The organism is Thermodesulfovibrio sp. Kuro-1 (assembly GCF_006538445.1).
Classification (GTDB): Bacteria; Nitrospirota; Thermodesulfovibrionia; order Thermodesulfovibrionales; family Thermodesulfovibrionaceae; genus Thermodesulfovibrio; species Thermodesulfovibrio yellowstonii.
In genome coordinates, this window is record NZ_BJKS01000006.1 from 57,672 (window position 1) to 112,109 (window position 54,438).

The 54,438-nt window shown below is 34.4% G+C and carries 55 protein-coding genes (1 of these 55 cut by a window edge); 45 read left to right on the forward strand and 10 right to left on the reverse strand.

Going from position 1 to position 54,438, the window contains the following annotated elements; all coding sequences use genetic code 11:
* The 6 genes from dsrK to FLY87_RS08750 all read right to left on the reverse strand — a co-directional run.
* On the reverse strand, nt 1–1,555 hold the 5' portion of the coding sequence (gene dsrK / locus FLY87_RS08725; protein ID WP_012546048.1) for a sulfate reduction electron transfer complex DsrMKJOP subunit DsrK. 59 nt of this gene lie to the left of the window's left edge; the window shows 1,555 of its 1,614 coding nt (coding positions 1–1,555); it begins with the start codon at nt 1,553–1,555; its stop codon lies off the left edge, out of view.
* 4 nt (nt 1,556–1,559) lie between these two features.
* On the reverse strand, nt 1,560–2,549 hold the full coding sequence (gene dsrM, locus FLY87_RS08730) for a sulfate reduction electron transfer complex DsrMKJOP subunit DsrM (protein ID WP_141266960.1): 990 nt from the start codon (nt 2,547–2,549) through the stop codon (nt 1,560–1,562).
* 25 nt (nt 2,550–2,574) lie between these two features.
* Nucleotides 2,575–3,093: an RsbRD N-terminal domain-containing protein gene (locus FLY87_RS08735; RefSeq protein ID WP_141266962.1), complete on the reverse strand. Its 519-nt coding sequence runs from the start codon at nt 3,091–3,093 to the stop codon at nt 2,575–2,577.
* An 81-nt stretch (nt 3,094–3,174) separates the two neighbouring features.
* On the reverse strand, nt 3,175–3,510 hold the full coding sequence (locus FLY87_RS08740) for a TusE/DsrC/DsvC family sulfur relay protein (protein WP_012546467.1): 336 nt from the start codon (nt 3,508–3,510) through the stop codon (nt 3,175–3,177).
* A gap of 140 nt (nt 3,511–3,650) precedes the next feature.
* A complete protein-coding gene (locus FLY87_RS08745) occupies nt 3,651–4,625 on the reverse strand; it encodes a DVU0298 family protein (RefSeq protein ID WP_012546340.1) in 975 nt (324 codons plus the stop codon).
* Entirely contained in the window at nt 4,618–5,991 is a 1,374-nt protein-coding gene (locus FLY87_RS08750) for a cobyrinate a,c-diamide synthase (RefSeq protein WP_012545628.1), read from the reverse strand. Before FLY87_RS08750 ends, FLY87_RS08745 begins: the two co-directional genes overlap by 8 nt.
* Before the next feature lie 38 nt (nt 5,992–6,029).
* Here FLY87_RS08750 and FLY87_RS08755 point away from each other — a divergent pair, with 38 nt between their 5' ends.
* From FLY87_RS08755 to FLY87_RS08785, 7 genes are all read left to right on the forward strand, one after another.
* On the forward strand, nt 6,030–6,887 hold the full coding sequence (locus FLY87_RS08755) for a glycine--tRNA ligase subunit alpha (RefSeq protein WP_012546794.1): 858 nt from the start codon (nt 6,030–6,032) through the stop codon (nt 6,885–6,887).
* Entirely contained in the window at nt 6,880–8,919 is a 2,040-nt protein-coding gene (gene glyS, locus FLY87_RS08760) for a glycine--tRNA ligase subunit beta (RefSeq protein ID WP_141266964.1), read from the forward strand. Before FLY87_RS08755 ends, glyS begins: the two co-directional genes overlap by 8 nt.
* 105 nt (nt 8,920–9,024) lie before the next feature.
* A complete protein-coding gene (gene pal, locus FLY87_RS08765) occupies nt 9,025–9,573 on the forward strand; it encodes a peptidoglycan-associated lipoprotein Pal (protein WP_141266966.1) in 549 nt (182 codons plus the stop codon).
* Nucleotides 9,570–10,433 (forward strand): tol-pal system protein YbgF, encoded by an 864-nt coding sequence (gene ybgF / locus FLY87_RS08770; protein ID WP_012545231.1) that lies wholly within the window; start codon nt 9,570–9,572, stop codon nt 10,431–10,433. Before pal ends, ybgF begins: the two co-directional genes overlap by 4 nt.
* Complete coding sequence (moaA, locus tag FLY87_RS08775; protein ID WP_141266968.1) at nt 10,430–11,398, forward strand: GTP 3',8-cyclase MoaA; 969 nt, start codon at nt 10,430–10,432, stop codon at nt 11,396–11,398. Before ybgF ends, moaA begins: the two co-directional genes overlap by 4 nt.
* Nucleotides 11,399–11,403: 5 nt before the next feature.
* Entirely contained in the window at nt 11,404–12,156 is a 753-nt protein-coding gene (locus FLY87_RS08780; protein WP_012546558.1) for a glycosyltransferase family 2 protein, read from the forward strand.
* Nucleotides 12,147–13,916 (forward strand): ABC transporter ATP-binding protein, encoded by a 1,770-nt coding sequence (locus FLY87_RS08785; protein ID WP_141266970.1) that lies wholly within the window; start codon nt 12,147–12,149, stop codon nt 13,914–13,916. The genes FLY87_RS08780 and FLY87_RS08785 overlap by 10 nt, the downstream gene beginning before the upstream one ends.
* Here FLY87_RS08785 and FLY87_RS08790 read toward each other — a convergent pair.
* Nucleotides 13,894–14,763 (reverse strand): lysophospholipid acyltransferase family protein, encoded by an 870-nt coding sequence (locus tag FLY87_RS08790; protein ID WP_012545432.1) that lies wholly within the window; start codon nt 14,761–14,763, stop codon nt 13,894–13,896. The genes FLY87_RS08785 and FLY87_RS08790 overlap by 23 nt on opposite strands.
* Before the next feature lie 219 nt (nt 14,764–14,982).
* Between FLY87_RS08790 and FLY87_RS08795 the strand changes: the two genes are divergently transcribed.
* A complete protein-coding gene (locus tag FLY87_RS08795; protein WP_181406023.1) occupies nt 14,983–16,467 on the forward strand; it encodes a tetratricopeptide repeat protein in 1,485 nt (494 codons plus the stop codon).
* A gap of 11 nt (nt 16,468–16,478) precedes the next feature.
* Complete coding sequence (locus tag FLY87_RS08800; protein WP_141266974.1) at nt 16,479–20,153, forward strand: FecR family protein; 3,675 nt, start codon at nt 16,479–16,481, stop codon at nt 20,151–20,153.
* Between the two features lie 44 nt (nt 20,154–20,197).
* On the opposite strand, the gene mazG is transcribed toward FLY87_RS08800, so the two are convergent.
* Genes mazG through FLY87_RS08815 form a run of 3 tightly spaced genes read right to left on the reverse strand, consistent with a single transcriptional unit; the run spans nt 20,198 to nt 22,350 of the window.
* Nucleotides 20,198–20,974: a nucleoside triphosphate pyrophosphohydrolase gene (gene mazG, locus FLY87_RS08805; protein WP_164924877.1), complete on the reverse strand. Its 777-nt coding sequence runs from the start codon at nt 20,972–20,974 to the stop codon at nt 20,198–20,200.
* Complete coding sequence (locus tag FLY87_RS08810) at nt 20,961–21,704, reverse strand: carbon monoxide dehydrogenase accessory protein CooC (RefSeq protein WP_012546853.1); 744 nt, start codon at nt 21,702–21,704, stop codon at nt 20,961–20,963. Before FLY87_RS08810 ends, mazG begins: the two co-directional genes overlap by 14 nt.
* 1 nt (nt 21,705) lies before the next feature.
* Nucleotides 21,706–22,350 carry an HAD family hydrolase gene (locus FLY87_RS08815; RefSeq protein WP_141266976.1) on the reverse strand — a complete coding sequence of 215 codons (645 nt, stop codon included), beginning with the start codon at nt 22,348–22,350 and terminating at the stop codon, nt 21,706–21,708.
* Between the two features lie 61 nt (nt 22,351–22,411).
* Here FLY87_RS08815 and FLY87_RS08820 point away from each other — a divergent pair, with 61 nt between their 5' ends.
* The 36 genes from FLY87_RS08820 to flgL form a co-directional block, all read left to right on the forward strand.
* On the forward strand, nt 22,412–23,491 hold the full coding sequence (locus FLY87_RS08820; RefSeq protein WP_012546105.1) for a type IV pilus twitching motility protein PilT: 1,080 nt from the start codon (nt 22,412–22,414) through the stop codon (nt 23,489–23,491).
* A complete protein-coding gene (locus FLY87_RS08825; protein ID WP_012545245.1) occupies nt 23,488–24,651 on the forward strand; it encodes a type IV pilus twitching motility protein PilT in 1,164 nt (387 codons plus the stop codon). The genes FLY87_RS08820 and FLY87_RS08825 overlap by 4 nt, the downstream gene beginning before the upstream one ends.
* A gap of 11 nt (nt 24,652–24,662) precedes the next feature.
* Nucleotides 24,663–25,058 carry a response regulator transcription factor gene (locus tag FLY87_RS08830; RefSeq protein WP_012546370.1) on the forward strand — a complete coding sequence of 132 codons (396 nt, stop codon included), beginning with the start codon at nt 24,663–24,665 and terminating at the stop codon, nt 25,056–25,058.
* Between the two features lie 45 nt (nt 25,059–25,103).
* A complete protein-coding gene (locus FLY87_RS08835; protein ID WP_012545495.1) occupies nt 25,104–25,655 on the forward strand; it encodes a Slp family lipoprotein in 552 nt (183 codons plus the stop codon).
* Between the two features lie 6 nt (nt 25,656–25,661).
* Nucleotides 25,662–27,296, forward strand: a complete 1,635-nt coding sequence (gene mutL / locus FLY87_RS08840; protein ID WP_141266978.1) for a DNA mismatch repair endonuclease MutL — start codon at nt 25,662–25,664, stop codon at nt 27,294–27,296.
* A 307-nt stretch (nt 27,297–27,603) separates the two neighbouring features.
* Nucleotides 27,604–28,116, forward strand: coding sequence for a flagellar basal body-associated protein FliL (gene fliL / locus FLY87_RS08845; RefSeq protein WP_012546721.1), 513 nt, complete (start codon nt 27,604–27,606; stop codon nt 28,114–28,116).
* 2 nt (nt 28,117–28,118) lie between these two features.
* Nucleotides 28,119–29,087, forward strand: a complete 969-nt coding sequence (fliM, locus tag FLY87_RS08850) for a flagellar motor switch protein FliM (protein WP_012545847.1) — start codon at nt 28,119–28,121, stop codon at nt 29,085–29,087.
* A 1-nt stretch (nt 29,088) separates the two neighbouring features.
* Nucleotides 29,089–29,508, forward strand: a complete 420-nt coding sequence (gene fliN / locus FLY87_RS08855) for a flagellar motor switch protein FliN (protein WP_012546327.1) — start codon at nt 29,089–29,091, stop codon at nt 29,506–29,508.
* Nucleotides 29,509–29,586: 78 nt separating this feature from the next.
* Nucleotides 29,587–30,525 (forward strand): flagellar type III secretion system pore protein FliP, encoded by a 939-nt coding sequence (gene fliP, locus FLY87_RS10365; RefSeq protein ID WP_373920419.1) that lies wholly within the window; start codon nt 29,587–29,589, stop codon nt 30,523–30,525.
* Nucleotides 30,522–30,791 (forward strand): flagellar biosynthesis protein FliQ, encoded by a 270-nt coding sequence (fliQ, locus tag FLY87_RS08865; RefSeq protein ID WP_012546140.1) that lies wholly within the window; start codon nt 30,522–30,524, stop codon nt 30,789–30,791. The genes fliP and fliQ overlap by 4 nt, the downstream gene beginning before the upstream one ends.
* Nucleotides 30,788–31,519 (forward strand): flagellar biosynthetic protein FliR, encoded by a 732-nt coding sequence (locus FLY87_RS08870; RefSeq protein ID WP_012545011.1) that lies wholly within the window; start codon nt 30,788–30,790, stop codon nt 31,517–31,519. Before fliQ ends, FLY87_RS08870 begins: the two co-directional genes overlap by 4 nt.
* Nucleotides 31,520–31,522: 3 nt before the next feature.
* Nucleotides 31,523–32,584 carry a flagellar biosynthesis protein FlhB gene (flhB, locus tag FLY87_RS08875; protein WP_012545442.1) on the forward strand — a complete coding sequence of 354 codons (1,062 nt, stop codon included), beginning with the start codon at nt 31,523–31,525 and terminating at the stop codon, nt 32,582–32,584.
* Between the two features lie 5 nt (nt 32,585–32,589).
* The gene (gene flhA, locus FLY87_RS08880) at nt 32,590–34,632 is read left to right on the forward strand and encodes a flagellar biosynthesis protein FlhA (protein WP_206768427.1); all 2,043 of its coding nucleotides are present in this window, start codon (nt 32,590–32,592) and stop codon (nt 34,630–34,632) included.
* Between the two features lie 10 nt (nt 34,633–34,642).
* A complete protein-coding gene (locus tag FLY87_RS08885) occupies nt 34,643–35,686 on the forward strand; it encodes a hypothetical protein (RefSeq protein WP_141266980.1) in 1,044 nt (347 codons plus the stop codon).
* Nucleotides 35,676–36,494 carry a MinD/ParA family protein gene (locus FLY87_RS08890; RefSeq protein ID WP_012545992.1) on the forward strand — a complete coding sequence of 273 codons (819 nt, stop codon included), beginning with the start codon at nt 35,676–35,678 and terminating at the stop codon, nt 36,492–36,494. Before FLY87_RS08885 ends, FLY87_RS08890 begins: the two co-directional genes overlap by 11 nt.
* Nucleotides 36,495–36,498: 4 nt before the next feature.
* A complete protein-coding gene (locus FLY87_RS08895; RefSeq protein WP_012546657.1) occupies nt 36,499–37,209 on the forward strand; it encodes a sigma-70 family RNA polymerase sigma factor in 711 nt (236 codons plus the stop codon).
* Nucleotides 37,210–37,256: 47 nt separating this feature from the next.
* Nucleotides 37,257–39,140, forward strand: a complete 1,884-nt coding sequence (locus FLY87_RS08900) for a HEAT repeat domain-containing protein (RefSeq protein ID WP_141266982.1) — start codon at nt 37,257–37,259, stop codon at nt 39,138–39,140.
* Nucleotides 39,137–39,988: a protein-glutamate O-methyltransferase CheR gene (locus tag FLY87_RS08905; protein ID WP_012545471.1), complete on the forward strand. Its 852-nt coding sequence runs from the start codon at nt 39,137–39,139 to the stop codon at nt 39,986–39,988. Before FLY87_RS08900 ends, FLY87_RS08905 begins: the two co-directional genes overlap by 4 nt.
* A 13-nt stretch (nt 39,989–40,001) precedes the next feature.
* Nucleotides 40,002–40,376 (forward strand): response regulator, encoded by a 375-nt coding sequence (locus FLY87_RS08910; RefSeq protein ID WP_012545197.1) that lies wholly within the window; start codon nt 40,002–40,004, stop codon nt 40,374–40,376.
* Nucleotides 40,377–40,385: 9 nt separating this feature from the next.
* Nucleotides 40,386–40,790, forward strand: a complete 405-nt coding sequence (locus FLY87_RS08915; RefSeq protein WP_012546608.1) for a chemotaxis response regulator CheY — start codon at nt 40,386–40,388, stop codon at nt 40,788–40,790.
* Nucleotides 40,790–41,803: a chemotaxis protein CheA gene (locus FLY87_RS10180; protein ID WP_181406024.1), complete on the forward strand. Its 1,014-nt coding sequence runs from the start codon at nt 40,790–40,792 to the stop codon at nt 41,801–41,803. Before FLY87_RS08915 ends, FLY87_RS10180 begins: the two co-directional genes overlap by 1 nt.
* Nucleotides 41,800–42,507, forward strand: coding sequence for a chemotaxis protein CheA (locus FLY87_RS10185; RefSeq protein WP_181406025.1), 708 nt, complete (start codon nt 41,800–41,802; stop codon nt 42,505–42,507). Before FLY87_RS10180 ends, FLY87_RS10185 begins: the two co-directional genes overlap by 4 nt.
* Nucleotides 42,508–42,525: 18 nt before the next feature.
* Nucleotides 42,526–43,710 (forward strand): protein phosphatase CheZ, encoded by a 1,185-nt coding sequence (locus FLY87_RS08925; protein WP_012546090.1) that lies wholly within the window; start codon nt 42,526–42,528, stop codon nt 43,708–43,710.
* A 9-nt stretch (nt 43,711–43,719) separates the two neighbouring features.
* Nucleotides 43,720–44,775, forward strand: a complete 1,056-nt coding sequence (locus tag FLY87_RS08930; RefSeq protein ID WP_012545234.1) for a chemotaxis response regulator protein-glutamate methylesterase — start codon at nt 43,720–43,722, stop codon at nt 44,773–44,775.
* A 9-nt stretch (nt 44,776–44,784) separates the two neighbouring features.
* A complete protein-coding gene (locus FLY87_RS08935) occupies nt 44,785–45,624 on the forward strand; it encodes an HDOD domain-containing protein (RefSeq protein WP_141266984.1) in 840 nt (279 codons plus the stop codon).
* Nucleotides 45,625–45,810: a hypothetical protein gene (locus FLY87_RS08940; protein ID WP_012545869.1), complete on the forward strand. Its 186-nt coding sequence runs from the start codon at nt 45,625–45,627 to the stop codon at nt 45,808–45,810.
* Nucleotides 45,811–45,933: 123 nt separating this feature from the next.
* Nucleotides 45,934–46,653: a flagellar basal-body rod protein FlgF gene (flgF, locus tag FLY87_RS08945; protein ID WP_141266986.1), complete on the forward strand. Its 720-nt coding sequence runs from the start codon at nt 45,934–45,936 to the stop codon at nt 46,651–46,653.
* A gap of 12 nt (nt 46,654–46,665) precedes the next feature.
* Nucleotides 46,666–47,454, forward strand: a complete 789-nt coding sequence (gene flgG, locus FLY87_RS08950) for a flagellar basal-body rod protein FlgG (protein ID WP_012546478.1) — start codon at nt 46,666–46,668, stop codon at nt 47,452–47,454.
* A 22-nt stretch (nt 47,455–47,476) separates the two neighbouring features.
* Nucleotides 47,477–48,172: a flagellar basal body P-ring formation chaperone FlgA gene (flgA, locus tag FLY87_RS08955; protein ID WP_012545619.1), complete on the forward strand. Its 696-nt coding sequence runs from the start codon at nt 47,477–47,479 to the stop codon at nt 48,170–48,172.
* A complete protein-coding gene (locus FLY87_RS08960) occupies nt 48,169–48,885 on the forward strand; it encodes a flagellar basal body L-ring protein FlgH (protein WP_012545249.1) in 717 nt (238 codons plus the stop codon). The genes flgA and FLY87_RS08960 overlap by 4 nt, the downstream gene beginning before the upstream one ends.
* A gap of 12 nt (nt 48,886–48,897) precedes the next feature.
* Nucleotides 48,898–50,109, forward strand: coding sequence for a flagellar basal body P-ring protein FlgI (locus tag FLY87_RS08965; RefSeq protein WP_141266988.1), 1,212 nt, complete (start codon nt 48,898–48,900; stop codon nt 50,107–50,109).
* Nucleotides 50,110–50,116: 7 nt separating this feature from the next.
* Complete coding sequence (locus FLY87_RS08970) at nt 50,117–50,845, forward strand: M23 family metallopeptidase (protein WP_141266989.1); 729 nt, start codon at nt 50,117–50,119, stop codon at nt 50,843–50,845.
* A gap of 26 nt (nt 50,846–50,871) precedes the next feature.
* Nucleotides 50,872–51,171 (forward strand): flagellar biosynthesis anti-sigma factor FlgM, encoded by a 300-nt coding sequence (flgM, locus tag FLY87_RS08975; protein WP_012546457.1) that lies wholly within the window; start codon nt 50,872–50,874, stop codon nt 51,169–51,171.
* On the forward strand, nt 51,155–51,595 hold the full coding sequence (locus FLY87_RS08980) for a flagellar protein FlgN (protein WP_012545745.1): 441 nt from the start codon (nt 51,155–51,157) through the stop codon (nt 51,593–51,595). Before flgM ends, FLY87_RS08980 begins: the two co-directional genes overlap by 17 nt.
* Nucleotides 51,596–53,260, forward strand: a complete 1,665-nt coding sequence (gene flgK / locus FLY87_RS08985; RefSeq protein WP_012545686.1) for a flagellar hook-associated protein FlgK — start codon at nt 51,596–51,598, stop codon at nt 53,258–53,260.
* Nucleotides 53,261–53,301: 41 nt separating this feature from the next.
* On the forward strand, nt 53,302–54,438 hold a 1,137-nt coding region (gene flgL, locus FLY87_RS08990), incomplete at its 3' end, for a flagellar hook-associated protein FlgL (RefSeq protein WP_181406026.1).

A 54,438-nucleotide genomic window follows, 5' to 3' on the forward strand; every position in this document is an offset into this window, starting at 1 on the left:
CTCCCTTCATTATCATTGCATTGGCTACAAGTTCTGTAACTCCTGATACTCTAACTCCTGGTACCCAGTAATCCATAAGTGGTGGTAGCGTTGCTCTGTCAATTGCACATATATTTGCAAGCATGTTTACGCCGAATTTTTCATGAACATATCTTACTGCATTGGCTCTGGGGAAGCCTCCTCTCATTCTTAGTTCCATAATCTCACCGGCGTTTAATCCAGAACCACCCCCGCAGCAGAATGTTTGTTCTCTTATTGTTTCATCAGGCATTTCATAAAAGTGATTGCATACATTTTTAATAATATATCTTGGTTCTTCAAAAATTCCCATACCACGAGAGGGGTTACAGGAATCATGGAAGGTTACTATAAGGTTGTCATTTCTTGATTTGTCAAATTTTAAAACACCGTGTTTTATTAAATCTGCTGTAAATTCGCTTATGTGGACAATTTTATTTGATTTTGCATTTTCAAACTTTGTCCCTGTAATTGGAGACACGGGTTCTTCAAGAAAATCTACAGGACCATACCATGTATTATGATACTGATGCCATACTCTCCACATGTGTCCGCATTCTCCACCAAGTATCCATTTAACCTTCAGTCTTTTTGCCTCTTCATAGATCTTAGAATGGAGTCTTTTTGCCATCTCCATTGATGTAAAGAAACCGAAGTTTCCACCTTCTGAGGCAAAGGTGCTCCATGTGTAGTCAAGCCCGAGTTCATGGAAAAGCATCATGTAGCCCATGGCATTGTATATTCCTGGGTCTGCAAAAAGGTCTCCTGAAGGGGTTATAAAGAGAATTTCAGCACCTTTTTTATTTATTGGGGGCTCAATTTTGATACCAGTAATCTCTTCAATATCATTACACATAAATTCAAGAGTAGATTTCATTGTATGAGGCTCTATTCCAAGATGGTTACCTGTTCTGTAACAGTTGGCAACCGGTCCTGATATCCAGTCAGTATTTAACCCAAGAAGATTAAGCAACTCTCTTGCTATTATTGTTATCTCTGCTGTATCAATTCCGTAAGGACAGAAAAGAGAGCAACGCCTGCACTCTGTACACTGGTAGAAGTAATACCAGAGTTCCTTTAAAACATCAATATCAAGGTCTCTTGCTCCGCCATTTCTTCCAAATAACTTTCCGCCAGAGGTGAAATATTTTCTGTACACGGACCTTAAAAGTTCTGCTCTAAGAACAGGCATATTTTTTGGATCTCCGGTTCCTATGAAGAAGTGACATTTATCAGCACAGGCACCGCAACGAACACAGATATCCATGAATACATGGAAGGTTCTAAATCTCTCAAGCCTCTGTTTAATTCCCTCAATGACAATTTTCTTCCAGTCCTCTGGAAGTTTCCAGTCTTCATCAGTAACATGAAAATCTCTTGCATTGGGGAAGTTTACATACTCTAAATTTTTACCCTTTGCACCATAACAGTAAAAGCCAGGCTTAAATTCAACTGGCAAAGTATCCATCCACCATTTGGATGGCATCTTCTTTAAATTAACATTTGAAATTAATTCTTCTGGTCTTGGAAGTCCCATGGTCTCACTCCTTTTCTACTGGTATTCCAGCTTTTTTCATTTTTTCTCTAAATTCATCTTCATATTCTTCATAATGACGATGTTTAACCGGATAATCCCATGGATTCACATGTCTTTCCATTCGGTTATTATTTGCAAGATTTCTTGTCGGACTTAAGAACACTCCACCCATGTGCATAAGTTTACTAAATGGGAAATATGCAAAAAGGACGCTTACAAGGAAAAGATGAATGTAAAAGAGGCTTCCTATTCCTTCAGGAACTGATGGTTTGAGATATGCAAGTCCTAAGGTGAGTTCTTTTATTGCTGTAATATCAACTCTTGCAAAATATCTCATCAGCACCCCTGTAGCTATTATTCCAATAATTAGGAATAAAGGGAAATAATCTGATGGAAGAGAAATGTATTTAACTTGAGGATTGAAAATTCTTCTTCCAAGAAGATATAGAAGAGCAGCACCGATAATTATATCAGTCATATAGACCATTGGAAGACCTATCTGCCAGAAGGAATCTACAGAGTCAACAACAGATATACACCAGGGAGTCTGAGCTATGAAAAATCTCAGGTGCCTGACAAGTATAATAAGAAATGAATAGTGAAAGGCTAAAGCTCCAATCCATAGCCATTTGTTTGAACCAACATAGAGTTTTCCATTCATTATCTCAGCTTTAGTGTTTCTAAAAAGAGATCTGAAAAAGGCAATTTCAAAAAACATTCTTAAAGCCGCACCCCAGCCTGTAGCTGGATTATCAATTTTGCTATACTTAATCCATGGAAGAGAAAACTGCTGTCCCCCTGTTGTTGGTATCCTGAATGGAACAGGAGATTTACCCCACTTGACCATCCTGCGAATAAAGCCTATCAAGAAAACAATCAGGGCTACATAAGGGAAAACAACAGCGAATAGGCTTTTTAAGCCTAAAAGTTCTGTACCTATGTAGGCAAAAAGGATTAAACCTAAAACAATTATAAAAGCTAATCCTATACCCATCTCACCCTACCTCACTTTTTAATTTTTATTTGGTTTGTACTGTTTTGTCTGGAATCTCTGAAACAATGTTCCATTTTTTTAAAATCCACCATGTTCTGTCTATAAGTTCCTTTGATTTCAGGTCGTAGATTTTTTCTCTGTACTTCATGAATATGTCAAAAGCTATAAGTGAGAGAGAATCTATTCTTGAGAGAAAATCCAATATTTGAAAAGGTTCTATCTCCTTTTCAAGTTCATCCTGAAAGGCTTTTTTGATAAGAAATATAAATCCTACTGCCTGAGATGGAGTAAAATCTTGAACTGCTCTTATTTTAATTATTTCCTCTAAGGGAGAAAGAAAGCTTTCAATAGGTTCTTCATTGATTATTTTTTCTACTATCTGTTCAATTGATTGATAAAGATTGTATCCAATAGGATTAGTAAACTGTCTTGAACTGTCTTTTAAAAAACCCTGACTTTCCTCAGGATAAGTAGCTATGGTTAATTCAAAGGATTTGTTAACTATTGCCTTCCTTTTTTTTGAAAGGAGGTCTTTAATAGGCATCTCCTTCTCCTGTAATTAGTTTTGTTATCCCCCCTTTCGGTAGAAAAAAAGGGGCAGTTTCCTGCCCCTTTATAAAAGAAATTATACGCATCCTGTTGGTTTTGGAAGACCAGCGTATCTACAGGCTTGCTTTGCTGGTCCGTCTGGGAATAATCCATAGAGATATTTTGTATTACCCTTGTCAGGTCCAAACATCTTTGCCATTTCTTTAACAAGAATTTTAATCATTGGTGCAATTTGATATTTTTGATAATAGTCTCTTAAGAAGTTAATAACTTCCCAATGTTGTTCAGTTAATGTAAGCCCATCTTGCTGTGCCATATACTCTGCAAGCTCTGGTGTCCAATCATCAAGATTCTGAATGTAACCATCCTCATCAAGCTCAATTTGCTTTCCCTTAAATTCAATGTAAGGCATTTTCCAACCTCCTTTTAGTTTTTTTTGCAAATATTTTAACTTCTTTAGAAAAAGAACTTCAAGTTATATTTGCATTTTAAAAAGTAAAACAACTTTAAAGTATAATGAGTTTTAAAGTCAAATAAATTTAGTTTATAATTTTATAAAAATTTTTCAGCCTTAGAGGTTTTAAGTTTTATTATGTTGCCTCTGGTATAAACTGATAAAATTATATTTTTAATATCCTCAGGAATAGGAATATGACTTTTAATTTTGCTAATCAGAATTGCTGCAAGAGCCTTGATTTCATCATTTTCATGAATTAGAAGATTTTCTAATTCTTCTTTATTAATTTTTATATAATCACTGAGATTGATTTTATTGGAAAGTTTGATCATGCTTCTTAGAACGCTTTCAAGAAAGCTTCCTTCCTCTCTTTGTGACCACAGTATTGGTATTATATCACTGAAAAGTGAAGGCTCTGCATATATTATTTCGCCTATTAGCTCAGCAGCTCTCCATCCAATTCCACCTGATTCATCGGTCATTGACCATAGAAGCTTTCTAATAGTATTTCTGAGAGGTTCTATATCTTGAGCAGAAACATGTGCTTTTGCTACATGCCCCATTGCTTCTATTGCTTTCCATGAAAGGGGATTGTCTTTATCATAAGAAAGAGAAATTAGCCATCCAAATATATTTTTATTTTGTAAAGATGCTTTTTCAATTGTTTCAAAATCTAAGTTTTCAAGAAGGGATATAAAGTCCTTTTTATTGATATTAATTTTTTCATGAACAGCGGACTTTAATCCTCCAGTCAATGCTTTAATAAAAAAAAGTCTTCCATTAAAACGTGAAGTTTTCATATAAACATACTGATGAGTTCTCAAGTCATAGTCTCTTTCTCTTAATTCAAAATTTACTCCCAATTCAACATTATCAATTCCTTCAGGAGAGGCAAGAAGCATGGCATCAACCAGAGCATCTCCTTGATTATGACCTGTTGGTTCGCATACATAAATTGCACCACAGGCGCATTTCCCATATATTACGTCTCCTATTTCTGTAAAAGTTTCCTGAGGAGGATTTATTGCTCTTCCACAAAAAAGACAGGTGGGCAATTCTCTTTTAGGCATTTTTTGACTCCTTATAGATTTTAGCTCTTTTTAAGATACCTTTTACCCAATCATCACAGCCAAGAGCATGAATATGAACATAAGTGCCAAGTGTATTTTTATAACAGGCACCGTCCATTTTTTCTATGATTCCCTCGCCCCTCATCATAATAAAGCTCATGTGAGGCAAAGTATTATAGTCTATCACCTTTGAATAGTGAAACTCATGCCCTTTTAGCTCCACTCCTTCTTCATAAAAAGGATTATTACTATTTACCTTAGCTATGACATATCCATGTGCCTGAGGTTTTTTAAACATCTTTAGTCTAAATGGAAAGACCCCCACCATGGGGAATTCTCCTTCATCTGTAATTAGGCTTTTACATAAATACATTAATCCACCGCATTCAGCATATATGGGAAGTCCTTTTTCTGCTTTTTCTTTTATGTCTTTCATTAATGGAAGATTATTACAAAGAAATTTAACATTAGTCTCAGGAAAACCGCCTCCTATATATAAGGTATCAACTTCTGGAAGAGCTTTATCCTCAAGAGAATTAATGAAAACGAGCTTCATCCCATATTTTTTTAATTCTTCAAGATTTTCTTCATAGTAAAACTGAAATACTCTGTCTCTTATAACGCCGATTTTAATTCCAGCATCATTTATATTAAATTTATTACTTTTCTGAATATCAGATATATCCTGAGCATTTTTTGCTATCTGCCAGATTTTTTCTTTATCTAAATATTCAGAGACCCTGTTTATGAAATCTTCTGCTTCTTTTTGCATTTCATGTTCTTGATAGGGTAAAAGCCCCATATGTCTTTCAGGCATTTTTAAATCCTTAAATCTTGGTATTGATCCGACTACTTCAACAGAGCAGTATTTCTTTATTGATTCTTTTATTATTTTTTCATGTCTTGGATTGGCAACTTGATTTAATACGACACCTTTTATCTGAACCTCTTTATCAAATGTGATAAACCCATTAATCAATGCAGCTACTGAACGGGTTATTTTTGTGCAGTCAACTACTAAAATTACTGGACATTTTAAAAGCTTAGCAAGTTCAGCAGAACTTACAGAGCCTTCTGTATCAAGCCCATCAAAGAGTCCTCTGTTTCCTTCTATTACAGAGACATCTCCTTTTGCTCTTTCTGTGAATGATTCAAGAATTTTGTTAGGAGGTATCATGAATGTGTCAAGATTATAACAGGGATTTCCTGAAAAAAGACTTAACCAACCACTGTCAATATAGTCAGGTCCTTTTTTAAAAGTAAAAACCTTCAGCCCCTTTTTTCTGAGAATTGAAATAACTGCGAGTGTAACAGTTGTTTTTCCTGCTCCACCACGAACACCTGCTATAAGAACTCGGGGATACATTTGACAGAAGCCTCTATGCTAAAGTATCATGAAAATCTATGTATTTTCAAGAAATAATTTTCACACTTAATAAATACTGGGCTCAGAAAGGATGCGTGATACTGCAACCCTATGATATAGAAGTTGGTGCAGGGACATTTCACACTGCTACTTTTTTCAGAGTTTTAGGCCCAGAGAGCTGGAATACAGGTTATGTTCAACCATGCAGACGTCCAACAGATGGAAGATATGGAGAAAATCCGAACAGACTCGGGCAATATTATCAATATCAGGTTATTCTGAAGCCTTCTCCAGAGAACTCACAGGAAGTATATATTGAAAGCCTTAAAGCACTTGGAATAGACCCTTTAAAACATGACATAAGATTTGTTGAAGATGACTGGGAAAGCCCTACTCTTGGCGCTTGGGGGCTTGGCTGGGAAGTATGGCTTGATGGAATGGAGATAACTCAGTTTACTTATTTTCAGCAGGTTGGAGGTATTGATTTAAAACCTGTATCTGTTGAGATTACATACGGTCTTGAAAGAATTGCCATGTATCTTCAGGAAGTGGAAAATGTTTTTGATATAAAGTGGAATGAAAAATTTACTTATGGAGATATTCACAAACAGCCTGAAATAGAGTTTTCATACTTTAATTTTGATCACTCAGACCCAGTAATAATCAAAAAACATTTTGATGAATATGAAAGAGAATCAAATCGTCTAAGGGAGTTAGGACTGGTTTTCCCAGCTTATGAGTTTTGTCTTAAGTGTTCTCATCTTTTCAATCTCCTTGATGCTCGTGGGGTTTTGTCTGTGGCAGAGAGAACCAATTATATAGCTCGTGTAAGAACTCTTGCAAAAGCCTGTGCTGAATCTTATTTAATTAAAAGGTATGGAGTAATAAATGGGTAAAATTCTTTTTGAAATTGGAGCAGAAGAGATTCCTGCGAGATTTATTCCTTTAGCAATCAGTCAAATAGAGGAAAACTTTAAAAAAATTACTTCTGAATATAGAATTGAGTTGGAATCTATAAAAGTTTACGCAACTCCGAGAAGACTTACCCTTCTGGCAGAACTATCTTCAGAGCAGGCATCAGAGGAAAAATTAGTCTGGGGACCTCCTGTGCATGTTGCCTTTGATGAAAAAGGCTTGCCAAAGGAGTCTGCTTATGCTTTTGCAAAGGCTCAAGGTATTGAGGTTGACCAGCTTCAGATTAAACCTAAAGGAAAAGGAAACTATGTATGTGCAGTTTTATCTAAAAAAGGCAAAAAAACAGAAGAAGTTCTTCCCGAAATTCTAAGAAATCTTTTTTATTCTCTAAATTTTCCTAAAATGATGCGATGGGGAGAAGGAACATTAAGATTTATAAGACCTGTAAGATGGTTTTTAGCTTTATATGATGATAGGTTTATTTCTTTTGAGATAGAAGGTATAAAAACAGAAAACAAAACACAAGGACACAGATTTCTTTCCGAAAATCCATTGAATATTGATAGAGTTGACAATTATGAATTTATTCTTGAAAAAGCTTTTGTTATAGTTGACCCAGAAAAAAGAAAAAAAATTATACTCACTCAGGCTGAAGAGCTTGCTAAAAAAGTAAACGGAAAAATTTTATGGAATAATGAACTTATTGAAGAAGTAACTTATCTTGTTGAATTTCCAAATTCTGTTTTATGCAGTTTTTCCATGCAATATCTGAAACTTCCAGAAGAGTTACTTATTACAGTTATGAAGGACCATCAGAGATATTTTGCTATCATAGATAATGAAGGGAAACTTAAAAATTACTTTGTTGTTGTAAGCAATACAAAAGCAGAAAATGAGGAAAACATTAAAAAAGGAGCTGAGAGAGTTATAAAAGCCAGATTTGAGGATGCAAGATTTTACTATGAGGAAGACCTCAAAAAAGGCTTAGTAAATCTTCTTGAGGCAACTAAAGGGATAATTTATCATAAAAAGCTTGGAAGTCTTTATGATAAAAGTTTAAGGATTATAAGAATTGCTGAAAGACTTAGTGATAGATTAATTCCTGAAAAAACAGAGTTGGTAAAGATTGCTGCAAATTATTGTAAAGCTGATCTTGCAAGCGGTGTAGTTGGAGAGTTTCCTGAATTACAAGGCATAATGGGTGGATATTATGCTAAAAATGCAGGCATGCCAGATGAAGTTTTTTTGGCAATAAGAGAACATTATCTTCCAAAAGGATTTACTGATGAAATTCCATCTAATGATATAGGATGCATCATAAGCCTTGCTGATAAACTTGATCATATAGCAACTTTTTTTTATCTTGGTGAAATTCCATCAGGAACAGAAGACCCTTTTGGCTTAAGAAGGGCAGCAAATGGAATTATATCTATACTTTTAAAGAAAAAATATTCCTTGAGTTTATTAGAAACTGTAAGTATGATACAAGAATTTGTTGATGAAAAATTAAAGGAGCAGATTTCAATTTTTATTATTCAGAGATTTGAAAGCTATCTTGAGTCAACAGGATATGATGTTAATTTAATAAAAACAATAAGTGATTTCATTTTAATCAGACCAGTTTATGAGATTAAAAAAAGACTTGAAGCAGTATCGTTGTTCCGCAGTAAGGAAGATTTTGAAGAATTTTTCCTTGCTGTAAAAAGGGTTTCAAATATTATTAAAAATTATGAAAAGTTTGAATTGAACCCTGAGCTTTTTTCCTCTGAAGAAGAAAAAAAACTTTTTAATGAAATAGAAAAATACAAAGAAAATCTTTATGAATATTTAAATTCTCAGCAATTTTTTGAAGCATTAAACTATTTACACAAACTTACACCTACGATAAATAACTTTTTTGATAATGTGCTTGTTATGGATAAAGATGAAAAAATTAAAAGAAACAGGCTTGCATTATTACAGCATTTATCAGAATTATTAAAATCTGTTGCGGATATTTCAAGGCTATATTAAAATTTTATTTTAATTTTATGTCAGCAAATAATATTAATTGTTGTATTATATAAATATGATACAAATCAAAGAGCCTGCCAATAAAATGCTCTCTGGAGGCATAAAATGAAAATTAAAATTATTTTATTAGCTATCTTTTGTCTTTTTTTGATTATTGCCTGTGCTGAAAGGAAAATTTATATGCCTGATGGAAAGGAAACTACAGGAATAGTAAAAAAAGAAGAAGGGACTGAAATAGAAAAAACAAAGCCATCAGAAGAAGAACCTTCTTTTACTACTTCTCAAATGGCGGAACTTATTAAAAAACTTCAGGAAGAGATAGGTGATATACATTTTGATTATGATAAATACGATGTTAGACAAGATGATTTGCCTACACTGAAAAAAGTTGCTTCCTATCTACAGAAATATCCTAAACTCAGGGTTATTATAGAAGGACATTGTGATGAAAGGGGAACAAATGAGTATAATTTTGCACTTGGGCAAAAAAGAGCTGATTCTGCAAAGCAGTATCTAATAACTCTCGGAATCATATCCTCAAGGATTGATATAATAAGCTATGGCGAAGAAAAACCTTTATGCACAGAACAAAATGAATCATGCTGGCAGAAAAATAGAAGGGCACACTTTGTTTTTATAGAGGAGGGGAAATGAAAAAGATTAAAAGCAAGATATTTTTTACTGCAATAGTGTCTGCTGTTTTTTTGTCTGGTTGTGTTACCACAGGTGAGTATGAACAAATAAGGGCAGATATTACCAAACTACATATTGAAAATAGTCAACTAAAGCAAGAAGTTTCTGAACTTAAAACGAGAATGGATAAGATGTCTTCTGACTTATCTACAGCCACAGCATTAAAGGAGGGACAGCTCACGCTTATTGCTCAGACACAGGATTATGTAAAGGAATTACAGATACTGAAAGGAAGATTTGAAGAAAGCTCTTACAGCAATGACAAAAAATTTAAAGAGCTAAGTGATAAAATCGCAGAATTACAGGCTAAACTAACACAGCCACAACAGCCTATTCCACAGAAAGAACCAGAACAAAAGAAAATATCGCCAGGACAATTAAAAAATCCCAAAGAAATATATGATTCCGCTCATGTAGACATAAAAGAAAAAAGATATGCCTCGGCAAGAGATAAATTTCAGGAGATTACAAAGAATTATCCTGATTTTGAGCTTCTTCCCAACTCATATTTTTGGATTGGAGAAACTTACTATAGTGAAAAAAAATATGAAGATGCGATTCTTGCTTATGAAGAATTTCTCAAGAAATATCCAAAGCACGATAAAGCACCAGGTGCACTTCTTAAAGAAGGAATGGCATTTTTAGAGTTGAAAGATAAAAAAACAGCAAAAGTTGTATTTGAAAGAGTTATTGAGAGATATCCTAAATCAAAGGAAGCAGAAATTGCTCAGCAAAAAATAGCAGAAATACTTAAGAGTCAGAATTCAGGGAAAAAATCAACAAAGACAAAATCTAAAACAAAAACTAAATCAAAACAATGAAGGATAATTTTAACAGAAATATAGATTACTTAAGAGTCTCCATTATTGACAGATGTAATCTTAGGTGTATTTATTGTATGCCTGAAGAAGGCATAACCAATTTATTACCTCATCATGAAATATTGAGCTATGAGGAAATATTAAAAATTGTTGAAATAGGCGTAGATTTAGGGATAACAAAAATAAGAATCACAGGTGGTGAGCCTCTTCTAAGAAAGGGCATTGTCAGTTTTATTGAAAGACTTGCACGAATAGAAGGTATACGAGACATTGGAATGACAACAAATGGAGTTCTTCTTAAAAAGTTTGCTAAAGATTTATATAATGCAGGCTTAAAACGAGTGAATGTTAGCCTTGACTCCCTTGATGAAAATAAATTTAGAGCCATAACCAGAGTGGGTTTAATAGATGATGTTTTTGAAGGTATTGATGAGGCAAAAAATGCTGGTTTACAACCTGTTAAGGTCAATGTTGTTGTAATGAAAGGCATTAATGATGATGAAATAGAAAAATTTGCCCTATGGAGTAAAAAAGTAGAATATCAGATAAGATTTATAGAGTTTATGCCTGTTGGTCAGAATGCGTGGAAAAAGGAACTTTTTATATCAAAAGATGAGATAAAGGAAAGAATAGAGAATAAAATCGGAAAACTTATTCCAGTACAGATGAAGAAGTCAGGTCCTGCAGAGTACTTCATGCTTGCAGGAGCAAAGGGTTTTCTTGGATTTATAAGTCCTATGACAACACATATATGTGTTAGATGTAATAGGCTTAGATTAACTGCTGATGGTAAACTAAGACCTTGTCTTTTTTCTGACAAAGAAGTGGACATAAAAAAGATTTTACGAAGCGGCGCCTCTACAGAAGAGATAAGAGAAACAATTATCAAAACCATTCATTTAAAACCTCAGGGTATGTCAGAACATACAAAGCCTTTAAGGCCTATGTCCACAATAGGAGGCTAAGTTTTTTGAAAATCCCTATCTCTATTGCAATTATTACAAAAAATGAAGAAAAAAATATTGAGGATGCTCTGGAATCTGTAAAAGATTTTGAAGAAATTGTTGTGGTAGATGCTTTTAGTGAAGACAGAACAGTTGAAATTTGCAAAAACTATACAGATAAAATTTATAAATTAGAATGGAAAGGTTTTGCAACCCAAAAACAATTTGCTGTTGAAAAGACAACACTGCCATGGGTTTTCATTCTTGATGCAGATGAAAGAGTTACAGAGGCTTTAAAAATGGAAATAACTGAAAAAATAAGCAATGATGATTTTGATGGATATTTTATTCCAAGAAAAAATTTTTTTCTTGGGAAATGGATTAAACACAGCGGATGGTGGCCAGATTATACGCTAAGACTATTTAGGAAAGACAAAGGGAAAATGCAGATTAGAGAAGTTCATGAGAAGGTTATTGTTAATGGTAAAGTGGGCTACGTAAAAGAACCTATTTTACATTATACATATCAAACTTTTGAAGACTTTATTAAGAAAATGCAGATTTATTCTTCCTATGGAGCATTGGAGTTAATAAAAAAGAATCCGTCAAAATGTAAGATAGTTTTAAAGATTTTTTTTGCTCCTGTATTTACATTTTTTAAAATGTTTTTTATAAAATTGGGATTTCTTGATGGTTTAAGGGGTTTTATTCTTGCATTTTTTTACAGTTTTTATTCATTTCTTAAGTACGCTAAAGTTTGGGAAAAACAATGGAAATAGAAAAATATTTCAAAATAAAGTTTAAAAAATTATGGCTGGATGATTTTGCGGTTTTCTGGAGACTTATAAAAGAGCACAGGCTAAGACTTCTTTTTGCCTTACTTTGCAGTTTATCAATATCTGGAATCAATGGAGCTATTGCATGGTCAGTAAAACCTGCAATGGACCAGATTTTTATAAAAAAATCAGCAGAGTTTCTTTATTTAATTCCTCTTCTGGTTATTATTCTTTTTAGTTTAAGAGGAGTTTTTACCTTTATTAATAATTATATTATGAATTCAGTTGGTTCTAAGATTGTTAAGTTTGTCAGAGATGCGCTTTATGAAAAACTTTTAAAGCTTCCAATGTCATTTTTTTGCAGAGACAGTTCAGGAAATCTTATTTCTAAAGTTCTCAATGATGCTGACTTACTTAAAAGCACGGTTTCAAACACTATCAAAGATTTTCTGGTTGAAGGGCTTACGGTCATTGTGTTAGCCTGTGTTGCCTTTTATCGCAGATGGGATCTGGCATTGCTTTCTTTTGTTGTTATTCCATTGATGCTTTATTCTATGACAGAATTTGGAAAAAGGATGAAAGATATTGGAATGAAAACCCGTCTTAGAATCGCTAAAATAACAACACTTCTACATGAAACATTGCAGGGCATAAAGATAATAAAAGCTTTCACCATGGAATCTGACATGAAACAAAGATACAGGAACGCACTTCATGAACACTATAGAAATATTATGCGAGAAGTAAGAACAGAAGAATTTACAAATCTTATTTCAGAAACTATAGCAGGGATAGGTGTTGCTATTATTCTTTTTTATGGAGGGTATCTTGTTGTTAATGATAAAATCTCTTCTGGTGACTTTTTTTCATTTGCAACAGCAGTAATTCTTATGTATACGCCTTTAAAAAGGCTTAGTCGTGTTAATGCCTCCTTTCAAAGAGGAAGAAATGTTATAGAGCGACTTAGGGAGATTATATTTGTTGAACATGAGCCAGAAAAAGGCGAAAAAAGAGAAATAAATGGCCATATAGTTTTTAAAAATGTTTCATTCAGATATCCTCTTTCAAAAGATTATACACTCAAAGATATTAATTTTGAAATACAGGCTGGTGAAACAGTTGCTATAGTTGGTCCATCAGGAGCAGGAAAAAGCACAATTACAGAACTACTTGCAGGATTCTGGTATCCAACAGAAGGTGATATATTAATTGATGGAGTGAGCATAAGAGATTTTTCACTTCATAGCCTTCGTTCTCAAATAGCTCTTGTGACACAAGATATTATTTTATTTAATGATTCAGTCATCAATAATATAAAGTTTGGCAATATCTCATCCACCAAAGAAGAGGTTGAGAGAGCTGCCATAATGGCAGATGCCCACGATTTTATAATAAAGCTGCCAAAAGGTTATGAATCAATGGTTGGGGAAAAAGGTATTTTGCTTTCAGGTGGGCAGAAACAGAGAATTACAATTGCAAGAGCTATTTTAAGAGAGCCGAAGATTTTAATATTTGATGAAGCCACAGCAAGCCTTGATACTGAATCTGAAGAAAAAATTCAGAGAGCTCTTGAACAGATGAGGAAAGGTAGAACAACTTTAGTTATTGCCCACAGACTTTCTACAATAAAGCGGGCTGATAAAATTATTGTTATGGACAAAGGTAGGATTATAGAACAGGGAACACATGAAGAGCTTTTAGCAAAAGGAGGGCTTTACAGTGAACTGTGGCATTTGCAGTTTAGTGAACCCTCATTCTCTTAAATCTTCTGTGAAACCAGTAATACTGTTCAGGATACTTTCTGATTAATTCTTCAAGAAGACAGTTATATTTTTCAATAAGGATTTCAACTTGTTTTTGTAATTCTATCTCAGGATAAATTTTGATTTCATGCCCATTTTCTCCCCTTACAATAAAAATCGGAACAAGCGGAGAACCTTTTCTCTGTGCTATAACAAACGCACCCTTCTGGCACTGAACATACTTGCCGAAAAATTTTGCATAAATACCAGGTCTTGCTTGGTCAGCAAGTATAAAGACAATCATATTTTTATTTAAAGCGCTTATTATTTCCTTAGGAACTTCTCTATCAGAACGAAAGGGAATTGGATAAATTTTATAAGATTTTATAAGATTGTATAAAAATCCTTCGGGAAGATATTTCCCTTCTTTAAAAAGAACAGCAACAGGATAACCTTTCTCAGCAAGCCATGCAAGCATGACAGGAATATTACCTAAATGCGCGCTCAATGCAATTATTCCTTTGCGTTTTTTTAATGCTTCATCAAGATGTTCAATGCCTGAAACTTTAGCCCATTGAGCAAGTTTTTCTTTCTTTTTTACAATAAAGGCAATCTCAAGGGCAGTGAGAATAATTTCTTGAATAAACTTTTTTAAGACTTTTTTCAGTTCAGATTCTTTATATTGTTGTTCAAAAGCAATTTTTAAATTATCAAAGGCAACATTCTTTCTTTTCCAGGAGAGAGAATATAATAAACTTCCTAAAAAAGATGAAACAGTAATAAGTTGTTTTTTCCCGAGAATTCTTCCAAGCCCCATAAAAAATTTAAGAGCAAATTTAAAAATAATATGTTTAACAAAAGATTTCATATAAGTTTAAGAATAATTATAATACTAAAACACATGAAATACAAAGAAGACAGAAGGGGTTTCAATCGTAAAAAAATGAGTAAAACATAATATTCTCGTCATATATAGATTAAATAAACATCTTAAAAGATATTGATTTTTTAAAAAACAATTTTTTACAATTTTTTTCAATTTTTTATGGTTAATCAAACCCTCATAAATGCTCTCTTAATATTATTCTTGATATTTATTCCTGTTTCACTATATGCAGAAGATTTATTTCAAAAGGGGATTGAACAATACAGGCAGGAAAATTATGAAGAAGCTCTTGAGATATTTAAAAAAATTTACAGAACACAGCCTTCAACACTTGCAAGTTTTTATCTTGGGCTTACATACAAGCAAATAGGGGATTACAGAAGTGCAAAAAAATATTTTTACAACTCTTTGACAGACATACCAAGAATAAATGATGCATATCTTGAATTAGCTGAAGTTTTATACCATCTTGGAGAACTGAAGGAAGCAATGCAATGGCTCACAGAAGCTGAAAAACAGTTTATAATGCCTTCAAAGATTCTATTTTTAAAGGGTCTTGTTTTTTCAAAGATGGGCAGGTTTGAGGAGGCAAGAAAAGCCTTTGAAAGAGCAAAATCCATTGATTCTGCTCTGACTCAGGTATCAGACCTTCAGATAGCACTCACCTACTCTGCTGAAAGGAAGATTAAGGAGGCTATGAAAACTCTTGAAGGATTGATAAAGATTGAGCCCCAAACAGATATTGCAGAGTTTGCCTCTGATTATCTTGCTGCCCTTAAAACAGCCATCAAGGAGTGGAGCATTTATTTGTCTCTGGGATATCAGTATGATGACAACGTGGTATCAAAACCAACAACTCTGATTGGAGTCTCAGCAGTTGATGAGATTTCAGGAAAAAGAGACTCTGCACAGGTGGCAAATATGAAGCTCAGTTGGAAACCCTTGCTATCAGGAAACTTATTTATTATAGGAGACTTTGGCATTTATACAAAAAACTATTTTTCTTCCTATAAGTTTGACACAACCATGAGCACAATTACATTTACTCCCGGTATAAATCTTGGAAAGGGATTTATAACACTTCCCCTGAGTTACTTTCATATGTGGCTTAATGAGAGGGAATATATGTCACTTTTTTCACTCACCCCTACAGTGAGCCTTCAGATTGCTGCTGGACATATTTTCCAGTTTTCAGCGGGATATGGTAAAAGGGAGATGCTTAAGTATATAGTAGATGCTGATCCTAATGAAGACAGGGATAGTAACCAATACAGTATTTCAGCAGGATATTTTTATCCCTTTAAGGAGAAAGGAGTTTTTTATTCAAAATATGAATATATGATTGATGATACTCAGGGAATCAACTGGGACTCCTTGTCTCATAGATTATCTGCTGGAGTTGTATGTCCCATTACTGAAAAACTCATCCTCCAGATTTCAGGAGACCACACATGGCAGAACTACAGAAACATAAATACATACACAGGGAGAGGAGTTAAGGGTTTCCCGGAAACCGCTGAAAAAAGAAGAGACCAAATATATTCATTAACAGCAGGAGTTATCTTTGAGATTTCAAAAACCTTGAGGACTAATCTCAGCTACTATCACTTAAGGGCTGACTCAAACTTTCCAATTTATGATTATAAGAGAAACATTTACAGTGTAGAGCTGAGTTTTAGCTTTTAAGGAGGCTTAAGATGCTGAGGCTTAAAATTTTAATTTTAATAGCCTTTATCAGTTTTTTATTCTTAAGCAATGCCTTAGCTCAGGAAGTAGGTAAAATCACAGCATTAGAGGGGAAGGTTGATATTTTAAGAGGGGGTAAGCCTCCTGCTGTTATGGTAAAAATAAATGAGCCTGTTTATTTAAATGACATAATAAGAACAAAAACTGATTCAAGGGCAGAACTCACATTCAGGGACGGAACGGTTGTAAAGATTGCTCCTCGTAGCAGAATTGACATTAGTGAATATTTTGCAGATGCTCATAGTTTCAGAGTCACTCTTAATATTCCCAGAGGGAAGGCAGGAGCTTTTGTAGCAAAGGAAAGTGTTGAGAAGATAAAGGCATTCCCAAAGGCTAACAGATTTGAGATAAAAACACCAATAGCAGTTGCAGGAGTAAGAGGAACAAATTATGTGGTTGCTCACTATCCTACCTATTCAACAGTAACAGTCTTAACTGGAAAAGTTTACTGTTATAATCTCCATATACCTGAAAGAGTTGTTGAGGTAGGAGCAGGTCAGGCAACAGTTATAAGAGAGAAACTTCCACCAGAACTGCCAAAACCTTTGACTTCTAAGGAAATACAAAGTGAACAGAAAGATATAACACCAAGCAAAGTTGAGAGAGAAGGAAACATAGAAAAGCCTTTTGTATCAGAATATCCTCTGAGAAATCCAGAAGAGCCTACTGCTGTTAATTTTTATCCAGAGACTTCTTCTGAACCAAGACTTTCAACAAAGGAGACAACTCCTCCAATTACTGAAACAACAAAAATTACAGAAAGTTTGAGCGTTAATTTTATGCTTTACAGCATTGAAGCCCCAAATTCTGGGGAGTGGAAAATAACATATAAAGTAGAGGCAAACAATCCAGTTATTGTTAGGTATAGGACTAAAACTTCAGATTGGGATGAATGGAAGGATGTAAACACAACAGCTCAAAATAACATTGATTTTTCAATCAATGTTTATGGTTCCTATGAGATTCAAATAAAAGCAACAGACAGTTACGGAAATAACAAAGAGTGGTCTTCATCAATAGTTTATCCAAAGTCAAGCACATTTTCGGGGAATATTGCAACTGATACCTCAGCAAACAGTTCAGTGACTGGAAATGTCGCAGGAGCATTGACAGTTGACAAAGGTATAGCAAAGCTTACAGCTTCATCCCCTGTTTCTTTTAATTCTACATTTAAAGCAGGAGGGGGTAATGCTACAGAAGGATACTGGATATTAAAAGGTCCGACATCTTCTTCTTATTTCAGACTGCTTACACCAACTTATCTTTTTACAGGAAGCGGTGATTCCACGCTTACTATGGAATCTGGCGGGATAAAATCAGTGACTACAGAACCTTGGATAGAGGTGAAGGAACTTAGTTTATCTGCTAAATTTACGGGATATCATCATTACTATGATGGCACTAAAATAGATGAAGTTCAAGGAGGCGGACAGTCTACAATACTTATTGGAAAAACAGGAGAGCTGATTTTACCATCAAGCATAAATGATACAGTAACATACAAAACAGAAAATTATGGAATTGGTTATATTCCTGATGTTACACAGGACACATCTATGGTATGGGGTAATTTTCAGCAAAATTCTGGAAGTAGTTTAAAGCTAAAGGGTTATGCAGGAGGTATTGGTGAGGATTCATCCCAAAATTATGCTATTTATGGATTATACATAGGTTCTGATGGCTCTGCAGGAATTCTTAAAGGTTCACCATATGGAACAAATCAAAATTTATACAAAGAAATACATCTTATTGATATTGAGCCTGCCTTTACATTCAAAAAGAAAACAGTTGGTTATTCAACCATGTCTACATGGTCAGATTATATTCAGGGCAGTTATCAGGGATATTTTACAGGTGGAAGCGGGACTCCAACAATATCTAAACAGGATATAAGTAACACATCTTATGGTGTTATTGGTTCTGCTACTCTTTCTCTTAAAAAAGGAAGTAATCCAGAATCGTGGGGAGTTTTTGGGATAGAGCTTGGTGGTTCCCACTCTGCAACACTACCTACAGGGCTTAAACTTGAATTCAGTGGAGATTCATGGGATAATAGGGATGCATCATATACAACGCCTGATTATTGGCTGGGAAGCGTTTCAGAGGCAACAGTTTCATCAGGAAAAATTCAGGGAACCTTTCAAGGCAGATTCATGACTCCAACTCATTATGGAATAATTGAAGGTAAAATGTTTGGCAATTTAGGCAGCAATAAATGGGTTGGAATAGTAATTGGAGGTTATGAACCTATTGTTGAGCTTTCTCATTTAAGCAATATTGTATCAGATGCAAATACAAGCAAGATTTATAAAGAGAATTTTGCTGTAACAGGAGCAAGAATTAATTCTTATCTTGGCGGAGATAGTTTCTGGAGTAAGGAACAGGGAAGCCTGTATTCAATGGGCAAAATAAATGATTCAAGTAATGAAATAGATTTCAATTCAGGTTCATCTTATCTATGGTATGCACCAACTAACTGGTCATCAGGATCATTAAGATATTCTGGTTATATAGGTGGTAGATTTGGGCAGAAAACAGATACATCCTATAATTTCAGCACGTATGTTGCAGGAATATATAATGATTCAACGAATAAGGGAATTTTCATCGGGAATCTCTCAACAGATGGAACATCAAATGTTTTGAGTCTTGAAAAAAGATTTTTTCTTGAAGGCGAAAATAATGTCAAAGCTGTAACCCTTGCAGCAGGTTCAATTCCTTCTTCACCTTCGCCAGCAGTTGTATCAAATCTGAGCATTGATACAAATTCATATGGCATTACATTACAGAATCAGGAAGGTTACATAATCATGGATACAAATACGAATTATTACACCTTCGGAGCAGGATTGATTGGAATGGGCGGAACATATAATACTGTCCCCACAGGTTTATGGGATATAACATATACTGGAAGTTTTGAAGGAGGTTTTCAAGGTTCCTTTGGTGCTCTGTTAAAGGGAAATTTATGGGGGACTGAAAATTCTGTTCAGAATATAATTAATGGTAAAACCTATGGATATTTTGCAGATATAACAGGAACTCCTTTTTTAACAGGAATATTTGTGGGTGAAACATTAGGAACATTTGACCCAACAAATAAATACTGGCAGGCAGTAACATTAGGAACAGTTCTTGAAACAGCGAATTTTTTAAGTATGGCATGCCCTGGTGGAAAATGCAATACATCTGGAACAAATTTTACAGAAGAACAGGAAAAACTGAGAAAACTGAACATTCCAGTAGTTGAGGTTGGCAGAGCAAGTTTTAGTGGTTCAGGGAATAATCTCTCAGTAAATATGAATAATGTTATTTTCTTTTCAACTCAAGCAGGTCAAAAGCCACTTCTCTGGTCCACGGCAGATATAAATGGAATTTACAGTGGAACTCCAACATTAAATCAATCTGTAACACTTAATGCAACCTCAGGTGCTTCAGGTTCTGTTAATTTTACTCCAACATATTGGTCAGGTGGAAACTGGTCAGCAACCATAGCTAATGATACAGCGTATCCTATACAGCTATCAGGTGGTTCATATAATAGCTCTATTAATATGCAAGGTGCGGCATCAGGTGTTTATGGAAGTGGGAATTTTACAGGAACTGCATCAGGAATGGCAAAATGACAATATCGGTAACTGTTTAAACCTTGAGGCGGCATCAAGTAAAATTATTCAGAATTTTTTATCTCTTCCCAGAGGCTATCCATTTCACTAAGTGTCATATCTTTCAGGCTTTTGCCTTTTTGTTGAGCAAGTTTTTCAAGTCTTTTAAATCTTTTTTCGAATTTCCTATTAGTTTTTCTTAGAGCAGTTTCTGGATCAATCCTAAGAAAACGGGCAAGATTTACCAGACTAAAAAGTAAATCACCTATTTCTTCTTCTATCTTTATTTTTTCACCTATTTTAATAGCTTCTTGGACTTCCTTGAGTTCTTCTTTAATCTTATCAATCACTCCATCAACATTATCCCAATCAAAGCCAACTTTTGCCACCCTTGACTGAATTTTGTATGCTTTAAGCAATGAAGGAAGTGCCAAAGGAATCCCTTCCAGTATTGAACTACCAAGCTTACCTTCTTCTTTTTTTCTTTCATCCCACTGATTTAAAACTTCTTCAGGAGTTTTAAACTCTGCCTCTCCAAATACATGAGGATGCCTTCCTATCATTTTCTGAATAATTGAATCTATTACATCGTTTATATCAAAATTACCCTGTTCCTTTGCTATCTGACTATGAAAAACTATCTGAAGAATTAAATCTCCCAGTTCTTCTTTTATAGATTTTGGATCTTTATTTTCAATTGCTTCTATAAGTTCATATGTTTCTTCAAGAAGATATCTTTTAAGAGTGTCATGATTTTGGACTCTGTCCCAGGGGCAACCTTTTTCAGAGCGTAGAATTTCCATTATTTCAACAAGCTTGTCAAATTTTTCACTCAATTTCATCCTCCAAAATCTTTTTAAAGTTTTTCCATACAGCTTCTTCTTCAGAAAGGCTGAATACGCTTCTGCCAGTTTCACTGAATTTCATAAAATCTTTATCAAAAAAAACATAATGAATTTTATTAAAATGTTTTAAAAGTTCCTGTTTTTCAGAATTCTCAAATTCTTTAAAAGCCATATTTATAATAAGGACTTTCTTCTTTGGAGTTATACCGAGCTCTTTGGTAAGCTCATTTATCCTCAGAGCAGCTTGAATGCTACTTTTAGCAGGAGTGCTTACAATAAATAAAAGGTCAATTTTATTTACAATACCTCTGCTTATATGTTCCATTCCAGCTTCATTATCAACAACTATATACCTGTATTGTTCTGCAATTTCCTGAAGAATTCTCTTTAAAACATTATTAATTGCACAATAACATCCACTACCTTCAGGCCTTCCCATAACAATAAGGTCAAATCCTTTAGCTTCTTCAACAATTCTATTTATCTGAATTTCCAGCCATTCATCAAGGCTCATGCCTTCAGGTTTATCCTTCAAGGCATTATCCCTTACTGATGCAAGTGTTTCTGTAACTTTGACTGCTAAAAGTTCAGGAAGGCAAAAGTTAGGGTCTGCGTCTACAACAAGCACAGGATTTGAGTTTCTATTAAGCAGATATTTTACTGTTAATGCAGCAAGGGTGCTTTTCCCAGCGCCACCTTTCCCTGCAAAAACAATAAAATAGCTCATATTACAATGTCCTGGCAATGGTTATTAAATCACTAAATTTATCAATTATAAAATCAGCATTCTTTAGAAGTTCTTTTTCTCTATATCCGTATGTAACAGCTACTGTTTTAACTCCTGCTAATGTCCCTGCCTTAATGTCAAGCTCGCTGTCTCCAACAATTATTGTTTTATCTGGAGAGGTATTAAACCTTTTTATTGTTTCAATAATTGGAACTGGTGAGGGTTTTCTTTCAGCAAAAAGGTCACTTCCAGCTATAAAATCAAAGTATTCTAAAAGTCCAAGAGTTTTAAGTGTTTTAATGCTTAATTCAGTGAGCTTATTGGAAATCACCGCTTTTTTAATTCCTTGCAATTTCTCAAGGGTTTCTCTCACATTAGGATATACTATGGAAAAATCTGCTATGTGTTTTTTGTAATAGTTTATGAAACATTCAATTAAATCCTGAACAGGCAGAGAAAGTTTTCTTAGTTGTAAAGCTTTTTCTATAAGGCGATTAACACCTTCTCCAACCATTTTTTTTACTTCCTCTTGTGAAAAGCCTTCAATTCCTCTTTTTTTAAAACAATAGTTCAATGCTTGAGTTATATCCTTGCAGGAGTCTACAAGTGTACCGTCTAAGTCAAAGATAATAAGCTCAATAGTCATTTTACAATTTTTTAGTATAACATGAGTTCACTTCTTCCTCAAATCATGCTATAATTTTTACATGGCTCGGATAGATGCCTTTTTTAAACTAATGCTTGAAAACAAAGCAAGTGATCTTCATCTTGTTGCTGGAAGTCAGCCAGTTTTAAGAATTCACGGAGAGCTTGTCAGGGTTCAGTATAAAGTTCTTGATAATGATGAACTTAGGAAGTTTCTTTATGAAATTACACCAGAGGAAAAAATCAAAATATTTGAAGAAACAGGAGATCTTGATTTTGCTCATGAAATACCTGGTGTTGCTCGTTTTCGTGTTAACTATTTTATGCATAAGGAAGGAATTGGCGCAGCATTCAGGCACATTCCTAATGAAATAAAAACAATTGATCAGCTTGGGTTGCCAGTTGTATTAAAAAAGTTCGCAATGCTTAAAAAGGGAATTGTTCTTGTTACAGGTCCTACAGGTTCAGGAAAATCAACAACCCTTGCTGCTATTATTGATTATGCAAACAGTAACAGAAAAGAAAGAATAATAACTATTGAAGACCCCATAGAGTTTGTTCATCCGAATAAAGGCTGCGTTATCTCTTACAGAGAAGTAGGAACTCATACAGAAAGCTTTGCGAAAGCCTTAAGAGCTGCTCTTAGAGAAGACCCAGATATAGTTTTGGTTGGTGAGATGAGAGACATGGAGACAATTCAGCTTGCTCTGGAAGCTGCTGCTACAGGACATCTTGTATTCAGTACACTTCATACTTCATCAGCCATTAAAACAGTTGATAGAATTATTGATGTTTTTCCACCTGAACAGCAGGCGCAGGTAAGGACATCTCTAAGTGAGTCTTTGCAAGCAGTTGTTGCTCAGACACTTTTAAAAAGGGCTGATGGTAAGGGAAGAGTTGCAGCATGTGAGATTTTGATTAACACCTATGCTGTTGCAAATCTTATAAGAGAGGGAAAAACCCATCAAATACTCTCAATTATGCAGACAAGCAAAAAAATAGGCATGCAGACAATGGATGATACTTTATTGCAACTTCTTCAGGAAGGCAAAATTGCACCAGAGGATGCCTATGAAAGAGCAACGGACAAGCAGAAATTTGTCAAATTTCTTAAAGAAGTTCCTCAAGAAGGACTTACATGAGGAAACAGGAATTTGATTATATTCTTGATAAAATTTGTGAGACCTGTCCTGAATTATCAGATATTGTTTTTACAGTTGGAAGACCCTTTCAGGTGCTTCATTGGGGTGAACTAAAACCTGTTCAATTGAAAAATGTTCCGATTGAATCTCTTATTCCTTTTCATACAGAAAGAATAGCTCTAATCCTGATGAATAACCAAAAAAGACTTATTGAAAATCTTATAAAAGATGGATACTGTGATACAAGCTATGCTATACAGAAAGCAAGATTTAGGGTGAATATTTTTTCTCAGAGAGGAAGTTACTCAATTGTTATGAGGAAGCTTCCTGTGAAGATACCTACAGTTGAAGAACTGCGATTGCCTCCTATAATTAAAGAGATTGCAAAAGAAAGAATGGGACTTGTTTTAGTTACAGGAGCAACAGGTTCTGGTAAATCTTCAACGCTTGCGGCAATTTTAAATATCATTAATGAGACAAGAGCATCTCATATAATAACTCTTGAAGATCCTGTTGAGTTTGTACACCCCCATAAAAAATCAACATTTAATCAGAGGGAACTTGGAGTAGACTTCCATAATTTTGCAGACGGGCTTCGTGCTGCACTCAGACAAGCTCCACATGTAATACTTGTTGGAGAAATAAGAGATAGGGAAACGCTTGAAATAGCCATTATGGCAGCTGAAACAGGACATCTTGTTCTGAGCACACTTCATACCACAGATGCAGGACAGACGATTGGAAGAATAGTTGGAATGTTTCCGCCTGATGATGAGTCCTATATAAGGCTCAGGATTTCAGATACACTTAAATGGGTTGTAGGACAGAGGCTTCTACCAAGAATTGACAAAGGAAGAGTAGCTGTAACAGAAATAATGCGGAATACTTTAAGAGTGAGGGAATTAATTATAAACGGTGAAACTGCTGAAAAAACTTTTTATGACATAATAGAGACTTCAGAAGCTGCTGGAATGCATACCTTTGACCAGTCAATTCTTAAATGCTATAAAGAAGGCTTAATAACTGAAGAAACAGCTATAGCATTTGCATCAAGAAGATCCAAGGTTATTATGGAAATAGATAAAATCAAATCTCAAAGGGGAGAAAAGACTACAGATATTGAAGGATTAAAACTTGATATAGATTATGATAAAAAATAAAAGGATGGAATATGCCAAAAGCTGTTATATGCGAAAACAATAAGGAAATCCAACAAACTTTATCTGATTATCTAAGGTCATTAGGCTTTGAATGCCTTAGCCCTTCAAATAATGAAGAGGCTTTAGGGATGATCGGACTTGAAGACGTAGTTTTAATTATAATAGGGCAAGAATACAGTGAAATAATCAAGGAAATATTATCTTTTCCGATGTATCGGAGAAGAGAGATTATTGTATTTTCTCTAAGTAATTCAATAGCAACAATGGATAGGCTTTATGCATTTGTTCAAGGCGTAGATTTCATTATAAATCTTAAAGATTTGAACAACTTCCCTATAATTTTTAAAAAGGCTTATGCTGAATACCAAAAAACTTACAGACTATTTAAAGAGGTAATAACAAAGTAAATTCCATAATTTTGATTCTTTGTAATCCAATTGATATAATAAACTATGTTACAGAAGTTTTTTATTTCTGTTAAATTTTTTATATTAGTAATTTCATTGTTTTTTGTATTCAGCTGTGCAACTTTGCCTAAACCTTTACAGGATATTCCTTCATTAAAAGATGTGCCTTTCAAAGTCGTTAAAGATAATCCTGACAAATACAAGGATATATCTCTTTTATGGGGTGGAAGAATTACAAATTGTATCAATACTCAGGATGGAACAGTTTTTGAGATTCTTCATTTACCTCTTGATAGAGAAGGTTACCCAGAAGAGACAGATGCTTCAGAGGGAAGATTTATTGTAAAATCAAAAAATTTTCTTGACTGTGCTGTTTACTCAAAAGGAAGACTACTAACAGTTGCCGGGAGATTTAAAGGACTGCAAGAGGGCAAGATTGATACAATGCCTTACATTTTTCCTGTTATTGAGGCTCAGGCAACGTATCTGTGGAAAAAAACAAAATACTATCCTAATTATTACTGGCATCCTTCAATATGGTTTTGGTATGGTTCTCCTGGTTGGTGGTTTGAGTATGGATATCCTCCGTGGTGGTAGAGTATATTGAATAGAATTAAAATACTTCCTGAGACTATTGTCGGGAAAATTTCAGCAGGAGAGGTTGTAGAAAGACCAGCCTCAGTAGTAAAAGAACTGATTGAAAACTCAATAGACGCAGGTGCGAACTCTATATCTGTTTATATAAAGGAATTTGGAATTGCTGAAATAAAAGTAATAGATGATGGAGAAGGAATTCCATCGGATGATGTTATATTGGCTTTTCAGAGACATGCAACGAGTAAAATAAAAGATGGAAAGGACCTTCAAAGAATCTCTTCTCTCGGATTCAGAGGTGAAGCTCTTTACTCAATAGCAAATGTAAGCAAGCTCAAAATTATTACCCAGTATAAAGATGAAGACACAGGTACAGAGGTTTATCTTACGGGAGGTAATTTAGTATCGCAGAAGCCTGTAGTTACTAAGGGAACAACAGTAGAGATTAGAGATCTCTTTTTTAATACACCTGTCAGAAGAAAGTTCCTTAAATCTTCTTATACTGAAAAAGCACATATTATTGAAACAGTCCAGAATTACTGTCTTGCCTATCCAGAAATTTCCTTTTCTTTATTTATTGATAGAGAAGAAGTTTTAAATATACCTCAGGTAAAAACTTTATATGATAGAATATCACAGGTTTTTGGTTTAGAATTTACAGAGAAGCTTAAGTTTAAAACAATTTCAAAAGATAACTATAAAATTGAGTTATTTCTTGGTGGAGAAGAACTTCTGAGAAAATCCAAGGGTAGACAATTAATCTTTGTAAACCGCAGGCCTGTAAAAGATTTTTCAATTGTTAATACTATATATAAAGCTTTTCATATCAATGAAAATCATCCTCAGTTTTTTATTTTTATAAATCTTCCACCAGAGGATGTAGATTTTAATGTTCATCCTGCAAAAAAAGAAGTAAGATTTCGTGAACCCCAAATAATTCATCAGCTTATTTTTAGAATGAGTGAATATCAAGTTAAATCATCAATGATTGCAGAAGAGACCAATCAGTGGAAGGTAAATGCAGATTTGTCTTCAATATCTCAAATTTCTGCATTTTATACAGAGTCAATTTTTAACAAAGAAGAAATTTTTCACTTTTTCAGTATTGGTGACGCAATTGTTGTGATTCAAAGGGTGGATGGAATTGTCTTTCTTGACTTCCATGCAGCGCATGAGAGGGTAAATTTTGAGAAGATTTTAAATAAAATGAGTGAACAAATTGTAAAACTTACTTTTCCCCATGTTATAAACTTAAATCCGCAGGATTATGTTTTAATAAAAGAAAATCTACACATACTCAATGAACTCGGCATTGAAGCTGAAGATTTTGGAGAAAATTCAATAGTAATAAGAGCATTACCTGAGATTATTAAATATATAGATATAGCAGGAATGATTGAAAATATCGCATTAACACTTAAAGAAGGAACATCTACACCAGATTTTATTGAGATAAAAAGAAAAATTGCAGCAACAATAGCATGTCATAGCTCTTTAAGGGCAAATGAGAAAATTAACCATTTTGAAATTAAGGCTTTACTTCAGGAACTTGAAAGAACTTCTGATCCTGAACACTGTCCTCATGGAAGACCTGTAAGAAAGTTTATCTCTCTTGATGAAATAAAAAAATGGTTTTTAAGATAATGCTGTCAAAAAGAAAATTCAAATCGTCAAAAAATTGGCACAGAATTTAACTTCTATAAAGCTTTTGTCTATTGACTTTTATATAATTTACAAAATCTGGCATAAACTATGCTAAATATTTTAATTTAGAAAAGAAGAGGGTATTCAATTACTAACAGTCATTCCAATCGCCCTTAATGGGTGCGAGGAATCTCTCTTTGATGCAATAGAAAAAAGGAGGAGATTCCTCGGCTGCTTCCGCAGCCTCGGAATGACAATTGGAGGTAATTGAAAAATAGACCTAAAAAGAATAAAAGGAGGAAGGAGTATGGCAAAAGAAAAAGCTACAAAGTTAGAAGAGGAAGAACTACAGCCTAAGGAACAACCTGAAAAACCTAAGAAAAAAACTAAATTTCCATTACTGATTATTATTGCTGCGATAGTTTTAATAGTTGGAGCAGGAGGAGCTTATTTTTTTCTAACTGGTAAAGGTGCAGAACATGGCAAAGGCTCTGCTACGAAGGATTCAAAAGAAGTTCAGGGTATAAATTTTGCTCTTGAACCGTTTGTTGTAAATTTGATGGATCAAAGTGGAACTAAATATCTTAAAGTTTCTGTGCAGATTGAACTTTCTGATGCAAAGTTGGCTGAACAGGCAAAAAACAAAACGCCACAGATAAGGGATGCTATAATAACTCTTTTAACAAATAAAACATCTGACGAATTGATTACTCCTGAGGGTAAATTGCTTCTTAAAGACGAGATAAAACAAAGAGCGAATCAGATTCTTGGTGAAGGTACAGTTATAAATGTTTATCTTACAGATTTTGTAATGCAGTAGCCATGCCAGACGACGAGATTTTATCCCAAGATGAGATTGATGCTCTGCTAAAGGGCATTTCAGGAGGAGAGGTTGAGACAGAAACAGCAGAAGCTCCTTCTGGAGTTAGACCCTATGATTTTACTTCTCAGGAAAAGATTGTTCGCGGCAAGATGCCCTCTTTGGATATTATAAATGAGCGTCTTGCAAGAAGTTTCAGAGTAAGTCTTGCCTCAGACATAAGAAAAATAGTAGATGTGATAAATGTAAATGTAAATATTACAAAATTCTATGATTTTCTCCGCTCTGTTCCTTTTCCTTCAAGTCTAAATATTATAAAACTTGAACCTCTCAGAGGTTTTAGTCTCGTTGTTTTTGATGCGCCTATGATTTTTACTCTAATTGAATTTTATTTTGGCGGCTCAGGAAAAGGTTATTACAAACCAGAAGGAAGAGAGTTTACGCCTATCGAGCAAAGAATAATTCACAAGGTTGTTATGATGTTTCTTGAAAGTATGGAGGAAGCATGGAAGCCTATTTTCCAGATAAAACCTCATTTTATAAGAACAGAGATGAATCCTCAATTTGTTACAATAGTCACCCCTGTTGATGTGGTAATTGAAACAGAGTTTACCCTTGAAATAGAAACAAGAGAGTGTAAAATTATGGTTTGCATTCCCTATTCTTCAGTAGAACCTATAAAAGAAAAACTTTATAGTGCCTTTCTTGCAGACAGAGATGAAATGGATATGAAATGGATAGGAAGACTTAAGGCACAAATAAAAAATGCACCTGTGCAGGTTGAAGCTATTTTAGGCAAAGTAACTATAGACTTTAAAACATTATTAGACCTTAAATCAGGTGACATTGTCACTCTTCAAAGAAGAATAGACGAAGAAGTGGATTTGCTTGTAGAAGGTGTTCCTAAATTTAAAGGCAAATTAGGAACATTTAAGGGAAATTATGCAATAAAAATAATAAAGGAGGCATAAAATGGAGGAAAAGGAGGTTCAGCAACAATCATCTCAGGAAGAACTTGAAGAAGAGCTTGATATGGCAAAAGCTCTTGAGATGGAAAAGGCAATGAAAGCAAAAGAGGAAGTTCAGTCACCTCATATAGATGAATTTACCGTTACTGAAGAAAAACCAAAGACAAGAGATATTGATTTTATTCTTGATATTCCTCTTGAACTGGTAGTTGTTATCGGAAGAACAAGAATTCTTGTTCAGGAACTTCTTCAATTAACTCAGGGTTCTGTTGTTGCCCTTGATAAACTCGCTGGCGAACCAATGGAAGTTTATGTCAATGGCAAGCTTGTTGGAAGAGGTGAGGTAGTTGTAGTAAATGAAAAGTTCGGCATAAGAATTACAGATATTATAAGCCCTCAAGAAAGAGTAAAACAGCTTGGTTGAGAGGATACAATGGAATATTTTAAAGCCATATTATCCTTAATTTTTATTATTGTAGCCCTATATATTGTTTTGCGATTAATGAAAAACAAGATAAATCCAGGAAAGGGATTTATTCAGATTATTTACTATCAGCCAATAGGTTATAAAAAAGGTATAGGTGTGGTAAAAGCCTTTGATGAATATCTTTTGGTTGGGATATCGGAGCATGGAATTAATCTGATAAGTAAACTTGATTCTTCAAAGATTAAGGCAATCTTTGAAGAGCAGACAGAGGAGAGAAGAACTCTCTGGCAAAGGATATTCAAAGGAGGTTTATTTAGCTGTCTTTTAATTTTATCTCCAACACTTTGTTTTGCTGCACCTCAGTCTGCTCAAGGAGGGTTATTTGGTTTTTCAAGTGCCATTGACATTCTTGTATTTATAACTCTGTTAAGCTTTCTACCAGCAGTATTAATCATGATGACATCTTTTACAAGAATTGTTATTGTTCTTTCTCTGTTAAGACAGGCACTTGGAACTCCTTCAGTTCCTCCGAATCAAGTTATAATCGGGCTTGCATTGTTTCTTACCCTTTTTATTATGTCTCCAACAGTTGACAGAGTTTACAATGAAGCTTACTTACCACTGTCAAAAAAAGAGATAAACATGGAAGAGGCGATAAGTAAAGCATCAGTTCCATTTAAAGAGTTTATGCTGAAGCAGACAAGAGAAAAAGACCTTGCCCTGTTTTTCAAACTTTCAAAAACAGAAGTCAAACCTGCAACTCCTATGGATTTACCGATGAAAATTGTTGTTCCTGCCTTTGCTCTTGGTGAACTTAAAAGGGCTTTTGAAATCGGATTTTTAATCTTCCTTCCTTTTTTGGTTATTGATATTGTTGTGGCAAGCATATTGCTATCTATGGGAATGTTTATGGTTCCACCAGTTATGATATCAATGCCTTTTAAGTTATTGCTTTTTGTTTTAGTTGATGGATGGCAATTGATTATAGGCTCACTTGCAGGAGGATTTAAATGACAGTAGAATTTTTAAACTATATTTCAAAACAGACCTTTGAAACCATTCTTCTGGTTGGAGGTCCTGTGTTACTTGTAAGCCTTCTTGTTGGTCTTATTATAGGACTATTTCAGGCAATAACCCAGTTACAGGAGATGACAATAAGCTTTGTTCCAAAGGTTATTGCTGTTTTTTTAACATTGCTTCTTACAATTCCCTGGATGGTCAATATAATGACGAAATTTACAAGGGGAATTTTTGAAAACCTTCCCATGTATGTTAAATGAACTACTTAGAACTTCTTACAACGAATTTTTATAGTTTTATTCCTGTTTTCATAAGGGTTTCTATAATACTTTTCTTTCTTCCATACATTGGCAGTAGGACCGTTCCAATAATGTTTAGATTCTTTTTTGCTCTTTCTATATCTCTTGCTATTATTCCTTTTATACATGTAAAAGAGGAAAATTTGCTTATTTCTCTGTTTAATGCTGTTGTTTTTGGAATGGCTATAGGTATCATGGTAAGGGTTATTATTGCTGCAGTTGAGATAGCTTCTCAATGGATGAGTATGCAGATTGGTTTTACTATTGCAAATGTTTTTAATCCTCAGTTTGGTGAACTTATGGGACCTCTTAGTATTTTCTATGAGATGTTCACAATTGCTCTTTTTTTCTCTTTAGATTTACATCTGAGTTTTGTTGAAATGATAGTTAAGACTTTTGAATTTCCTATAAAATTTTCTTTCTCAGGAAATATAATAGCCTTTTCCTATATTATGTTCCCTCTTGCTTTAAAACTCGCTGCTCCTGTTTTACTTGTTCAGGTTCTTATGAATATAGGACTTGGATTTTTATCAAGGATTATGCCTCAGGCAAATGTTTTTTTTGTCGGATTCCCGCTTTTGCTTGCTACGGGTATTGCAGTTATGTGGTTGAGCATTCCTATCTTCACAATGGTTCTTTCAAAGGCATTTATAAATCTTAAAGATGCTTTATTTGGTCTTTTGAGGTAAGCTATGCCAGAAGAACTGCAAGAACGAACTGAACAGGCTACCCCGCGAAGGCGAGAAAAAGCTCGGCAAAAGGGTGAAGTCCCCCGAAGTAGAGAACTTACTGGTATCATAGGAACGTGGATGATTTTCCTTTATTTTGTTTTTTCTGGCACATTTTTAATCTCAATAATGCAACATATGAAAGAGGCATTTACAAGAGTTAAAAATCCAGAGTTTGTTGCAAGTGCTATAATTACAATAATAAAAGATGAAATAAAATGGTATTTTATTCAATTTCTTCCAATTGGAGGAGTACTTCTTTTTGGTGTTTTGCTTGTTCATTTTATTCAAACAGGTTTTCTTTTTACAGGAGCAACATTAGTTCCTGATGTATCAAAGATAAGTCCATTAAAAGGCATAAAAAAACTTTTTTCCCTGAATGCTTTGTTTGAGACCATAAAGGGTATTTTAAAATTGGTTGCTCTTGGTATAGTTATATATTTTGTTCTGAAAAAAGATGTCAATATTCTGCCACTTTTGATTGATATGGATGTAAAGGCTATTGCAGGTATTTCATTTCAAAAAATTTATCAACTCATACTTGCTTGTCTTATAATGCTTACTGTTTTTGCAGGTATAGATTTTGCATATCAAAGATGGCAGTATGAGAGAAATTTAAGAATGACAAAACAGGAAATAAAAGAAGAATTCAAAGAAACAGAAGGTTCACCAATGGTAAGAGCAAGAATAAGAAGCTTACAGAGAGAGATGGCACGTAAAAGAATGATGCAGGAAGTTCCAAAGGCTGATGTTGTTATTACAAACCCTTTGCATCTTGCTGTTTGCATAAAGTATGACTCAAAAAATATGAATGCACCTGCGGTTGTGGCAAAGGGAGCAAATCTTCTTGCGGAAAGGATAAAAGAGATAGCAAGAGCTTCGGGCGTACCCATATATGAAAACAAGCCCCTTGCAAGGGCTTTGTATAGAATTCCTCTTGGAGAGGAAATTCCTGAAGCACTCTATAAAGCAGTAGCTACTATTTTAGCTACTGTTTATAAAATTAAAGGAAGACAGATCGCATGAATATTATGAATTACATAAGAAGTGATGTGCTTGTTGCAGTTGGAATAATTCTTATATTGATATTCATGATTGTTCCCATTCCTCCATTTATGCTTGATTTATCCCTTACAATGAGCATAACCCTCTCAATTTTGATTATTTTGGTAGCTTCCTATGTGAGAAAACCCCTTGATTTTTCAGTGTTTCCTTCTGTTTTATTAATTGCTACACTTATGAGACTTTCTCTTAACATTGCATCAACTCGTCTGATTTTAACAAGAGGTGAGCTTGGCACAGAAGCAGCAGGTAAGGTTATAAAAGCATTTGGAGAGTTTGTTGTAAGTGGAAATTTTGTAGTTGGTTTGATAGTTTTTTTAATTCTTGTAATTATTAACTTTATTGTAATAACCAAAGGAGCTGGAAGAATTGCAGAAGTGTCTGCTCGTTTTACTCTTGACGCCATGCCTGGTAAACAGATGAGCATTGATGCAGATTTAAATGCAGGACTTATTGATGAAAAGGAAGCAAGACGCCGAAGGGAAGAAATAAGCAGAGAAGCAGACTTTTATGGAGCAATGGATGGAGCAAGTAAATTCATTAGAGGTGATGCAATTGCTGCCATAATAATTATGATTATAAACATTATTGGAGGAATACTCATTGGAGTGCTTCAAAAAGGTATGCCAATTGGAGATGCTGTTCAGACCTATGTAATACTTACAATTGGTGATGGATTGGCTGCGCAGGTTCCTGCTCTTATTACATCAACTGCAGCAGGAATAGTTGTTAGCAGAGCAGCAACGGAATCAAATCTTGGGCAGGATATACTTCAGCAGCTTTTTAAAAATCCTAAAACATTGGCAACAGCATCTGGAGTACTTCTTTTGCTTGGGTTGATTCCGGGCTTACCTCATCTTCCTTTTATAATTATAGCCGTGGTATCGGGTGCAATTGCTTATTTAATGATAAGTAAAGAGAAAAAGGAAAAAGAAGCACTTCCTCCGCCTCCTGTAGAGGAAAAACCTGTTTCAATGGAAGCTCAACTTGAAAGCCTTCTCAGGGTTGATCCTATCTCTCTTGAGATTGGCTATAATCTTATTCCACTTGTTGAGGGAGAAAGTTCTCTTGTAGAAAGGATTCGTTCTCTTAGAAAACAGATTGCAATGGAAATGGGTTACATTGTTCCATCAATACATATAAAAGATAATTTAATGCTCAAACCTTCTCAATACAGCATTCTTATAAAGGGAGTTGAGATAGCAACTTCTGAAATAATTCTTGGAAGATTTCTTGCAATAGGTGCCCGCCCTGGACAGGATATTGATGGAATTCCTACAAAAGACCCTGCTTTTGGAGTAGATGCGTTGTGGATTGAAGAAAAAGATGTTTCAAAAGCACAGATGCTTGGATTTACTGTTGTTGATGCTTCATCAGTTATAGTTACCCATTTGAGAGAAGTTCTTAAAAATTATGGTTATGAATTACTCGGAAAACAAGAAACTCAAAGATTACTTGATAATCTTGCTAAAACTCATCCAAGAGTTGTTGATGATTTGATTCCAAATCTTTTAACACTCTCTCAGGTGCAGAAAGTGCTTCAGAATCTATTAAGGGAAAGGGTATCAATAAAAGATTTACAGACAATACTTGAAACCCTTTCGGAGTATGCTAATGTAACTAAAGACCCTGACATTTTAACAGAGCATGTTAGACAGGCACTGTCAAGAAGAATAACAAAAAGTGTCCAAAATCCTGACGGTTCTATTTCTGCAATTCTTTTTGAGCCATCTCTTGAGAGGACATTTATTGAATCTCTCCAGACAACACCACAGGGTATAAATTTTGCTACAGATCCTTTGTTAATGGAAAAAACCATTGAAAATGTAAAGAAGATGGCTGATGAGGCAACTGTAAAGGGTTATCAGCCTGTGTTGATATGTTCGCAGTCAATAAGAAGATTTATAAAGAGAGCAATTGAAAGAATTGCACCATCTTTACCTGTTCTTTCGCCACAGGAAATAGCTCCTGGAGTAAAAATACTTATGTTTGGCACAGTAAAACTTAATTAGGAGGAAAATGATGAAAATAAAAAAGTTTCAGGGTAGAACTTTTAAAGAAGTTTTAGAAACAGTTAAAAAAGAGATGGGACCAAATGCTGTGATTTTATCAACTTCCTCTAAAAAAGAGCCTCTTTCAAATAATTCTTTTATAGAAATTACTGCTGCCACAGATGAAGAAGAAACTTTTACTGCTCAGGAGATATTAGGACACAGACTGCAGACTGAAGATTCATGGAAATTTGACCACGGAGTATTTAAAGAAATAGAAAAGCTTAAAGCTGAGGTAAGTCTTTTGAGAGAGAGCATTACAAAACTATTTCCTTCGCTTGATGATATTTCTAAAAGAGGACTTTATAATTTTCTGATAAAAAACAATGTTGAACCATATCTTGCATTAATGCTTCTGGAAAAAGCTAATGATATGAATGAATTAAGAATGGCTATTGAAAATGAATTAAAAACCTGTAGGAATAATTTTGATGAAGAAAAGGGATACATTTTTTATGGACTTCCTGGAGTTGGAAAAACAACTACAATTTTTAAAATAGGACAAAGTTTAAAAGACAATAACAAGAAGATAATGCTTATTTCTCTTGACCAGAGAATTTCATCTGTGGCTTATATAAAAGAAGTAGCATTAAAGCTAAAATGTGAGGCAAAATTTATAAATGAACCAAAAGAACTTTATAAAATAATGCATAAAGAAATTGATAAAAAAAATTTACTTATTGATACTCCCGGAGATGTAAATATAAGTCTTGCAGGAGAACTTAAAAATCTGTTGAAGGATATGCCTATAAAAAAATGTCTTATTATGGATGCATCAATGTCAATGCAATCAAGCTTCAAGATATTAAAAACAATGGATACTGCTTCAGTTGATTGCATAGGTTTTAGTAAGATTGATTTAGCGCAAACTTATGGGAATTTATATAATCTGTCAGTTTTATCAGGGAAACCTGTAAGCTTTATTACTTCTGGGGCATATGGAGAGCCTCAAGTTAAAGTATTGCCACCTGATACAATAACGAATCTCATTGTAGGAGGAGTATGTGCAAACTAATGCTCAAACTAATGTCCCGAGAATTGTAGCTGTTTCAAGCGGGAAAGGAGGTGTTGGGAAAACCAACTTTGTAACAAATATTGCACTTATATTGAGAAGCATGCAAAAAAGAGTGCTTCTAATGGACGCTGATGTTGGTTTAAGTAACATTGATATAATGTTTGGAATAGCACCGAAATACAACATAAAACATTTACTTTCTGGTGAGAAATCAATAAAAGATATTATTGTCAAGACTTCTGAAGGAATTGATATTATTCCAGCCAGTTCTGGAATAAGAGAATTAACTCAACTTACATCTGTCCATAAAATGAAAATTATTGAAGAGCTTGAAAGTATTGATAATGATTACGATATATTTCTTATTGATACAGGAGCAGGAATTTCAGATAATGTAACTTTTTTCTGTTCTGCTGCCCATGACAATATTGTAATTGTTACTCCTGAACCAACTTCAATTGCAGATGCCTATGCATTGATTAAGGTGCTTTATAAAGAACATGGAGAGACAAATTTTCGTATAGTTGTGAACAATACTAAAAATCATAAAGAAGCAAAGGAGACCTTCAGGAAACTTTCAATGGTTGCTGAAAGATTTCTTGGGATAACTCTTGATTGGCTGGGAGCTCTTCCATACGATGAAAAAATAAAAGAAGCTGTTATTGCTCAGAAACCTTATATAACTCTTTATCCAACATCTGATTTTTCAAAAAAGCTTATTGAACTTGCAAAACAGTTTCTTAAGAGAGATGTGGATTTATTAAAAGGAGGAATGCAGTTTTTTCTAAAAAAATCACTAAGTAAATAATTTTATGCTTTATTCTGAAGATGATAAAGAGAGCCTCATTAAACAGTTTTTGCCAAAAATAAAGCATTATGCTTTAAGATACCATCATATTGTTCAATCTGTTTTAGAGTTAGAAGATTTAATTTCTGCTGGAATAAAGGGATTACTTGAAGCATTAAATAAATATAATCCTTCATTAAATGTCCCACTTGTTGCTTTTATAGACTACAGGATAAGAGGTGCTATACTGGATGAAATTCGTTCAGTGGATGTTTTTTCAAAAGAATTCCGTAAAAAAGTAGAAAATGTAAAAAAAACTTACAAAAATTTAAAACAGTCTGGCAAAGACCCAACAGATGAAGAATTGGCTAATTATTTAAATATTACTCAGGAGGAGTTACAAGAAGTTTATCAGAGTATAACAGCTTCTGATATAGTAAGTTTAGATAGTTTTGTAGTTGGAGAAAATGGAGATAAACTAAATCTTCTTGAAGTTATTTCAGATGAAAAAAATATTTTTGAAGATATAAAATTTCGTGAATTAAAGGAAAAACTAACTTCTGCAATAGAAAATCTTTCCGAAACTGAAAAGCTTATCATATCCCTTTATTATTATGAAGAGTTAAACATGAAGGAAATTGCTCAGGTTTTAGGTATTTCTTTATCCAGAGTAAGTCAGATTCATGGTAAGACTTTGCTAAAGCTCAAAAATTTTCTTGCAAAAGAAGTTGATTAATTAAAAAATTTTGTATAATATTATCAATTGCTTCTGGAGGTTCAGAAATGAAAAATATAAAGCAATTAGTGCTTAAACTTCTTCATAATCCTGACTCCTCAGTTCGCAGACAAGCAGCAGAAGAACTTGCTTTGACTGATGAAAGAGCGATTTATCCATTGATAAAGGCACTAAGAGATGAAAATACCGCTGTTCAAGAGGCAGCAGCACAGGCTCTTATATCTATTGGTAGCAAAGATAATTTTTTTCTAATAAATCCAGGTGAAGTTGTTACATACATGGTTGTTCCTCTTTTAAGAGAGGAAGATGTTTATTTGAGAAATATAGCAATTTTGATAATTAAAGAAGTGGGACATAAAGCTCCTGAACTTCTCTACAAACTTCTTAAGGATAAAGACCCTGATATCAGAAAGTTTTCACTTGATTTAATAGCAGATATTAAAAAAGGCTTTGATGCTTCAAAACTAATACCTTTACTTAAAGACCCAAATGGCAATGTCAGAGCTGCTACTGCTCATGCCATAGGAGAACTTGGATATAGACAGGCAATTCCTGCGCTTATAGAAAGTTTGAAAGATGAGGAATGGGTTGTTTTTTATGTTTTACAGGCACTTGCCCAACTAAAGGCAGAAGAAGCTGCAGATAAAATAGGTGAACTTCTTTTAAACACAGAATCAATTTTAATTAAAGCAGAAGCAATAGAAACACTGGGTAAAATAGGAACTGAAAAAGTTGCAGAACCTCTTTTGAAATATTTTCCTGTTGCGACGAAGGATGAAAAGCAACAAATCGTTAAAGCACTTATAAGAATAGGCATAATTCCAGACGGACAGGATTTGAAAGAAGAGATTCTCTCTATTTTTAAAGAACAAGAGTGGGATGAAAAGCTGATAGCTTTGAAAGGTATAAAATTAACCAATCTCATAGAGGCGGTTCCGTTTATTATAGAAGAAGCTGGAGGTCTTGATCCAAGCTGTTTTGATTATGATGAAAAAATACAGGCTTTAGAAGAAACATTGCTTTCTATAAACTCAGAAGATGAACTCCTTTCAATGATTGAAAAGAATAAACTTAAATATCGGGCTAAAGCTTTTGTTATAAAAGTGCTCGGTAAATTAAGAAGTAAAAAAGCGGTTCCAATTCTTATAAAACTTCTTGAAGATCTAAAGAGGGATATAAGAATTGCCTCTGCAAAGGCACTTGGTGAGATTGGTAGCACAGAAGTTATACAGCCTCTTATAAAAAAATCTATAGAGGATCAGGATGCAAATGTGAGAAAAGCTGCGATAGAAGCTTTAGGAATGATAAGAGCTTCTGAGGCTTATGAGCCTCTTTTAAATTTACTTGACAGAGAAATATATTCAGATATTATTGAAGTTATTGTATCAGCTCTTATATCAATTAACCAGGAAAAGTTTTTAGAGAACCTAAAATCTTATAAAAGAGAAGTAAAGCAAGCTTTAGCAGGAGTGATATATTCATTTGATATTTTAAATATGCTTGTTCAGTGCGAAGACAAAGAAGTGCGAAAAACAGCTTTATATGCACTTGGAAGACTTGCAACAGAGCAAGCTATATCTAAAATTCTTGAATTTATTAAGTCTGACGATAAAGAATTGAAAAAAGTAGCTATTCTGGCATTGGGAGAAGCTAATTTCTGTTCTGATGAACTATTTAAATGCCTTAAAGATGAAGACGCATGGATAAGATACTACACTATAAAATCAATTTCTAAAGCATGTGATCCAGAGGTTCTTCTTGAAAAACTTACTCCTCTCTTAGACGATCCCTTCCCTCCTGTTGTAATTGCTGCTGTAGAAGCTTTATCAGAGATTTCTATGCCTCAGGTTTATGATATTCTGGCATCTAAAAAACAGCATCCTGATAAAGAAGTCAGAGAAAAAATAGAGGAGGTTTTACAGAAAATATGACCATAATGTCTGCTTCCTCTTCCGCAGCAATAAATGAAGAAGTTTTTAAACAGTTGAGGGATTTTATATATGAAAAAACAGGTATCTATGTGCCTGATAATAAAAAATATTTTCTTGAAAATAGACTTAGCAGAATTTTAAGGGAAAAAAATCTACGTAATTTTGAAGACTATCTTTATTTTCTAAGATACAGTGCAAATAAACATGATATAGCAAGACTTTTTGATGCTATTACAACAAATGAAACATTTTTTTTCAGAGAACCCCAGCAGTTTGAAGTATTTGCTCAAAATCTTATCCCGCAAATTATAAAAGAAAATACTCAGATGGGTAGAAAAGATATAAAGATATGGTCTGCTGCCTGTTCAACAGGAGAAGAGCCCTACACAATTGCGATGATTTTATATGATTTACCAGAATTAGTCTCATTTAGAAAGGAAATATACGCTTCTGATATAAGTGAAGGTGTTCTTATGTCAGCAAGAAGAGCCATTTACGGCTCTTATTCTGTAAGAAATATTCCACCTCAGTATATGGCAAAATATTTTAAAGACAGCGGAGGAATGTATGTTCTTTCTGATGCCATAAAATCAATGGTAAAATTTCTGAGTATAAATTTGATAGATGAAAGAGAAGTCAAACAGCTTAAAGGACTGGATGTTGTGTTTTGCAGGAATGTTTTAATTTATTTTGATGACAAAGCAAAGAAAAAAGCTGTTTCGCTTATTTATGATGTATTAAGACCAAAGGGTTATCTTTTTGTAGGAACTTCTGAAAGTCTTCATAATATTACAAGAGCATTTCGTCCTATAGTTATAAATAAAGTTGTTGTATATCAAAAAGTTTAGTGAGGAGGATATTATGAAAGTTCTTATAGTGGATGATGATAAAACAACAAGAAAGATGATATCTCTGATACTTAAAAGCAAAGGATATGAGGTTGTAACAGCTGAAAATGGTATAGAGGCGCTTCAAAAACTTGGGCTTGAACGAATAAATTTGATTCTTACAGATATGAATATGCCCTATATGGACGGAATAGAGTTTATAAAACAGGTAAGGGCAAACCCTGATATAGCCAACATTCCTATTGTTATGATAACAACAGAGGCTGATGAAGATGAGAAAAGAAGAGCCTTTGAAGCAGGAGTTGATGACTATCTTGTAAAACCTACAAATGCTGAACAGATTAGCGAAAGTATGAAAAAAATAGTTAAAAAAATTTTTAATAAATAGGAGGATAATATGTTTAATTATAAAATAAAAGTTCTGGTAGTTGACGATTTTCCAACAATGCGTAGAATTGTAAAAAATCTTCTTAAACAACTTGGCTTTGAAAATATTGATGAAGCAGAAAACGGAGAGGATGCTTTAAGAAAGTTACGTAATACAGAATACGGTCTTGTAGTTTCAGACTGGAACATGCCTGTTATGGAGGGTATAGAACTTTTAAAGAATATAAGGAATGACCCAGCTTTAAAAGATATACCCTTTTTAATGGTAACAGCTGAGGCTGAAAAGGAAAAAGTTATTGAAGCAATAAAAGCAGGAGTTGACAACTATATAGTAAAGCCTTTTACAGGAGAGGTTTTGAAGGAAAAACTTGAAAAAATTGCTCAGAAAAGACCATCTCTTAAAGGAGGACAGTAATGGCTGATGAGATGGATGAAATAATAAACGAATTTATTGTTGAAGCAGAAGAAATTCTTGAACAGCTTGATCCTCTTTTTGTTGAACTTGAACAAAAACAGGATGCTGAAATTATCAATGAGATATTTAGAGGAATGCATACCCTCAAAGGAGCAGCTGGATTTCTTGGATTTCAAAATGTTGTAGATGTTGCTCACAGAGCAGAGACAATTTTAAAAAAGGTAAGAGAGGGAGAGATTCCAATTTCTGCTGAAATAACTGATGCTATTTTGAAAGCTGTAGATACACTAAGAATTCTAATTTCACACATTAAAGCAAAAGAAGAAATAACTGAAAATATTCAACCAATTTTGGATTTACTTGATAAAGCTCTTGAGAAAGCTTCTCTTCAAGAACCTGAAAAAACTGAAGAGATAGAACAAAAAATTGAAAAAGCTGAAACTGAGGAAATTGAGTCTAAACCTTCTTCAAAGCCTGAAGAAGTTGTGACACAAGCTCCAAAAGAAAAAGAAGTTGCCACATTGAGGGTTGATGTTGAAAGAATAGATAAAGTAATGGATCTTGCAGGAGAGATAGTTCTTGCTCGTAATAGGTTGCTTAATCTCTCAAACAAACTTGAAGCAAAATATGCAGGAGATGAACATGTAGAAGGGCTTGTGGAAACCACTGCATTTCTTGATAGAGTTACTTCAGATTTGCAGCTTGCTGTAATGAAAATGAGAATGCAACCTCTTCAGAAAGTTTTTGTAAAGTTTCCCAGAATGGTGAGAGACCTTGCAAGAACACTTGGCAAAGAAGTTGATCTTGAGATTATTGGTGAGGATACAGAGGTTGATAAATCAGTTATTGAACATATTGGAGACCCTCTTGTTCACATAATAAGAAATTCAATAGATCATGGAATAGAGTCTCCAGAAGAAAGAATTTCTAAGGGAAAGCCATCAAAAGGTAAAATTGTCATAAATGCATATCAGAAAGGAACTCAAATTGTGATAGATATATCTGAATTGTGATAGATATATCTGATGATGGGAAAGGTATAGATTATGAAGCTGTTAAGGCAAAAGCAATTACAAAAGGGCTTATTACTCTTGAAGAAGCTGAAAAGATGTCTGAAGAAGCAATAATAAACTTAATTTTTTTACCAGGATTTTCCACAAAGGATGTGTCAACAGAATTGAGTGGCAGAGGAGTTGGAATGGATGTTGTTAAGTCCAATGTTGCGAAACTCAATGGATATGTAGAAATTTTTACAGAAAAAGATAAAGGTACTACTTTTAGAATAAGCTTACCTCTCACATTAGCAATAATTCAGGCTATGATGGTTCAGGTAGGAGATGAGATTTATGCCATACCTCAGTCAATGATTGAAGAAACATTAAGGATAGGTATTGATGAAATTAAAGAAGTAACAGGACAAAGGGTTCTTACAATAAGAGACAGAGTTTTACCACTTTTCTTGCTTAATGAAATTCTTTCAACAACTGGTGGAGTTGACAATGACAGAAAGTATATTCTTGTTGCCAGTGTAGGAGATAGAAGATTTTGTATATCTGTAGATTCTGTAATCGGTCAGGAAGAAATTGTTATAAAGACTATAAACGGAATAGACTCTGAAGAATGCGGTATAATGGGAGCTACAATTACAGGCGATGGAAAGGTTGTTTTAATTCTTGACCTTGCAGTTCTTTCAAGAAAAGTTTTAACTGTAAAATAAATTCTTAGGAGTGTGAAAATGAAACAGTACATTGGTTTTATTCTTGAAAAAAATGAATATACTGTTCCCATTCTTAAGGTGCAGGAAATCATTAAACTACCTCAAATTACAAAGATGCCAGGTGTGCCTTATTATGTTGAAGGAGTCACAAATCTCCGCGGTAGAGTAATTCCCATTGTGAATTTAAAAAGAATTCTCGGTATTCCTGAAGAAAACAATGGTAGCAAAGTAATAGTTGTTTCATCAGGCAAGATAACATTTGGTGCATTAGTTGATGACATTACGGGTGTGGTAAATATAGATGAAACAAATGTTGAGCCTGCTGAAGAGTTTATGCAGCATGGGCAGACCCAGGTAGAAGGAGTTGCCCGATTAGATGATAGATTACTTGTTTTACTGGATACAAAAAAGCTAATTCCTTCTGAAGACCAGAGCCTTTTTGAAGAAGAAATAGTAGAGTTTCATGATGAAGGTGATAAAGTTGAGGTCGTTAAAAAACTGAGTGGAATAGGTGGAGAAATGACTGTCAGAGAGGTCATTGACCCTGTAAAGTTTTATGAAGAAAAAGGTGTTTCTAAAGATGATCCAAGATATATTCTTCTTGAAGAAATAACCAATTTTATGAATATGGTTGCGCAGGGAGATTATGAGCAGGCAAATAAAGTAATGAATAACATAATTCAGAAAAGTCAGAGTGATTTATTTAAAGAAGTGGGAAAAGTAGCGAGGAAACTACATGACTCTTTAAAAAGTTTCAGAGAAGCACTTGATCCAAAATTAAAGGAAATAGCTACTGAAAGAATGCCAAGAGCAGTTGATCAGTTACAGATGGTCATTGATAAAACAGAAGAAGCAGCTAATAAAACAATGGAAATTGTTGAAAAATATATTTTAAAAATGGATGATGTAGCAAACCATATAAGACAGATACAAGGACCTTCTGAAAGTATAGAATTTCTCAGGAATTTTAAAAACTCTCTTGAAGATGACTTGACAGAGATACTCACAACTCAATCATTTCAGGATTTAACAGGACAGGTTCTTAAAAAGGTGATTACTCTTGTAGGTGACCTTGAAGTAGAACTTGTTCGTCTTATAACTACTTTTGGATTGAAGATTGAGGAGAAAGAAATGGCGAAAAAAGAAGTTGAAAAAGTATCACAGGAAGATGTTGATGACTTACTTAAAGAATTTGGTTTTTAAGGGGCATATATGATTAAAGTTTTAGTTGTAGATGATTCAGCCTTTATGAGAAAAGCTATTACTTCAATGCTTCAGGAAGACCCTGAAATAAAAGTAATCGGTACAGCAAGGGACGGAGTTGAGGCTGTCCAGATGGTTCAGGAATTTAGACCAGATATTGTAACAATGGATGTTGAAATGCCAAGAATGGATGGCATAACCGCATTAAAAGAGATAATGAATAAATGTCCTGTTCCTGTAATCATGGTAAGTTCTCTTACAACTGAAGGTGCGAAGGTAACTCTTGAAGCACTTGAACTTGGTGCAGTTGATTTTATACCTAAAAATCTTGCTGAGCTTTCAGTGAATATTATCAAGATTAAAGGAATGCTAATTGATAAAATTAAAACAATTGGCAGAAGAGGAATTGTAAAAAGAAAGCCTCCAGTTAAAACTGCTGAAACAAAAATAGAAGTTCCTAAGGTTGAAATACCAAAGACAAGGGTAACAACAGAAAGAAAAGTAGGAATTATTTCTATAGGCACGTCTACAGGAGGACCTAAAGCTCTTCAGGAAATTATTCCAAAACTGCCAAAAGACTTTCCAGTTCCTATTGTAATTGCCCAGCATATGCCACCTAATTTTACAAAACCTTTTGCTGAAAGGCTTGACCAGTTGAGTCAACTTTCAGTAAAAGAGGCTGAAGAGGGTGAAACTGTAAAACCTGGTATTGTATACGTAGCTCCTGGGAGAGGACATATGAGACTTAAAAGAAGAGGGATTGAGACTTTTATTTCTGTTTCAGAGGATAAAGAAGAGTTTATATATCGTCCAAGTGTTGATGTTTTGATGGCATCTGTAGCAGAATGTTATCCAGGCAGGAGTCTCGGAGTAATACTCACGGGAATGGGTAATGATGGAGCAAAAGGATGTAAAAAAATAAAGGAAACAGGTGGAAGAATATTTGCTCAAAATGAAGAAACTTGTGTAGTATATGGTATGCCTCGTGCTGTTGTTGAAGCAGGAATAGCTGATAAAGTTATTCCTCTTGAAGAAATGGCAGGAGAAATAATAAACGCTGTATAGGAGACATTTTTGCAGGAAGAAATAATAGAAAGAATAGTTTTTAGAACTGTTGATATCCCTTCATTGCCTCCTATTGCCATGAAAGTTATGAACCTTATTCAAGATAATTATGCATCTTTAAAAGCTCTTGAGGAAATAATCTCCCGTGATCAAGGATTTACAACAAGACTTTTAAGAATAGCAAACTCTCCTTATTATGGTCGTGATAGAAAAATTGAAGATATCCCTCAGGCATTACTCCTTATAGGTTTTGAAACTCTTAAATCACTGGTTATTGCAACTTCATTAAGAGATTTACACAGACGTTTTGGAATATTTGAGCAGAGACTCTGGGAACACAGTCTCGGAGTAGCTCTTTGTTCAAGTTTACTGGCTATGGTAACTCATATGGCAACCACAGATGAGGCTTTAGTCTGCGGGTTAATTCATGATGTTGGTAAAACAGTTATAAACAATGCCATGCCAGAACTGTATATTCAAATATACGAAAGAATATACAAAGAAGGACGACTACTAATAGAGCTTGAGGATGAAACACTGGGATTTAATCATACAATCATAGGTAATCTTATTGCGAAGAAATGGAAACTTCCTGAAAAATTGGAAATGGTAATAACATATCATCATACATATCCATATCCAGACTATGAAGACCAGGCATTTGCTGACATATGTAATATTGTAAGAGTTGCAGACCAGATATGTCTCAATCTTGGAATAGGTTTAAAAGAGTCTTTTATAACTAAAATAGACTATGAATCTCTTGGTATGACAGAAGATGCACTAAATGAGCTTGTAGGACTATTTAAAATAAAATTTGAAAAACAGAAAGAATTTTTATTGAGTTAAATGGCTGCAGAAGAAAGAATAGACCCATTAGGTCCTTACAGAGGGATTAGACCTGTAAAAGAAGGTTCTGTTTTTGCAAAGTACAAAGTTAGAAAAAAATTTAAAAAAACCGAAGAAAAATCTGAAAAAGAAACCTTATCTTCAGAAAAAGAGTCCTCAGAACACAAAATAGATATAGAAGCATAAAATTCCATTCAGGAAAAAATTTCCTACTACAGCAAGATTTGCTTTAAAGAAAAACAAGAAATCTCAACAATTTTGTATTGGCATAACCATTGCATTAATATTTGTTTTTAGGAGGAGGTAAGGATGTATAAAGGAATTTACATAACAATGACTGGAATGAGCATGAGAGAGAATGAACTTTCTTCCATTTCCAACAATCTTGCCAATATTAATACAACGGGTTATAAAAAGCAGAGCTTTGCAAGCAGGCTTTATCCTCTTCTTTCAGGAAAGCCTTCTCAGTCAAATGTTATATATCAGGATGCAAGAGTTCAAACCTATTTTGGCACTCAATACATTGACACATCTCAGGGTGCTTTAAAACAAACTCATAATCCATTTGACATTGGTATTCAGGGAGAAGGATTTTTTGTAGTAAGACAGGGGAACAAAATTTTATATACCAGAGAAGGTTCATTTACAAGAGACAAAGATAATTATCTTGTGACGCAGACAGGGTTAAGAGTTCTTGATGAAAATAATAATCCAATAATAATAGATGGAACAAAAATAGAGTACGGTAAAGATGGAACTATATTAGTTGATGGAAATCCTATTGGACGAATTAAACTTGTAAAACTGAATAATCTCAGACATGTTGGACAGTCTCTTTATGAAGGAGTAGAAGCAGGGCAAGCAAATGGGCAGATTTTACAGGGCTGGATAGAAAATTCAAATGTAAATCCAATGAGTGAAATGGTTCAAATGATTCAGGCTATAAGAAATTTTGATTTCACCCAGAGGGTAACAACCAATTTTTCTGAGCTTGCACAAAGAGCTGTAAGCGAAATTGCAAGAATATAAAGGAGGTAACGCATGTTAAGATCACTTTTTACAGCATCAACTGGCATGTATGCTCAGCAGCTAAATTTAGATGTTATTTCACATAATCTTGCAAATGTTAATACCACAGGATTCAAAAAAGGAAGGGCAGAGTTTCAGGATTTGCTTTATCAGAATGTTATTAATCCGGGAGCTCCCTCTGATGATGGAACTCAGTATCCTTCAGGAATTCAGGTTGGACTTGGTGTAAGACCTGTTGCTGTTGCAAAGTTTTTTACTCCAGGTGATCTTATAAATACAGGGAATGATCTGGATTTGGCGATTGATGGAGATGGATTTTTCCAGGTAACTCTTCCTGATGGGACAATTGCTTATACAAGAGCAGGAAACTTTAGAATTGATAAAGATGGAAGGATTGTAACAAATGACGGATATCCGATAGAACCCGGAATTACAGTTCCTGCTGATGCAACGAAAATAACATTTGGTGCTGATGGAACTGTTACAGTGCTTCAACCAGGAACAGTTGCACCTGTTCAGATCGGAACAGTTGAACTTGCAAGATTTATAAATCCAGGTGGGTTACAGGCAATCGGAAGAAATCTTTTTCTTGAAACAGATGCATCGGGCACTCCAACAACAGGAACTCCTGGAACTGAGGGAAGAGGAAAAATTGTACAGGGTTTTTTGGAAATGTCCAATGTAAACATTGTTGAAGAGCTTGCTAATATGATAATTGCTCAAAGAGCTTTTGATATTAACTCTAAGGCGGTGCAAACATCTGATGAAATGTTGCAAACAGTAGCAGCACTTAAGAGGTAATTAGAAGTCATAGGAGAATTATATGAAACAGATAAAGGCAAAAATTTTTAATAATTTTGTGCTTCTGATTGTCTTTTGTTTAACATTTCTTTTTATTTCCTCAAGTTTTGCTTTTGATACGGCTTTTTTAGCAAATCTTCTTTCAAATGAGATAAAGAAATCACCTATTGCTACAGAAGTGCAGGTTGGGCAGATAAAATTTATAGGATACGAACCCCATGAAAATTGTAATCCCGAGAATCTAAAAATCAGGGAAATTAAAAGACCAAATGCAGCAGAATTCACTTTTAAATGTGGAAACAGACAATACAGAGCAATTGCAAACTACGAAGTTTTAACAAGAGTTTATATTACTCAAATACCTCTAAAAAGAGGAGAAGTAATTACTGAAGAAAAAATAATGGAAATAAAACAACCTTTAAGTAGACTTCCTGTAGGAGCAATTACAGATAAAAATTTACTAATAGGAAAAGTTGTAAAAAGGAGTCTTACCAGAGGTTTAATCATTAAAGAAGATTATCTTTATTCTGGCATGCCTGTAAAAAAAGGAAGTAAAGTAGATGTAATAATAAATACAGGTCAGGTCATGATAATGACAGAAGGTGTTTTGAAATCTGACGCAGTAGTTGGGGGAAATGCTCGTGTACAATGTTTTCAAACTGGCAAGGAAATTGTTGGTAAATTAGTAGGTAAAGACAAAGTGAGGGTATCATTATGAGAAAATTAATTTTAATAAGCCTTTGTATATTTTTTCTTGCATCCTGTTCAGAACTTCAGGAAGTAAGAGACATTAAAAATGCAGGAATGCCACCAAAATACTATCCTGAGCCTCCTCAAACTCAGGTAGCCAGTGAGGGTTCTTTATGGAGGAACAAGGCTTCTCTTTATGAAGATAAAAAAGCCCGCAGAGTAAATGACCTTGTAACAATTTTAATAAACGAATCAACTTCAGCTCAGAAAACTGCATCAACCACTGCATCAAGGGATTCATCAACAAACTATGGTCTTGATACATTTTTTGGCATGAATACAGATTTTAATATTCACAATCTTCCACTGATAAATGGTTTTTATAAAGCAGGAAATGTTTTTTCTCCATCAGTTAAAGGTTCGGCAACAAGTGATTTTAAAGGAGATGGTGATACTGCAAGAACAGGCAAAATTACTGGAACAATCACAGCCAAGGTGGTTGAAGTTTTACCAAATGGAAATCTTGTTATTGAATCCAGAAAAGAGGTAATTGTTAATAATGAAAAGGAAATACTTGTTCTCAGAGGCATAATAAGACCTGATGATATAAGTCAGAGCAATACTATATTGAGTCAGTATGTTGCAGATGCGCAGATATATCTTGTGGGAGAAGGCACACTTGGAGATAAACAGTCTCAGGGTTGGCTTGTGAGATTTCTTGACAAAATATGGCCCTTTTAGAGGAGGTTGGATATGAGAAACAATAAAATCATTCTGGGTAATTATAAAGTTATTCTGAGCAATTATAAAGTCATTTTGAGCGATTATCATGTTATTCTGACTAAATACAATGTCATTCTGAGCGTAGCGAAGAATCTCCTCTTTATATTTTTCTTGATACTATCTTTTGCAACTACCTCTCATGCAGAGAGAATAAAGGATATTGCCAGCTGGTCAGGAATTAGAGAAAACCAACTTGTAGGTTATGGTCTTGTTGTTGGATTAAACGGAACAGGCGATAAGGATGGAACATATCTTTATCAGCCAATTGCAAATATGTTGAGCAGAATGGGAATTACAGTGAATGTGAAAGATTTGAAGGGCAAAGTTAAGAATGTTGCAGCAGTTATGGTTACTGCTAAACTGCCAACCAATGTGAAACCGGGGACAAAAATAGATGTACAGGTTTCATCAATAGGTGATGCCAAATCTCTTCAGGGAGGAACTTTGCTGCTTACACCTCTTACAGGACCTGATGGAGAAGTATATGCTTTAGCGCAGGGACCTATTTCAATTGGAGGGTTTATAGCTGCTGGAAGAGCAGCTCAGGCTATAAAAAATCATCAAAATGTCGGCTCTATTCCTGAAGGAGCTATTGTAGAAAAAGCAGTTCCTGTTAATCTGAATGCAAAGAGTGAGCTTCAGCTTCTTCTACAGTTTCCAGATATAACTACCGCCAAAAATATAGCTGAAAAAATAAACGAGATTTATAAAGCAGGAATTGCAAAAGCTTTGGACCCAACAACAATTTCAATTAATATCCCATCAACTTATAGAGGAAATGTGCTTGATTTTATGGCTGAAGTTGAAAAAATTGAAGTTTCTACTGATTTACCTGCCCGTGTAGTTATAAATGAAAGAACAGGCACGGTTGTTATAGGCTCTCATGTAAAAATATCACCTGCAGCACTTGCTCATGGTGGTTTGACAATTACAATAAAAGAAACCCCTGAAGTGATTCAACCACCTCCTCTGTCTCCAAGAGGAGCTGTAACAGAGACTGTTCCCAGAACTGAGCTTAAAGTAGAGGAAAAACAGGCATCTCTTGTTGAAGTACAGGGTTCAACAGTTGGAGAACTTGTCAGAGCATTAAATACATTGGGAGTAACTCCGAAGGATTTAATCTCTATACTTCAGGCACTTAAAACATCAGGCGCTTTAAAAGCTGATCTGGTGATAATGTGAGGCAACAGTGATAAACAAAGTTAACACACAGACACTTAATACTTCTACAGATACAAAGGAGCTTTCAAAAAAGATAGAGACGATTTTCCTTACTGAATTATTAAAAGTTATGTTTGCGAATACATCTTTTTCTGAAGGCAAAACAACATCCACTTACATGACAGCTATTCTCCCTCAAATAGCAGAAATGATGTCTGAAAGAGATATAGGAATTGGAAGATTTTTAACTGAAAATGCTAATTTTTTAAATAGCATTTCAAAAAATCAAAAAATTGAACTGAAGCCTTCTTTAGACAATCAGGAAGAACAGAGAAAATTTAATCTGCCCAATAAAATCTCTTTACCTGCATCAGGCAAAATAACTTCACCTTTTGGTTTAAGAACTGACCCAATAGATGGAAAACTCAGACACCATAATGGAATAGATATAGCAGTTCCTGAAGGAACAGAAATTAAACCTGTTTTATCTGGAAAGGTTGTTTATTCTGGTTACAGTAATGGATATGGAAATTGTGTTATAGTTGAGCATGAAAATGGAATACAAACAATTTATGCTCATAATTCAAAAAATCTTGTAAAAGTTGGCGATACTGTTACAGCAGATACAGTTATAGCTCTATCCGGTTCTACAGGACGAACAACAGGCCCGCATTTGCATTTTGAGGTGCGAAAAGATGGCAAACCTGTAAACCCTGTAGCTATGTTAAATAGTTTAGAAAAATCGCCGATTTCATAAGTAAAAATACAAAGGAGGTGTTTTAAATGATAGGAGGACCGATAAAAATAGATGGTGTAGCACCAAATACGCAGATAGCTCCAGAGAAATCTCATAGCAAAGCTTCTGAAAGAAGCGAAGAAGTGCTTACAAAAGATCAGGTTACAGTATCTGAGGCAGCTAAAAATATCGCAAGACTTATGGTAGAAGTAAGCAATATCCCAGATATAAGGGCAGATAAAGTAGAAGAATTGAAAAATGCTATAAATTCAGGTACATACGAAGTTAAAGGAAATGAAATTGCTGGGAAAATAATTAAGGAGGCTTTAATTGATAAGCTTGCATAAAGAGCTTACAAAAATTCTCAATGAAGAGAAGGCTCTCCTTGAAATCCTATTCAAAATAGTATCTGAAGAAAGAGACGCTATTGTTGGACTTAATTCTGTAGAGCTTGAAAAAATTTTAAGGGAAAAGGAACAGACTCTTATTAAACTTTCTTTGTGGGAAGAAGAAAGAGCAAAACTTCTTGCAAAAAACGGTTTAGAAAATACTACACTTTCTGAAATTTTGAATATGAACAATGACTCTCCTGAATTGATACAGTTAAAGGAACTTTACTATAGCATGAAAACTTTACTTAATGCAATTTCTGAGATTCAAAGAATAAATGAGCAACTTATTGACCGTTCTATTATGCACATTGGAACAGCAATAAAATTTCTTGAAACTTTTGGTATAAATGCAAAACAAAGCCTTTCAAAGGAGGCATAGATGAGCCTTACTGCTCTCTTTGATATTGGAAAAACAGGAGTGCTTACTTATCAGAAAGCCCTTGAGGTTGTATCACATAATATATCAAATGCAGCTACAGAAGGATATACAAGGCAGGATGTAATTTTTCAAAATATGAGCTCAGGTATTTTGAGTCTCTCAGGAGTTACTGGAAGAGGAGTAAAGCTTGAAGATATCCGCCGAATGTATGACTCCTTCATAGACCTTCAGCTTAAAACAGAGAGTTCTAATCTTGCTTACTGGGATGTAGTATACAATGGAATGCTCAGATTGGAGAATATCTTTAATGATGCCTCTGAAACTGCTTTTAGTAATTCAATAAATGATTTTTTTAATGCCTGGCAGGAATTAAGCCAAAATCCTTCTGGAACAGCAGAGAGAACACTTCTTCTTGATAAGGCAAATTATCTTACTAAAAGATTAAATCTTTCCTATAAATCTCTCATTGATGAAAGACAGGAAATTTATAAAGATACACAAAGTCTTGTTAATCAGGTAAACAACTATCTTGATCAAATCAATGAACTGAATGAAAAGATTGCTGCAAGCCCTGGTTCGCTTGATGCCAAAGACCAGAGAGACAATCTTGTAAAGCAGCTCAATGACATTGTTCAAATCACTTACTTTGAAGACAATTCAGGTAGATACTCTATTCTGCTTGGTGGAATGCCTCTTGTTGATGGAGGCAAGGTTTACCATTTGAGTACAGCCCTTGACAGTAAACAAAACATGCAGTTTAGCCTTGAAACTGTTTCAGGAAGCATAGATGTTACACGATTAATTCAGGGAGGAAAACTCAAAGCAGAGATAGACTTGAGAGATGAGACAATCCCTGAATATATGGAGAAGCTTAATATGCTTGTTTTTGACCTCACCGAGGCAATAAATGCTCAGCACAGACAGGGTTACGGGCTTGATGGAACAACGGGAAATAATTTTTTCAGTCAGCTTTATGATTTAACTGTGTCATCTCCTTCTTCTCCAACATCTCCATATTCAGACATATCTTTTAAAATAAATAATGTAAATACAAATACCTATGATGAGTATCAAGTTGAGTTTGATGGGAGTGCTGTACCTCCGGCGTGGACTGTTACAGATAATACAACTTCTTCATCTATAACTCCTACAGTAACTTCATGGACAAAAGGAACAGATACTTACTATAAATTAAGTTTTAATGACATAGAAGTGACAATAAAAAATCCAGATAATACTCTTGATTTTACCTTTCAAATAAAGCAACATTCAGGTTTATTATTTAATGTTGAAATAACAGATACTCAAAAGATTGCAGCCGCAGCAGCTAATCCTACCACGACCAGTGGAGAAATGGATAATGAGAATGCAAGGGCAATATATTCTCTTTTAGACAGTGAAATCATTGGTAATTCAACTCCAATAGATTTTTACAGGGCAATTGTTTCTGAAGTTGGAGTTTATTCCTCAAGTGCACAAACACAGAAAAGTTTTCAACAGTCTCTTGTTGAGGAAATTGAAAAAAGAAGACAGGATGTATCTGGTGTAAGCCTTGATGAAGAGGCAGTTAATCTCATAAAGTATCAAAAAATGTATGAAGCTTCGGCAAGAGTAATAAAAGTTGCTGATGAAATACTTGCAACACTTTTTGATATGGTGAGCTAAAGAGAGGGTTTTAGTCCTCTCTAAGTGAAAGGGGGTAAAAGATGAAGGTTACAACAGGTTTCTTTTATAAGACATTTATAAATGATATGAATACGCAGATAGAAGCAATGTATAAAGCTCAAAAACAGCTTACTACAGGCAAAAGAGTTCTTTCTCCCAGTGATGACCCTGTTGCTATTTCAAGAATTGTTAAATACAAAACAGAACTTTCTGCTCTTGACGAATATTCAAGAGTAATTGATACTGCTAAAATTTATAATTCTTCGCTTGAGACAGCAATAAATGATCTGAAAAACATGGCAATAAAGGCAAAACAGTATGCAGTTAATGGCTCAACTGATACACTTTCTGCTACAGATAGACTTGCCCTGGCACAGGAAGTAGATACTCTAATTCAACGCAGTATTGAAACAATAAATACAAAAGTATCAGGCAGGTATATATTTGGAGGTTATAAAGCTGATACTCCCCCTGTTAATTCAACAACAGGTCTTTATCAATCTGATACAAATCTTCAGTATCTTGATATAAGCTTTTTCCTTGACGTGGCAGTGAATTTGCCAGCAACAGAGTTTTTTACTTATCAAGTTGATCCAACTGATCCTTATGGAAATATAAAGGTTTTTACCCCCTATAATCAGACAGTTACAACCTCAGGAACACAATTACATGATGCTGACCCTCTTTCTGCTTTGCTTATGCCTCAGCCTTCAGGAGGAGCAATAACTGATCCAACAGCAGGATTCACAACTAATGGAGGAACTCTTACGATTCAACTTGGTGATAATGAATCAGTATCAGTTACAATTTCTTCAGGGGCGTCTCTTAATGATGTAAGAGACGCTATAAACTCTCAAGCAGGTGATTATGTAAAGGCATGGGTTGTGAATGTAGGAACCTCTGGTTCTCCTGATTACAGGCTTGTTATAAATAGTGTGCCTAACGGAAAGTCTGATAAAATAAGAATTCAGGTGAGCACCACAGACGCTGCTAATACAGGGCTTAATCTTTTATCCTATAATCCTGATTCTGGCTCATCAAATATGAGCCTTCTTTCTGCTTTGCTTATGCCTCAGCCTTCAGGAGGAGCAATAACTGATCCAACAGCAGGATTCACAACTAATGGAGGAACTCTTACGATTCAACTTGGTGATAATGAATCAGTATCAGTTACAATT

What these genes read in the sequence shown, in the direction of transcription:
- dsrM (WP_141266960.1), bottom strand. Translation starts at nt 2,549, where the DNA reads ATGGGTATAGGATTAGCTTTTATAATTGTTTTAGGTTTAATCCTTTTT.
- FLY87_RS08735 (WP_141266962.1), bottom strand. Translation starts at nt 3,093, where the DNA reads ATGCCTATTAAAGACCTCCTTTCAAAAAAAAGGAAGGCAATAGTTAAC.
- FLY87_RS08740 (WP_012546467.1), bottom strand. Translation starts at nt 3,510, where the DNA reads ATGCCTTACATTGAATTTAAGGGAAAGCAAATTGAGCTTGATGAGGAT.
- FLY87_RS08745 (WP_012546340.1), bottom strand. Translation starts at nt 4,625, where the DNA reads ATGCCTAAAAGAGAATTGCCCACCTGTCTTTTTTGTGGAAGAGCAATA.
- FLY87_RS08750 (WP_012545628.1), bottom strand. Translation starts at nt 5,991, where the DNA reads ATGTATCCCCGAGTTCTTATAGCAGGTGTTCGTGGTGGAGCAGGAAAA.
- FLY87_RS08755 (WP_012546794.1), top strand. Translation starts at nt 6,030, where the DNA reads ATGTATTTTCAAGAAATAATTTTCACACTTAATAAATACTGGGCTCAG.
- glyS (WP_141266964.1), top strand. Translation starts at nt 6,880, where the DNA reads ATGGGTAAAATTCTTTTTGAAATTGGAGCAGAAGAGATTCCTGCGAGA.
- pal (WP_141266966.1), top strand. Translation starts at nt 9,025, where the DNA reads ATGAAAATTAAAATTATTTTATTAGCTATCTTTTGTCTTTTTTTGATT.
- ybgF (WP_012545231.1), top strand. Translation starts at nt 9,570, where the DNA reads ATGAAAAAGATTAAAAGCAAGATATTTTTTACTGCAATAGTGTCTGCT.
- moaA (WP_141266968.1), top strand. Translation starts at nt 10,430, where the DNA reads ATGAAGGATAATTTTAACAGAAATATAGATTACTTAAGAGTCTCCATT.
- FLY87_RS08785 (WP_141266970.1), top strand. Translation starts at nt 12,147, where the DNA reads ATGGAAATAGAAAAATATTTCAAAATAAAGTTTAAAAAATTATGGCTG.
- FLY87_RS08790 (WP_012545432.1), bottom strand. Translation starts at nt 14,763, where the DNA reads ATGAAATCTTTTGTTAAACATATTATTTTTAAATTTGCTCTTAAATTT.
- FLY87_RS08800 (WP_141266974.1), top strand. Translation starts at nt 16,479, where the DNA reads ATGCTGAGGCTTAAAATTTTAATTTTAATAGCCTTTATCAGTTTTTTA.
- mazG (WP_164924877.1), bottom strand. Translation starts at nt 20,974, where the DNA reads ATGAAATTGAGTGAAAAATTTGACAAGCTTGTTGAAATAATGGAAATT.
- FLY87_RS08810 (WP_012546853.1), bottom strand. Translation starts at nt 21,704, where the DNA reads ATGAGCTATTTTATTGTTTTTGCAGGGAAAGGTGGCGCTGGGAAAAGC.
- FLY87_RS08815 (WP_141266976.1), bottom strand. Translation starts at nt 22,350, where the DNA reads ATGACTATTGAGCTTATTATCTTTGACTTAGACGGTACACTTGTAGAC.
- FLY87_RS08820 (WP_012546105.1), top strand. Translation starts at nt 22,412, where the DNA reads ATGGCTCGGATAGATGCCTTTTTTAAACTAATGCTTGAAAACAAAGCA.
- FLY87_RS08825 (WP_012545245.1), top strand. Translation starts at nt 23,488, where the DNA reads ATGAGGAAACAGGAATTTGATTATATTCTTGATAAAATTTGTGAGACC.
- FLY87_RS08830 (WP_012546370.1), top strand. Translation starts at nt 24,663, where the DNA reads ATGCCAAAAGCTGTTATATGCGAAAACAATAAGGAAATCCAACAAACT.
- FLY87_RS08835 (WP_012545495.1), top strand. Translation starts at nt 25,104, where the DNA reads ATGTTACAGAAGTTTTTTATTTCTGTTAAATTTTTTATATTAGTAATT.
- fliL (WP_012546721.1), top strand. Translation starts at nt 27,604, where the DNA reads ATGGCAAAAGAAAAAGCTACAAAGTTAGAAGAGGAAGAACTACAGCCT.
- fliM (WP_012545847.1), top strand. Translation starts at nt 28,119, where the DNA reads ATGCCAGACGACGAGATTTTATCCCAAGATGAGATTGATGCTCTGCTA.
- fliN (WP_012546327.1), top strand. Translation starts at nt 29,089, where the DNA reads ATGGAGGAAAAGGAGGTTCAGCAACAATCATCTCAGGAAGAACTTGAA.
- fliP (WP_373920419.1), top strand. Translation starts at nt 29,587, where the DNA reads ATGAAAAACAAGATAAATCCAGGAAAGGGATTTATTCAGATTATTTAC.
- fliQ (WP_012546140.1), top strand. Translation starts at nt 30,522, where the DNA reads ATGACAGTAGAATTTTTAAACTATATTTCAAAACAGACCTTTGAAACC.
- FLY87_RS08870 (WP_012545011.1), top strand. Translation starts at nt 30,788, where the DNA reads ATGAACTACTTAGAACTTCTTACAACGAATTTTTATAGTTTTATTCCT.
- flhB (WP_012545442.1), top strand. Translation starts at nt 31,523, where the DNA reads ATGCCAGAAGAACTGCAAGAACGAACTGAACAGGCTACCCCGCGAAGG.
- flhA (WP_206768427.1), top strand. Translation starts at nt 32,590, where the DNA reads ATGAATTACATAAGAAGTGATGTGCTTGTTGCAGTTGGAATAATTCTT.
- FLY87_RS08885 (WP_141266980.1), top strand. Translation starts at nt 34,643, where the DNA reads ATGAAAATAAAAAAGTTTCAGGGTAGAACTTTTAAAGAAGTTTTAGAA.
- FLY87_RS08895 (WP_012546657.1), top strand. Translation starts at nt 36,499, where the DNA reads ATGCTTTATTCTGAAGATGATAAAGAGAGCCTCATTAAACAGTTTTTG.
- FLY87_RS08900 (WP_141266982.1), top strand. Translation starts at nt 37,257, where the DNA reads ATGAAAAATATAAAGCAATTAGTGCTTAAACTTCTTCATAATCCTGAC.
- FLY87_RS08905 (WP_012545471.1), top strand. Translation starts at nt 39,137, where the DNA reads ATGACCATAATGTCTGCTTCCTCTTCCGCAGCAATAAATGAAGAAGTT.
- FLY87_RS08910 (WP_012545197.1), top strand. Translation starts at nt 40,002, where the DNA reads ATGAAAGTTCTTATAGTGGATGATGATAAAACAACAAGAAAGATGATA.
- FLY87_RS08915 (WP_012546608.1), top strand. Translation starts at nt 40,386, where the DNA reads ATGTTTAATTATAAAATAAAAGTTCTGGTAGTTGACGATTTTCCAACA.
- FLY87_RS10180 (WP_181406024.1), top strand. Translation starts at nt 40,790, where the DNA reads ATGGCTGATGAGATGGATGAAATAATAAACGAATTTATTGTTGAAGCA.
- FLY87_RS08925 (WP_012546090.1), top strand. Translation starts at nt 42,526, where the DNA reads ATGAAACAGTACATTGGTTTTATTCTTGAAAAAAATGAATATACTGTT.
- FLY87_RS08930 (WP_012545234.1), top strand. Translation starts at nt 43,720, where the DNA reads ATGATTAAAGTTTTAGTTGTAGATGATTCAGCCTTTATGAGAAAAGCT.
- FLY87_RS08940 (WP_012545869.1), top strand. Translation starts at nt 45,625, where the DNA reads ATGGCTGCAGAAGAAAGAATAGACCCATTAGGTCCTTACAGAGGGATT.
- flgF (WP_141266986.1), top strand. Translation starts at nt 45,934, where the DNA reads ATGTATAAAGGAATTTACATAACAATGACTGGAATGAGCATGAGAGAG.
- flgG (WP_012546478.1), top strand. Translation starts at nt 46,666, where the DNA reads ATGTTAAGATCACTTTTTACAGCATCAACTGGCATGTATGCTCAGCAG.
- flgA (WP_012545619.1), top strand. Translation starts at nt 47,477, where the DNA reads ATGAAACAGATAAAGGCAAAAATTTTTAATAATTTTGTGCTTCTGATT.
- FLY87_RS08960 (WP_012545249.1), top strand. Translation starts at nt 48,169, where the DNA reads ATGAGAAAATTAATTTTAATAAGCCTTTGTATATTTTTTCTTGCATCC.
- FLY87_RS08965 (WP_141266988.1), top strand. Translation starts at nt 48,898, where the DNA reads ATGAGAAACAATAAAATCATTCTGGGTAATTATAAAGTTATTCTGAGC.
- flgM (WP_012546457.1), top strand. Translation starts at nt 50,872, where the DNA reads ATGATAGGAGGACCGATAAAAATAGATGGTGTAGCACCAAATACGCAG.
- flgK (WP_012545686.1), top strand. Translation starts at nt 51,596, where the DNA reads ATGAGCCTTACTGCTCTCTTTGATATTGGAAAAACAGGAGTGCTTACT.